This is a genomic window from Bacillus sp. MBGLi79, assembly GCF_002953915.1.
On sequence record NZ_CP026521.1, the window covers coordinates 1,475,997 to 1,533,667 of the forward strand.

Here is a 57,671-nt window from a genome sequence, read left to right on the forward strand (position 1 = left end):
AATACGTTCAGGTACTATGCCCCGGATTTAGGCCGTTTTACCCAGCAAGACCCAATAGGGTTGGCAGGGGGGATAAACTTATATGCTTATGCGCCGAATCCATTGACATGGGTGGATCCGTGGGGGTTAGCGGGCTGTCCTGTCGATATATTAAAGAATGCTAGAAAAAATAATCATGCCATTTCAGCAGAACAAAGGCAGCAAATAATAGATTCAATAGAGAATCCTAAGCTGCAAAAAATGTTTAAAGAACTATATCGGCCAGGTGCAAATATTCCTGATGGAGGTACAGTAGCTTCTATTCTGTATACAAAGAATACTGGACAATTAGTCGGCGGTTCAGACCATATAAATAAAGGTAAGGATTATTTAACAGCGTTGAAAAATTTATCTAGTGGTAATGGAAGGTATAAAAATGAGGCTCTAAGCCCATCGGATAGAAGCTTAGCAAGTTACATGATAAATGATTTAAGGAACGCATTGGGGCATTTATGACGAATGATGAATTAATTGATAAACTAAACAATTTTTTTCCTGTGTTTCGAGAAATACATGGCGAGCATGATGGTATTTATCTAATATTTGGAGGTTTTGGTACGTTTTTTGCTGATCTGATAAATCTATATGGCTCTGGTAAAGTAGATGAGAAAAGCTATTTTTCTCAAAATATCGCATCTATTTACAAGGATAAAGATATATTAATAAAAGAAATAAAGAACATATTTAGTTTTGTCGATGACTTATTTCTTTATCAAGGTGATGACGTAAAAGACATATTAAATACGTGTATCTTTGAAGCAATAATGGGAAGTGATTATAGTTATAATTTGGCTAGAAAATATCTTAGCAAAGAAACTTATAATCACTATTTGGAAATAACTAAAAGAGTTATTTAGTTCAAAGCCGGAAAATCCCTGTGATCTTGAAGTGCCCCCAATAGTTGGACAACCAATTACTGGGGTCACTTCAATAATACATTCTTACCAACACCCCATTTTCGCTGTAGCCATGGACCAATTTTTGCGTTCGCTATCTCAACATCCAATTCAAGGTTTTGAGCGCGAAGTTCCGCCTTAAATGGCACGATAAAGCTATTTTTTAGGTAATGGTTAAAACGCTCTACTTTGTCTTTCGTTTTGGCCCGATAAGGCTGGCAAGCGGTCAACTTAAAACTATAATTTTTTGACATCTGAAGCATTTCAACATGCAGTTTATGTTCACCTTTAGCATAAGCGTCTCGCTTGACAATGAGGGCTTTGGCGTTATCACAAAGTACTTGTTGAAGCACGCCCCCAAAGTAATCGAACGCTTCTTTTAACCCCTGTTGCCAAGTGCTGGCTCGTTCATTATCAAAGAACTTGACGTAACAAGCTCGGGAATAGCCCAGTGTCGCCACGAACGCTTTTAGCTTCTGTTTACTTCGGCGAATAGTGGTGAAATCAATCTGCATCTGCTGACCGAGAGGCGTTTCAAAACGCACAATCGGCTCAGGTGCAATAATGGGTTTAAACTGGTAAACGAAACGACGCAATTGCGCAATCCTGCACCTTGATATCCCCTTTGACAAAGTTCATCAAACAAGATAGTTGCAGGGATCCAGTCGGGTTTAGCCAGTTGGATGTGTTGGATTAAGTACGGCTCAAATGGCACTAATTTGGTCTGTTTGGGTGCGCGTCGAGTATACGTTGGCATCGGTTCCTGCTGTAAATGGTGTTTAACAGTATTGCGGGAAATACCCAGTTCACGGGCAATTTTTTGGATGCTTTGACCTTGTGTAAAGCGAACATGAATATCCACAAATATCTCCTTGGTTATCATAAATTCCCCGTACAAAATGTACGGATAATACCAAGTGGATCAGTTTTGCATGATCAGTGATACTGTGAATGAAAGGATTATTAGGGCTGATAAAGAAGGAGGTAAACAAGGGGTAATAGATACATTATCTGAAATTCGAGAAATCCTATCCTCTGCTAGTAGAAATGCTAAATGGAAAACTATATTATGATTAATAAAGTCTATTATTTAAAATCAGATTTGGAAAACTATAGTTCTTTTATTCAAAATTATCCTGATGGAGAAGAAAGTATAATAGGGAGAGCGATGGATCAGCGATGGTCTAAATTTACTGATGACTATACTGCAATTTCATTAGAGTTAAATTCCAATGATTTTGGAAGAAAGAATTATAAATTTGATTTTAGTAGTTTTTTGTCGCCATTTATGGTTTTTAGTGAAGATGCATTGGTGTCTTTATCTGATATTTTGAGTTCAAGAGGACAAGTATTACCCGTTAAGACTGAGAGCAAACGGAAGAAATTTGTTGGTTATTATCCAACTAATTCACTTTCAGGATGTTTTGACAGAAAAAATTCTGTTTATCGGGAATACCCCAATGGATTAATGATTGAAAAGCCAGTTCTCATAAAAAATAACATCACTGATGAGTATTTATTTACTATTGACGAATATATTAGTCGAATCTTTGTTACGGATAAATTTAAACAAAGAGTAGAAGATGCAGGTTTAACGGCTTTCGATTTTTCAGTGGAAATAGAATTATCGTAAAAATAAAAAAGAAAGTAAAATTTTTCAATTATTGACTAACCAGTTACTAGGCTTTTTGTGTCAAAAAAAGTCGTGATTTAAAAATTATCGTTACTAGTCAATATTTAGCAGGTAATGGTTATGAAAGTCTGTGTCTGTATTTCGCTTTACCATTATCAGACAATGAACCTGAGTGGCGAGTGGTTGAGCACTGGCTTAAAGACGGTAAACGCTGTTTAGAACATACCGAACTGACCTATGATTTAGCCCAACGAACCCTTATTACAGCAAAACGAGGTGCGAAAAACCTTCCGTTATGTCAATGCATTGAATTAAACTTGATTTTTTGAATGGGATTCAGGTAAATGTTGGCCGAAATCCCAAATTTTATGATTGGAATATAACGTTTGAGGAATGGTAGGATGAAAGAGATAGAACAATTTTATCGTGAATTAGAATCAGCTATTAATTTTATTTTAGAAGATAAAGAGTATTATGATTTTATAGATAATGCTTTAGTCGATTATATAGAAAATGCTACTAATAAGTTTATTTATGAATGGAATGATGATTTCTTTGAAAAAAAATGTAAAATAACACTTAATATTAATGCCTTACTAAATGAAAAAAGTAGCACAATCGTGCTTTTATTAAGAGATTTCTTAATGGAGAAAAAAGATAATTATATTGAGTTGATCAATTATTTTTATTTTTCTGTATTGGAGTATTATTGTGAAGAATACTTTGGCAACAAAATAGAAAAAAATTTAAATGAACTAATTGCTGTATATTTTATCACATTGTCTTATTTTTCTCTAGATGATCAACTTGTTGTTTTTAAAAGTCTAATTAAAAATATTAAAGCTAACAATGAATTTATTGATGATAAGTTTTCAGAGACTTTAATACCACTTGTTTTTTATCTTTCCAAGAAAAAATCAAACTCAGTTAATGATAAATTGAATAATGATATTGAGTGGGGGATAAAAGAATTCAATTTTAATTTAAAATATAAAAAAATTGTTGATGGTTTTTTTCATAATGAAGATATAAGCTCATTATTAAATGAACTTTGCAATTATCATATATCGATAAATTATCCTAAAATTAACTCAACTGAAAACTCTAATCATGTAATTTACAAATTAATACCTTGTGAAGTAATAGTGTTACTTAGAATGAGAGAGTTAAATAAATTACCTATTAATAATATTGATCATCAACTAATAAATAGATTTAAGATGTTTTTAAATAAAGATATACCTTTAAGTAATTTTAATCGTTCATTAAGAAAATCTATTTTACATAAAGCATTACATAAAATTAGTCAGAATCACTGAAAAATCGTTGAGTTGTAGTTATGCTCGGGATATAGAACAGATAATTCTCATTATTATACGCACAGCAGTTTAAGTGGCTTACCGGAAGCGTTGACCAACAGTGAGGGTGAAATCGTTTGGCAAGGGCAATACAGTGCTTGGGGGCATTTACAGCGTCAAACCCGACCTACAAGCACATTTAATCGTGAACAGAACCTAATAATGGAAATATCAATACAGCATTCCCTGTTTATGAGCGTTAAATAACAAATGAAATATTATATTGATGAACATGGTTATTCATGTGCCGAAGTTGAAACTGAACATCACCTAATAGCTTGGTTTTTAAAAGATGATATTCAAGGTAGTTTAAATGGTGTAAATGAATATCTTGAATTATGTGAATTGGTTAAGAATGGTGAGTTACCAGAATGGGAAGGTACAGGTAATGCCCATACTGTCACCATTAAACTGGGTGGTGTCGAGATTTTTAACGAATATACTGAAGAGAGCGTAACAATCTCAACGATAGAAGAGTTCAAAGGTTATCTGGAAAAGTGGAAAGAATTACTTTTGAGTAGAGAATAACCCTAAAAAAGCCGGAAAATCCTTATGGTCTTCCGGTTTTGTTCTTGTTTTGAGCCGCTCAGTTTCTATTTTTAGTTGCTGTTGTAATCGACAAACAGTTACCGCATTCTCAGCTTAATTTTACTAAGCTGGTCTTATTGGCGCTGGTACTGTTGCTTGATGGTTCTGGTGTCATCAGTATCAGGATGATACGAGTATACTGGTCTGCATTATAATACGTTCAGGTACTATGCCCCGGATTTAGGCCGTTTTACCCAGCAAGACCCAATAGGGTTGGCAGGGGGGATAAACTTATATGCTTATGCGCCAAATCCATTGACATGGGTGGATCCGTGGGGTTGGGCTAAGCTGTTTGCATTAGGTACTTATGGTGAATTAAATGGTTCTGTGCATGTGGGCGATCAATTACAGGCTCATGAATTATTGAGACACGAATATTTAAAACAACAAGGCCTTGCAAACACATCACGGTTATCTGGAAATCCATCTATAGCTTTAGACCTAGATCATCATACTAGAGGCCCGTTGAAGGATACTAGAGGAATTGGGGGGGCTCATTGGCATGAAGCTGAAATTCGAGCTAATCAAGGGCTAGGTAAAAATGAGTTTGCTTCAACACTAAAACGTGAATTAGATATAACATCAGGTGGTTTAAGAAAATCAGGTGTTCCTGCTAGTCGAGTTAAACAATTAAGACAAGAAGCATTAAAATTTTATAAACAACAAGTTGCTGCAAAAGTAAAAAGTTGTAAATAGGAATATATATTATGTATGAAATTACTCAATTTATCGTAAGTGATAACAAAAATGTAGATTCAGGCTTGATTATAGGAGGTAATAAAGCATATGTGTCTAAATGGCCTATTAATCCAAAAGGAAAGGAGCTATTGCATCTTTTCTCTATAGATTGTGAGAAAGTAACTCCTCAGATCGCTGATGGCATTTTGCCCAAAACTGGTTATTTATCTATATTTTCAACATATGATAGTAATGATTATTTTCTTGATGAAATAACTTATTTTGGTGATGAGAACGAGTTAGGCCTGATTAAATCAGGCTTTACTTTTGTATCTTATTCATTAACTGGTAGTTTAAGTAAAACAAATGAAGACTTTATACCTGAAACTAAAATTGATTTATTAAATACAAAAATTAATAGTGAAGATTATCCAATGATATCATTTTTTTCAAAAGATATTCCAAATGGATTAACTGGTGTGGATGAGATTTTGAAAAATTATCATTTTGTCTGTCAGGTATATTCTGCAGATTTCCCTCTCCCTTTTAAAGACGTATTGGGATTGTCCGATGCCATCGGATACTTATTTATTAAAAATGAAGGAAATAATATAGAGGGCCTTTTCTTCGTGCAAACAGCATAAAGACCCTAGTAGTAATTATTATAATTTAAATTATGTAATTTCCTGTGTTGGATATATAATCACTATGCCAAGGCAGGTAATTACATAATATTATTTACCGAACTATGTTTTAACCTTAATGCATTTATTCATTTTCTATTATTAATAAATAATTAAAACTGAAATTTTATAATTATTTACTATATATCTTCAGTGGAGATTGTTTAAAAAATATAATTTATATTTTAATTATAATCTTATTCCAAAAAATGCATTAATTATAGATTTTGGTTAATGATTCAAATAAAGATGCGTTTAAAATAATCATAACAGAATGAACTATTTAATAGTTTAATAAATCAGTATTTTACTGAAAATAACTAAGTTAAATTAAAAGTTATTTTTAATATTAAATGGATGTATTAAATTAATTCAGGTTCGTGATGATTGTTCAGTTATAGTTAAAATTGATTCTATGCAACTGAATAATGCTAATAAATTCCCTGAGTTTAAGTATATTATTTCAGGCCAATTAAAAATGAAGGAGATTTCACATACTGGAAAAATTATTCCTTTTTGTCACATTAAAAATATGAAACACTCAGTAAAATGATTAAAAATAAAATTAATGCTAGGAGTAAACGTGATGCTTGATAACACTAAGGCAGTAGCTCGGGGCAACGCTATCACTATGACAGTGACCACCGTATTATCGCAGTAGATATCGACCAAGGGCCCTTAGGGTATCAGCGAGCGGAATACCGCTACGATATCTTAGGGCGCCGGATTGAAAACGGTTATGGAAAGCCAGTGCGATTGCCAATACAATGACCTATCACCAACATGAGCCGGATAAAGTGTACAAAAGGTTCTAGATGAGATCCTATAACAACTGAAAAAGGGAAAGAAAGATAATGGAGTATATAACTAATAAACATTGGGCCAAATATATCAAGGGATATATTTTTACTGGTTGTGCAATCCGAGATAAAAATATTGTGTACTTTTGTTTGCGCAAAGATATTCCATACGAAAAGGCTCGAAACTTATGGAACAGCGAAATCCCCTCACAGTTATTATGTATTTATTTAGACACACCAGATGACCCGATTGATTATATTAGAATTGAAGGGTTCGATAATCCTAAAGTAGGTATTTGTTTAAAACCGAAAGAACAAGGGATGCTTGCATCTAGAGGCGATGGTGGGTTTGTCAAGTGTATGGGCAGTGGATCTAAATTTCCGCTAGAAAAAGTTATGCCAGAAAAAGAAGCTTTTCCGATAAATATTAAATGTATTGATGGTTATGCCTACTATGTTGGCCCAGGAAGAGATATTTATAAACGAATCGATATTGGTCAGTGGCAACAGATACAAAATGGTATTCCAGAGAGTAAATTCAATACAGATATGGGGTTTGATGATCTCGATGGTTTCTCTGAGCAGGATATGTATGCCGTTGGCGGTGCAGGTGATGTTTGGCATTATAATGGCGAAATCTGGATCCCTTGTGGTTTTCCCTCTAATGAGCAATTAAGTGCAGTATTGTGTGCCCCTGATGGTTATGTGTATATCGGCGGTGAAGGGGGCAGTTTATGGCGAGGGCGTGAATACCAATGGGAAAAACTTTATCACGGCAGTTCGGCTATTTTACTGAATCAGTTACGCTGGTTTGAAGATAAAGTATGGGCATGTGATGACTATCGCTTACAGTGTTGGAATGGTAAAGAAATGATCCGTCCCAAGGATGGTGATAAAAATGTTATCGCCTCAGGTCATATGGATGTCCGCGATGGGATTTTAGTTGTAGCTGATGATTATAATGTTGATCTGTATGATGGAACCGCTTGGCATAAGATAGTGAGACCTTATAAATAATAGGATTATTGTGAACATCAAGGCCTTATTGGAACTTACCCCTCCAGAGTTCTAAAGCCTTTTCACCGGAGGAAAAACCTCCAGCATATGGCCTATTTTGAGTGGTTCAGGTGCTGTCAGTTTCAATGTCATTCCTCTTAAGGGGATTTAGACATCACTGTTTTTCGTAATGTTTCGTTGCTTACAAGTGTTGCATCAAGTGGGTTGATAAATTCCTGATAAACTTCGGAATTAACATTTATGACTCGCAGATCTGTCAGTGTTTCTTCGGCTGAACGTCGAACGGCTTTCAAAACAAATTCAGTATGGTTTTTTCCCACAGCACGAATAAAACAATAAAAAACCCAACAACATATCTAATTAAACGCTGTTGGGTTATAAAACGTGTTATCTAACTGTATGCTTTAAAACGATGAAAAAGCCATTAAAGTACAGCGACAATGGCTTCACACAATGGAACCATATTTTCCAGTGTTAAGCCTGCGACATTAATACGACCAGAGCCGACAATATAAATACCATATTCAGCACGTAGACGTTCAACTTGCTCTTTATTAAGGCCACTAAATGAGAACATACCATTTTGGTCAATAATAAAGCTGAAATCTTGTTTTGCGCCTTTTTCTTGTAACGTTGTCACCAGCAATTGGCGCATACGCTGAATGCGCTCACGCATTGTGGTGAGCTCTTCAATCCACTCTTCTTTTAACTCTGGATTAGATAAAATAGTAGTCACCACAGATGCACCATGTGCCGGTGGATTAGAGTAGTTTGCGCGAATAATCGCTTTGGCTTGGCTAAATGCTTTCTCAGCAGTATCGCTCTCTTTTGCGACAATAGTGCAAGCACCTACACGCTCATTATAAAGGCCAAAGTTTTTTGAATATGAGCTTGCAACAATCAGCTCAGGATTGCTTTCAGCAAACAGGCGTAAGCCTTGCGCGTCTTCTTCAAGACCATTAGCAAAACCTTGGTAAGCAAAGTCAAATACTGGTAACCAACCTTTCTCAGCGGATAAGGCAGCCAATTGACGCCATTGCTCTAACGTTGGGTCAATACCACTTGGGTTATGGCAACATCCGTGGAACAGCACAACATCACCTGCTTGTGCATTTTGTAGGCTAGCTAGCATACCTTCAAAATCTAAACCGTGGCTTTCGGCATCATAATAATCATATTGGCAAATCTCTAAGCCTGCAGTCTGAAAAATATTATTATGGTTTGGCCAAGTCGGGTTACTTATCCATACACGTTTAGCATTAGTTTGCTGAGCAATAAAGTCCGCAGCAATACGTAATGCTCCAGTACCACCCGGAGCTTGTGCTGTACGTGCACGTTTTTCTGTGATGATAGGGTGTTGTTCACCAAACAACAGTGCTTGAGTGACCGCACCAAACTCAGGAATACCGCTAATAGGAAGATAATTTTTAGTGGTTTCGTTTTCTAATAAATATTTTTCTGCTTTTTTAACGGTGGTGAGTACAGGTGTTTTACCTGTTTCATCCTTATAAACACCAATCCCTAAGTTAATTTTGTTTTCACGAGTATCAGAACGGAAACTATCAGCTAAACCCAGAATAGGATCGGCTGGTGCAGCAATGATTTTCTCAAACATAGTGTAATTATTCCCTAAGCTCAAAACGAAGCCGAATTATGAGTAACAAGAGTAACGCTATAGAATCGGTTTGCCAACAGTTTGTAGAGAAATTAGCAAGAAGTTGTGAACTAAGTGAGAATAAATAGCAAAACAAGATGTAAATAAGTAAATCTTTCGTGATTACATTAACATGTAAATATAACCACTAAAAATAACCAATAGTTTAGTATAATAAACTGTTTATCTTGGTATTAGAAAAGGAGGAACAGAAAAGCGAGCAATATAAATAGGATAGGCAAATAAAAAAGCAACACCGAAGTGTTGCTTTTCAAATCAATTAACTTGACTGTTTAATTACCTTAAAGGGTAATTAGAACTGATAAGTCAGACCTAAACCAACTACGTTGTCAGTTGCAACGCCGTTAGCTTTAGTGAAGTCATCTTCATCTAACAGGTTGATTTTGTAATCAACAACTGCAGTCATGTTTTTGTTAAATTTGTAGAAAGAACCTACAGAGATATATTTAACTAAATCATGGTTGTTGTCTTTCAGACCGCCAACACCATTATTCAGATCTTTACCTTTAGATTGAACATAACCTAAAGATGGTTTGATACCTAAATCAGCAAAGTCATACTGTGCAGTTAACTCGATATTTTGAGTTTTGTTTGCAATTGCACCGTCACCATAGTAGTTCATGTTACGGGTTTCACCGTACATTGCTGCTAAGTAAACATTGTTAGCTTCGAATTTACCACCAACGTTCCATGCTTCAGCACGTTTACCAGTAGCATCACTCTTATGTTCTTGCCAGTTAGTACGAGCAGAACTTGAGTAACCACCACCCAGTGTTACGCCCCAGCCTAAGTTATAAGCTGTAGAGAAACCAAAACCGTCGCCATTTGCTTCAGCGTTGTCTTTACGTTTATTGTTGGTGTTTTCGTTATTTTTGCCTTGATATTGCAGAGCAAAGCTTAAACCATCAACATAACCGAACATATCGGTGTTACGGTAAGTTAATACGCCAGTAGTACGGCTAGTCATATAAACGTCAGTTTGCGCCATGGAGTCACCACCCCATAAAGGCAGAACGTCAGTCCATGCGTTGGTGTCATAAATTACACCGTAGTTACGACCGTAATCTAAAGAACCGAAGTCAGCAAATTTCAGACCAGCATATGCTAGACGAGTTTTAGCTTTGTTCTCGCCTTCAGTAGTGTTTGTTTTAACTTCGTATTCAAAACGACCGAAACCAGTTAAATCTTTATTGATTTGAGTTTCGCCTTTGAAACCGATACGTGCACGAGAAGCGTCACCGCTTTCATGATCGCCTTTAGTATCAGCATCAGCGAAGTAATGACGAACGTCAACTTTACCGTAGATATCTACTTTGTTGCCGTCTTTGTTGTACATTTCAGCTGCGTTTGCTGCACCAGCAAACATTAAAGCTGGGATTACCACTGCAAGAATATTGCGCTTCATCATTATTATTACCCTCATTGGTGTTATTCAGACACCTTTGCCACTGCCAGAAATAGTTTCTTAATTTTTATGGAACTATTTATGAGAGTTAAGTGTCGTCTGTGTCGGGTGACAGTGTTCCATTGGTAAAAAATTTTATCTACCCCGAATTTGCTACAAAATCGAAAAAAGTGTAACAAATTGTAACAATGTATTTCAAAGTGTGTATTTGGGGGAACTTTTCCATCAAATTGTAGCCATGCATAAAAAAAGCCAACCCTGAGGTTGGCTTCTGGTATAACTAAAGTTAGTACAATTAATCAGCAACACAAATGTTTTTTGTTGGCTACTAATTAATCAAACTATTAGAAATCGACATTTCTTGGTGTACGTGGGAATGGGATCACTTCACGAATATTTGTGACACCAGTCACATAAGCAACTAAGCGTTCAAAGCCGAGACCAAAACCAGAGTGTGGTACTGTGCCATAACGGCGTAAATCACGATACCACCAGTAGTCTTCTTTATTCATACCCATCTCAGCTAAACGTTTATCAAACATCTCTAAACGTTCTTCACGTTGAGAACCACCAATGATTTCACCGATACCTGGTGCTAACACATCCATTGCCGCAACTGTTTTACCGTCTTCATTCATACGCATATAGAATGCTTTGATATCTTTCGGGTAGTTCTTCACAACCACAGGGGCTTTAAAGTGTTTCTCAGCAAGATAGCGCTCATGCTCGGAGGAGAGGTCAACACCCCAATAAACTGGGTTTTCAAATTTCTGGCCGCAATTTTCTAACACAGTAATCGCATCTGTGTAGTCAATTTGTGCGAAATCAGAAGCGATAAAGTGCTCTAAACGTGTAATGGCTTCTTTATCAACGCGTTGAGCAAAAAACTCCATATCATCTCTGCGCTCAGCTAACACGGCAGAAAAGGCATATTTCAGCATTTTTTCTGCTAATCCGGCGATATCATTCAGATCAGCAAAAGCCACTTCAGGTTCAACCATCCAGAATTCAGCCAAGTGACGACTAGTATTTGAATTCTCAGCGCGGAAAGTTGGGCCGAAAGTATAGACTTTACTTAATGCAGAGGCATAAGTTTCGCCGTTTAATTGTCCTGATACGGTTAAGAAAGCTTCGCGACCAAAAAAGTCTTCGCTAAAATCAACTTCACCTTTATCAGTACGTGGCAGGTTGTTCATATCTAAGGTAGAGACACGGAACATTTCACCCGCACCTTCGGTATCCGCCGCCGTAATTAATGGCGTAGAAACCCAGAAAAAGCCTTGCTCATCGAAGAAACGATGTAGTGCTTGTGCCAAGGTATGGCGAACACGTGCAACAGCACCAATTAAGTTTGTGCGTGGACGAAGATGAGCAACTTCACGCAGATACTCAACGCTGTGACGTTTAGCGGCCATCGGATAAGTTTCCGGATCATCAACCATTCCTACTACCACAACTTTGGTCGCATGAATTTCAAAGTTCTGACCTTGACCCGGAGATTCAACAATTTTACCGGTGACTTCCACAGAGCAACCTGTGGTTAAGTGCAGCACTTCATCTTGATAATTCGGTAAATTATTATTAATGATGGCCTGTACTGGATTAAAGCAGGAACCGTCATAGACGGTAAGGAATGAGATACCAGCTTTTGAATCTCTTCTTGTACGTACCCAACCGCGAACGGTGACGTCTTCGCCAACCGCGATACGGCCTTGCAGTACGTCGACTACAGGCGCAACGATCATAAATAAATCTCTCTTCGTTTAATTAAAATAATTGTTTAGTAAATTCATTCTGCCCCTGTCGGACAGTTTTTCTATGTTACTTGCAATAGCGCAGGAAACAAGTAGGAAATTTCAGTTTAAAGAGGGAATCAGCAAGAGAAAAGCCTTTATAGAAAATATTTTGCTAAAAATAGGTAAAATCAGTCGAATAGTGGGGGTGATAGCAAAAAGAAAGGGCAATATTGGCCCTTTCTTTATAGATAGAATAGATAGAGTGAATAGATAGCGATTTAATCTTTATTAACAAGCTTGCCTAACAAGAGGAACATCAAAGGCTTTACGTAGCTTGTCGACAAACTCATCATCTTCACAAATGGTTTTACCTGGACTATCTGATAATTTAGCAACAGGTTTACCATTACACTCCACCAGCTTAATCACAATATTAAGAGGTGTAATATTCGGGATATTACAAGTCAATCTGGTGCCGATACCAAAAATTAAGCGGATACGCTTATGGAAATGCTTATAAAGTACTAAGGCTTTCTGAAAGTCGAGGCTATCAGAGAATACCAATACTTTACTCATCGGATCGATACCGAGCTTTTCATAATGAGCAATGGCTTTTTCACCCCATTCAATCGGATCACCTGAGTCATGACGTAACCCTTGATAACGGCTGGCGAATGGCATATCAAAGTCACGCAGGAATGCATCCATAGTGATACAATCAGTGAGTGCAATACCGAGTTGATCTGGGTATTCATCTAGCCATGATTGCAATGCAGCCCGTTGACTATTGGCAAGCTCAGGACTAATTTGCTGATGTGCTTGGAACCATTCATGGGCTTGTGTGCCTACGGGCGCCAGTTGCATACGTTCAGCAAAATGATAGTTACTAGTGCCGATAAGATAAGGGAAATGATTTTTTAATTCATCGACAATGGCACGTTGCACATCATAAGAAAAGCGACGACGAGTACCAAAATCCATCAATTTGAAATCCGCTAAATCAATCTGTTGTTCAGCCGCATCACGATAGAAAATATCGATAAGTTTGCGTAATTGAATAACGGCGTCATCAGCGGTGATTTGTGGCGAACGAGCACGGTGGACAATTTCACTCACCAATGCTAACAAAGGAACTTCCCATAAAATAACTTCACGCCAAGGGCCAGTTATCTTAATCGTCAATTGATTGTCAGCAGTGGTCGCGATATGCACTTGCTCGGGTTTAAAGCGAAAATGTTTAAACCATTGCAGATAGTCATTTTTAAAGAAAGGCAGGCTTTGAAGATAGCCAAACTCTTCATTAGTTAATGACAAGTCTGCCATCATATCCACTTGATGGCGTAAGGTTGTTGCATATTCACCTAGACGTTCATCACTCCGGCAGCGGAATTCAGCAACGACAGGAATATCACTATAATGATGGTAAACCGCCTGTTGCATGTGGAGCTTGTATGCATCGGTATCCAACAGTGATGTAATAATCGGTGTAGCGTCTAAAATCATAGCGCGTCAAGCATCCTCACGGAGCGTTTTTATGTCAGCTAAATCGTTAAGGTTGGAGAGTATACCCGAATATGATGATAATGCGTCACTATTCGTTAATATTTCTCTGCGACATAAAAACAAGCTGTAAATCTCTATTGAGTTTACCACGTTAAACATAATTTGGGAGTATGTTAGCATCAATTAGCAAATAAATTAGTTACACATATTAATATCCCATTAACATTCTATTGACTTTTAATGTGCTCAATTGAATATTCGACTAGCTAAACCGTTTTTTGACGAGTAAGCTTTGGTTATATAACCGTAAAATAGTCGTGTTAACTAAAAGGCTTTTTTCTATGACACAACAAAGAATTGCTAAATATCGTAAAGATTACCGCGCCCCAGATTACACCATCACTGATTTGCATCTTGATTTTATCTTAGATAAAGAAAAAACACAGGTTACTGCTATTAGCCAATGCAAGCGCTTAGCGACAACGGTAACGCCGTTGGTGTTAGATGGGGAAGATTTAACATTAAAATCTATTTTTGTTAATGATGTTGCTTGGACACACTATAAAGAAGAAAACGGCAAACTCATCATTGACCAATTGCCTGAACAGTTTACGTTAAAAATTATTAATGAGATTAACCCATCAGCTAATACCGCGTTAGAAGGGTTATATGTTTCTGGCGATGCGCTATGTACACAGTGTGAAGCGGAAGGTTTCCGTCATATTACTTATTATTTAGATAGACCGGATGTTTTAGCGCGCTATACCACCACGATCACTGCAGATAAAAAACAGTATCCTTATCTATTATCTAATGGTAACCGTGTTGCACAAGGTGATCTTGAAGATGGTCGTCATTGGGTGACTTGGGAAGATCCGCATCCTAAACCAAGTTATCTCTTTGCATTAGTGGCGGGAGACTTTGATGTATTACGCGATACATTTAACACTAAAAGTGGTCGTGAAGTTGCTTTAGAGCTATTTGTCGATAAAGGTAATCTTGATCGTGCTGATTGGGCGATGACATCACTAAAAAATGCCATGAAATGGGATGAGTCACGCTTTAATTTAGAATACGATCTCGATATCTATATGATAGTCGCTGTTGATTTCTTTAATATGGGGGCAATGGAGAATAAAGGGCTTAATGTCTTTAACTCTAAATATGTTCTTGCTAAAAGCGAAACAGCAACAGACAAAGATTATTTAGGGATTGAATCTGTTATTGGCCATGAATATTTCCATAACTGGACAGGTAACCGTATTACTTGCCGTGACTGGTTCCAATTAAGCTTAAAAGAGGGATTAACGGTTTTCCGTGATCAAGAATTTAGCTCTGATTTAGGCTCTCGCTCAGTTAATCGTATCAATAACGTGCGTGTTATGCGTACAGCACAGTTTGCCGAAGATGCAAGCCCAATGGCTCATCCAATTCGTCCAGATAGTGTGATTGAAATGAATAACTTCTATACCTTAACGGTATATGAAAAAGGGGCGGAAGTGATCCGTATGATCCACACGCTACTCGGTGAAGAGAAATTCCAAGCGGGTATGCAGATGTATATTCATCGTCACGATGGTAGTGCAGCGACCTGTGATGATTTTGTACAAGCGATGGAAGATGCCTCGAATGTTGACCTGACTTTATTCCGTCGTTGGTATAGCCAATCAGGTACACCGGTATTGACTGTACGTGATAGCTATGACGCACAAAAACAGCAATATACATTAACCGTCAGTCAAATGACGCCACCAACGGCAGATCAGGCGGAAAAACAAGTTCTACATATTCCGTTAGATATTGAATTATATAATCAACAAGGGGAGGTTATCCCTTTACGTTCACAAGGTCAGCCGGTTTCTAATGTATTAAATGTGGTGAGAGAAGAGCAGCAGTTTATTTTTGATGATGTTGCTCAACAGCCAATTCCTTCATTATTGCGAGAATTCTCTGCGCCAGTAAAACTTGATTATCCTTTTACGGATGAGCAACTCTCATTCTTAATGAAACATGCACGTAATGCTTTTTCTCGTTGGGATGCGGCGCAATCTTTATTAGGTCGTTATATTAAAGAAAACGTTTCGCGTGTTCAAAAAGGGCAACCATTAATTTTACCTGAAATGGTAATTGATGCTTTCCGTGCTGTATTGCTTGATAAAGATATCGATCCTGCCTTGGCGGCACTTATTCTGACATTACCTACCGATGTTGAAGCGGGCGAAGCTTTTGCTATTATCGATCCTATTGCTATTCATCAGGCCTTAGGTTTTATTCGTAAAACTTTAGCCACTGAAATGGCTGATGAGTTCTCTGCGGTTTATCACTCAATGCATATCGGTGCTTACCGTGTCGATCATGGTGATATTGCTAAACGTGATTTACGCAATGTCTGCTTGGGTTATTTAGCCGTTGAAAACCAGCAAACGGGTAATCAATTGGTTGAAGCGCAATATCACAATAGCGACAATATGACCGATGCACTCGCGGCCTTAAATGCCGCAGTAATGGCACAATTACCTTGTAAAGAGGCACTATTACAAGAGTTTGATGATAAATGGCATCAAGATGGCTTGGTAATGGATAAGTGGTTTAGCTTACAAGCAATGAGTCCGGCAACTGATGTATTACAAACAGTACGCAGTTTGCTATCACATCGCTCTTTTACTTTAGCTAACCCAAATCGTACTCGTGCTTTAATCGGTGCGTTTGTGAATAATAACCCTGTAGCTTTCCATGCAGAAGATGGCTCAGGTTATTTATTATTGACAGAAATTCTGACTGACTTAAATAGCCGAAATCCACAGGTTGCATCTCGTCTTATTGAGCCGTTTATTCGTTTGAAACGCTATGATGCTAATCGCCAAGAGAAAATGCGTGCCGAGTTATTAAAGCTAAAAGCCCTTGATAACTTATCTGGTGATTTATATGAGAAAATCACTAAAGCATTAGCGGATTAACACTATATCGCTATCACTAAGTAAGTGATAAGAAGGTATTAAGTTAGCATGATAATTAGATCCCCAGCATATTCTGGGGATTTTTTATGGTAAGTATTTCATACAAAAAATTATAATGGTTTAATAATATGTATTGAATAAAAGCTAAGGGGTTATGACTATTATTCAAATAATTTTTGGCGTTCTTTTTCTAATTGTAAAATTAATTCTTTTTCGCTTGGTAATTCAAGCATATATTTTGAAGCGAATAGCTGTTTACTTTCATTTAGAATGGAGTATTTGGCTACTGTGTGATTTTTTTCAGTGCAAAGAATTAGTCCTATGGTTGGATTATCATCATGACGGCGTTTTTTCTCTTCATACATGCGGACATACATATCCATTTGCCCAACATCTTGATGGGTGAGTTTATGCATTTTTAAGTCTATTAACAAAAAGCATTTTAAGTGAAAGTTATAAAAAACTAAATCAATATAGAAATCACCATCATTAGTACTAATACGTTGTTGTCGTTCGACAAAAGCAAACCCTTTTCCTAATTCGAGTAAGAATTCTTTTAGGTTTTCTATTAAAGTTTGTTCTAGTTTATTTTCTTGCAGGATACTACTAGGTAGTCCTAGAAAATCAAAAATATAGGGATCACGTAAATAATCTTTGACTGAAGTTGCGAGTTCAGTAGTTTTTTGTTTTCCTTCAGCTAATACAGGATAAATACTTTGCTGTTTCCCCTGTGTTGAAAGTAATCGTTCATAATATAATGTGCTAATTTGTCTTTCTAATGCACGGGCGGACCAAGATTGTGTAATTGCTTCATCTATATACCATTGACGGGCGAGTTCATTCTTTAGTTTTAGTAGCGTTCTATAATGAGTCCAACTTAATTCGTGACGCACTGCGTCACGAATTGGAAATGTGAGATAAAATTTCCTCATATATCGAAGATTTGAGGTATCAAATCCTTTACCAAATTCTTTTGTTAATTCAGCTGATAAAGTTTGTAAAACTCTTTTTCCAAATTTTGCTCGATTATCTCCATGTTGTTCATCTTCAACAATTAAACGACCGATTTCCCAATATGTTTGTACCATTATGCTGTTTACTGCTTGTACTGTGTTTTTTCTACCTTGTATCAAGAGGTTTCGAATATTCGTAAGTAAAGGGGGGTGCGTGTTAATGGTTTTTTTATCGTTCATAAAGTAGTTTCCATTTTTGAGTATAAAAGACTCTTTTACTCAATTTACTATCCAAGTTTAGCGCTACTGAATTGCTAGGATTTAACTAGTGTTATATTGCTCAATAATTGTAGAAAACTTTATTTATTGATAAATATGAAAAAAATCTTAAATATTGATTTTTTTAAGTTTTTTGAGATGTTACATCATCTTAATGAAAGGAGAATTGTGCGAGGGACATCATAAACTGGGGATTTTTTATGGTGAATTGTGCAATTGAAACGTTTACTTTTCGTGCTTTTATCTATATGATGCTCGACGCTTAAATCGTCGTAGACATATCATTCCTAATACCCGATATTCTCAATGGAGATCGTATGTATTATTCCTTAGTAAGGAAGGCATTGTTTCGGCTAGATCCTGAACGTGCCCATGATTTTACCTTTCGTCAGTTAAAACGCTTATCTCATTCCCCATTTCAATTTCTTATTCAACAATCACTTCCTGCCAAACCCGTTTCTTGTATGGGACTTTCATTTAAAAATCCTCTCGGTCTTGCCGCCGGCCTTGATAAAAATGGTGATTGCATTGATGCATTAGGGGCAATGGGGTTTGGCTTTATTGAAGTGGGTACTGTTACACCACGAGCACAAGTAGGTAATGACAAACCGCGTCTCTTTCGCTTAGTAGAAGCTGAAGGCTTAATTAATCGAATGGGGTTTAATAATTTAGGGGTTGATAACCTAATAGAGAATGTAAAACAATCTCAATATGGTGGTGTGCTGGGTATTAATATCGGTAAAAATAAAGATACCCCCGTAGAGCAAGGAAAAGATGATTACTTAATCTGTATGGAAAAAGTTTACCCTTATGCAGGTTATATTGCGATTAACATCTCTTCACCTAATACCCCCGGCTTACGGACACTCCAATATGGTGAAGCATTAGACGATTTATTATCTGCGATTAAAAATAAACAACTTGAGTTACAAGGGAAATATCAAAAATATGTGCCTGTGGCCGTTAAAATTGCCCCTGATCTTACTCATGAAGAATTAATCCAAGTTGCAGATAGCTTAGTGCGTCACCATATTGATGGCGTAATTGCGACCAATACAACATTAGACAAATCATTAGTGAGTGGATTAGATCACTGCAATGAAGCCGGTGGATTAAGCGGTCGTCCGGTTCAATCAAAAAGTACACAAATCATTCGACAACTAAATGAAGAGTTAAAAGGCGCTTTACCTATTATTGGGGTAGGGGGGATTGATTCATTGACTGCCGCACGCGAAAAAATGGATGCAGGTGCTTCTTTAATACAAGTCTATTCAGGATTCATTTATCATGGTCCTGCACTTATAAAATCTATAATTAATCATATTTAATTACATTCAATAATCAGTTAAGGGCTTTTCTTCTGCCCTTAACTCGTTTATATTGCCTCTAGTTGATTATTTTTTATTAAATGGCAGTGATTGTGCTTAATTAATAAAAAAATGAACCCTGTTTTTGTTAGGTGGTATTAAATATTTTATTTAGGTTATTTAATATTGAGTATCAGAGAAAAAAGCAGGTAATAAATCGAAGGGGGAATAATTAGTGATAATAAAACCCGATGATCGCTGGCGTTGGTATTTTGATGACGAGCAACAAAAGTTGATGCTCGATTTAGCTAATGGAATGATTTTTCGTAGTCGTTTTCCAAGTAAAATGCTAAGTGCAACTGCTCATCAATCATCACCTTTTACTGTTGATGATGCTGCTCTTTATTATGGATATGATGAGCAAATCCGCCAGATTGATATGCCTTCTGAGTCGCGAGCAGAATTAGCGTTAAACGCATTAATAGCCCATCGTTTTTTAAAGCCATTAATGCCTAAGAGCTGGTATTTTGAAGTGAGTCATTCATCAACCCGCCCTTATTTAGCTCAAGTGGTGGAAACCGCATTGAAAGATAGCAATGAAAAAGTGCTTTTTTTAGTGGCGGAAGTGGGAGAGCAAGCCTGTTTATGCTTATTAGCCCAGCCTCAGTTAGCATTATTTGATAGAACACTAACGTTTTGTGATCCACTAAAAATCATGAATGATCGGTTAAGTGAATATCATAAACAGTCTGAGCCAAGATCGTTTTTGTACGAAAAAGTCATCTAATAAAAGAGTAAAAAGGACTTACTCTTTTATTTTCACTTATTGTTTATAATATGCTAAAAACAATTGGCCTTAAACAACACTTCCTAAAATCAAATCTGCATTATTCTCTTTTTGCAACAAATTTATAAAAGTAAATAAAGTGAGTTTATAGTTAATTTAAAATTGGGTTATTGATGAGATAATTCTTAATCAGTAGAGCAGATCATGCAAAATAAAAAGAAGATAAGGACAGTTTACCTTCTTTTTATTTGTGATAAAGATAAGCGTTATTTTTTATTAAGTGAAAGTTTTACATTGCCTTTAGGAACACAACTACATGCGAGTATTCTGCCAGAACGTTTTATGGCACCTGCTTTTAATGCATTGACATCACCTTCATCTAATTGAATAACACAAGAGCCACAAATCCCCGCACGACAACTATAGGGAATAGCATAACCGTGATTTTCCAGTTGCTCTAACAACACCTCTTGATTATTCCCAGCAAAGCTGATGCCATTAAATTCAATAGTGACAGCTTGTTTTGGCTCTTGAGCGGAGGCTGCTGTAACCGCATTGTCAGTTGCTGGTTCGGTTGTTTGCTCTGTTGTTTGTAAATAAGATTTCGCTTCTTTATAAGCTAATATTTCAACTTTATCCCCAACACGAATAATACCTGATTGGCGAATGATAATATTTTGACCAAAATCCACATCGCCTTTTTCATCTGTACGGAATGTTTGCAGTGTTGCTAACGGTTCTGTGGTAGGATGCTTAATGCCTTTATCGATACTGATAGTGGTCATAATACAGCGACTGCAAGGCTTGACTAAGTCCATGACGACAGAGCCAATACGGATTGTTTGCCAGCTATCTTCTGCAAAAGGTTTTGCACCTGTGATGATGATATTACCGCGAAATTGCTCAATATTGATTGAAGCTGGGCAACGCTGTTGCAGAGACTGAAATGAGGCTTCATTAATCAATAGATAAGGGTAACCGTCAGCGAACGAAACCGCGGTTTCAGGAGATTTTTTTACTCGACGTGTTGATTTTTCACCCGTCCAGCGAAGTTGTACATCCATGCCTAAATAGCGGCTGAACCATTGATTTATTTCATCTGGGGCAACATAAGCGGTAAAATGATTTCCCCACACTTCAGTTGGTTGTAATGAAGATTGAAAATCCTGATAAGTAATGGCAATTCCTTCACCATCGGGTGCTTGAATATAAATACCATTTGTCATTACAGTGGGAATAAAACACAGCAACAAAGGGTATTTACGTGCGGTGATAAATGTCCCCTCAGGGGTCGTTATCATAAAATCACGATCAAACGTGAAGCCGCTTTCACGGGCAAAGGCTTGAGAAAGACGGATCCCTTTCATTGATTTTACAGGGTGTATATAAAGGCGTGATACGTTGATCATCAGTGCTCCCAAAAAGGTTTTATTATTTTTTTATCGTCAGTAACTTTATGACAACGTAATACAATTAGCTATAATGCCCAACAATTTTATTTTAGGTGGTAACAATATTATGCGCTCTCTGTTTGCCAGCACAGGCCGAGGTCTGGAAGAATTATTAAAAACTGAACTTGAACACCTTGGTGCCCAGTCTTGCCAGATTACGCAAGGTGGTGTCTATTTCCGTGCTGATGATAAAACCATGTATCAGTCTTTGCTCTGGAGCCGTTTAGCTTCTCGCATCATGCTTCCGCTAAATGAATTTAATGTCTACAGTGATCTAGATTTATACCTTGGTGTGCAAGCAATTGATTGGAGCGAAGTATTTACAGTTAATCATACTTTTGCTATTCACTTTAATGGCACTAATGATGTGATCCGTAATAGCCAATATGGTGCATTAAAAGCGAAAGATGCTATCGTCGATTCATTCCAACGTAAAATAGGGCAACGACCGGATGTTGCTAAGCAATCACCGGATATTCGTTTAACTATACATCTACATAAAGAAAAAGCGTCATTATCTTTAGATCTCAGTGGCGATGGATTACATCAACGTGGTTATCGTGACTTAACAGGGCAAGCACCGCTAAAAGAGAATCTAGCCGCAGCGATTATTATGCGTTCAGGTTGGAAAACCGATACACCATTAATTGATCCTATGTGTGGCTCAGGTACTTTACTTATTGAAGCGGCAATGATGGCGACGGATTGTGCCCCCGCTTTAAATCGAGTCCATTGGGGTTTTCGTCATTGGTTAGGACATAATGAAGCGCTATGGAAAGAAGTCACTCATGAAGCATTTGCCCGCTTCCGTGAAGGTAAAAAGAATACTCAAGCGCGTTTTTATGGTTTCGATGTGGATAAACGCGTATTAGATATGGCAAGAGCTAACGCACGCCGTGCGGATGTGGCCGATTTAATTACTTTTACCCAAGGTGATGCAGCAAAACTGACTAATCCAGTATCCACGGGTGTTAAAGGGACGATTATTAGTAACCCGCCTTATGGTGAACGTTTAGAAAGTGAACCCGCACTCATTGCCTTGCATAGTCAGTTAGGACGAGCGGTAAAAGCCCATTTCCCAGGATGGCGATTATCACTTTTTAGTGCTTCTCCTGAATTGTTAAGCTGTATTCAGTTACGTGCTGAGCGTGAATTTAAAGCTAAAAATGGTCCGTTAGATTGTGTACAAAAAAACTATTTATTATCAGAAACACCTTCGACGATTAATACACGACTGGCGGAAGATTTTGCTAACCGTTTACGTAAAAATGAGAAAAAACTCGCAAAATGGGCAAAACAACAGCAAATTGAGTGTTATCGCTTATATGATGCTGATTTACCAGAATATAATGTTGCGGTAGATCGCTATGGCGAAAAAGTGGTGATCCAAGAGTATGCACCTCCAAAAACCATTAATGAACATAAAGCACGTCAGCGTTTATTTGATGTGATTAGTGCCACCATGGAGGTTTTGGCATTACGCTCTGATCAACTAATTTTAAAAACTCGTCAACGCCAAAAAGGTAAACAACAATATGAAAAAATGGCAGAGAAGGGGGATTTCTTTTTAGTTGATGAGTTTGGTGCCAAATTCTGGGTGAATTTAACCGACTACCTCGATACTGGACTGTTTTTAGATCACCGCATTGCACGCAAAATGTTAGGTGAAATGAGCAAAGGAAAAGACTTTTTAAATCTCTTTGCTTATACCGGTAGCGCGTCAGTCCATGCTGGGTTGGGGGGAGCTAAAAGTACCACAACAGTAGATATGTCACGGACTTATCTTGAATGGGCTGAGAAAAACTTTCAAGCAAATGGATTATCAGGTAGACAACATCGTTTAATGCAGGCGGATTGCTTACAGTGGCTAAGCCAAAGTAATGAACAGTTTGATGTGATTTTTATCGATCCTCCGACGTTCTCTAATTCAAAACGCATGGAAAATACCTTTGATGTACAACGTGATCATATTGAATTAATGAAACATCTAAAGCGTTTGTTAAGAAAAGGCGGAACAATTATGTTCTCAAATAATAAACGTGGTTTCAAAATGGATCATGAAGCATTAGCGAATATTGGGTTAACAGCAAAAGAGATAACACAAAAAACATTATCGCAAGATTTTGCACGTAACCGCCAAATCCACAATTGCTGGCTATTAAATCATGCTGGTGAGGAATAATTTACAATGCCGTTAATTAGTTTGACTGGGGCTTATTTAGCGTTTAGTGATGCCCCTTTATTAGATAATACAGACTTGTTTATTGATGAAAATGAACGCGTTTGTTTAGTCGGTCGCAATGGTGCCGGAAAATCGACCCTATTAAGAGTGTTAGCCAAAGAGCAGCCCTTAGATGATGGGCAAGTGGTGTATGAACAAGATCTGGTGACTGCACGTTTACAACAAGATCCCCCCAGAGATATCGAAGGCACTATTTTTGATTTTGTCGCGCAAGGCGTTGCAGAAGATGCGCAATATATTACCGAATATCATCGTGTTTCAAAGGTAATAGAAACGGACCCTTCTGAAAAAAATCTTAATCGATTAGCTCAGTTACAAGAAGTGCTCGATAACCGTAATCTCTGGTTATTAGATAGCCGTATTGCTGAAGTACTGGAAAAATTAGGGTTAAATGGCGAAGCTGAGCTTTCCTCACTTTCTGGAGGATGGTTAAGAAAAGCCGCATTAGGGCGCGCATTAGTGAGCGCACCGAAAGTGCTCTTTTTGGATGAACCCACCAACCATCTAGATATAGAAACTATCTTATGGTTAGAGAAATTTTTAAAGGATTTCCAAGGTAGCATTGTCTTTATTTCCCATGACCGATCATTTATTCGTAATATGGCAACCCGCATTATTGATTTAGATCGCGGAAAACTATCCTCATGGCCGGGAAATTACAATAAATATCTGGAAAGTAAAGAAGAAGCATTGCGTGTTGAAGAGCAACAAAATGCTGAGTTTGACCGGAAATTAGCGCAAGAAGAAGCATGGATACGTCAAGGGATCAAAGCTCGCCGGACTCGTAATGAAGGTCGTGTACGGGCATTAAAAGCATTGCGAGTTGAACGAAGTGAACGTCGCGAAGTATTAGGCAGTGCTCGTATGCAGGTCGAAGAAGCAACGCGCTCAGGTAAAATTGTGTTTGAATTAGAAGATGTTAATTATAGCATCGGTACGCGTAGGCTCGTTCGGGACTTCTCTGCAAAAGTACAACGAGGAGATAAAATTGCCTTAGTTGGCCCTAATGGTTGTGGTAAAACCACACTACTCAAATTGATGTTAGGGGATTTAAAAGCAGATAGTGGTCGTATTCATTGCGGCACTAAATTAGAAGTTGCTTATTTTGATCAACATCGTGCCACACTTGATCCTGATAAAACAGTGATGGATAACCTTGCTGAAGGTAAGCAAGAGGTGATGGTAAATGGTCGTCCTCGTCATGTTTTAGGTTATTTGCAAGATTTCTTATTTCCACCAAAACGTGCCATGACACCTGTTAGAGCACTTTCGGGGGGCGAAAGAAATCGTCTATTGCTTGCTCGTTTGTTCTTAAAACCAAGCAATTTACTTATTCTTGATGAACCAACTAATGATCTTGATGTTGAAACATTAGAACTATTAGAAGAGCTGGTGGATGCTTATCAAGGCACTGTGTTGTTGGTTAGCCATGATCGTGAATTTGTTGATAATAGTGTTACGGAGTGTTGGATCTTTGAAGGTGATGGCGTAATCAATAGCTATGTTGGTGGCTATTATGATGCGCAGCAGCAGCGGGCACAGTCTGTTTCTCTTAAAAATGAAGCGAATAAGTCACGTAATGCACCAGAAAAAACTGAAAAAGAGACTAAACCAAAACAGAACGCCAAAAAGGCTACACGAAGTAACAATAAGTTAAGCTATCATTTGATCCGCGAGCTTGAACAACTGCCCGCTAAACTGGAACGTTTAGAAGAGGAATTAGGTTGTTTACAAGAAGAAGTGGCTGCAGCTGATTTCTTTACACGTCCTCATGAAGAGACAGAAAAAGTGCTAAAAGCATTAGCTGATAAGGAAAATGAACTTGAAACAGCTTTTGATAGATGGCAAGAGTTGGAGATGATGCAAAACGGTGAATAACGTATGCCAACTCATAACGGGGCATAATGCCCCGTTTTAGTCTCTATACTTATTGTTGTTTATTGATTATCAAATAAATGAGAGGTGCCGTTGTGTGTTCGGGTCAACATTCTTGTCATGAAGAACAACATGAGCAAATATTGTGCCCTCAGTGCGATCTGGTAGTGAGTGTTCCTGAATTAGCCCAAGGAACCAAGGCGACCTGTCCACGTTGCCACACTTTGCTAACAGCACGTTGGCGACAACCTTTTTATCAGCCTGTAGCCTTGGCGATTAGTGCATTATTTATGTTGTTAATGGCTTGCCAATTTACTTTTGTCAGTATGGAAGTGGCAGGAATTACCAATAACATTACTTTAATGCAGATCCCAAATGTGATGTTTAGCGAAAATTATGTTGAGCTAGGCGCTTTCTTTTTACTCTTTGTACAAGTGGTTCCTGCTTTCTGCATGATAGCGATTTTACTGCTTTGTACACCCATTAAGCTGCCAAGAAAATTACAAATTTGGCTATCACGAATTCTTTTCCAATTAAAATCGTGGTGTATGGCAGAGATTTTTTTAGCCGGTATTTTAGTCAGTTTTGTCAAGCTAATGGCGTATGGTGATATCGGCTTAGGGTTAAGCTTCCTACCTTATGTACTTTACTGCTTATTACAAATTCGTGCATTTCAATGTTTAGATCGCCATACATTATGGGAAAAACTAGAATCGCGACCCGCTTATCCTAAAATTGAATCAGGTAAAACAGGTTTAAAGCAAGGGGTAAGATTATGTCGTTCTTGCACTGCTATTTTACCGGCTGATCAATATGAATGTAGTCGTTGTGAAGTAAAAGGGTATGCGAGAAAACCTCATAGTTTGCAATGGACGCTCTCTTTCTTAATTACTTCTTTAATTCTTTATATTCCGGCTAACCTATTGCCGATTATGGTGACGGAGTCGCTGGGTAATAATCTTTACTCAACCATAATGGCTGGGGTTATCTTACTTTGGGAAGATGGCTCATATCCTGTGGCAATGGTTATTTTTATTGCCAGTATTATGGTACCTAGTTTAAAAATGGTGGCTATCGGTTGGTTATGTTGGGATGCACATAAAGCCAAAGGAAAACGTGATCCGGCGAGAATGCACTTTCTCTATGAAGTGGTCGAATATGTAGGGCGTTGGTCAATGATTGACGTTTTTGTTATCGCTGTTTTAGCTTCATTAGTCAGAATGGGACGTCTGATGAGTATCTATCCCGATTTTGGTGTAGTGCTATTTGCATTGGTTGTCGTATTAACGATGTTCTCTGCAATGATGTTTGATCCTCGGTTAACATGGGATAAATGTACTGCCGATGATGATAAACCCATGATTAAGGAGCCTAAGGGTGACTGAAAAGAACGATACTGCTTTAACACAAGCAAAAATTAATAAACTGAAAAGCTGGTCTCCAGTTTGGATAATACCTCTTGTTACGTTATTGATAGGAGCTTGGATACTTTATTATCATTTCAGTCATCAAGGTCCTGAAGTCACATTAATAACCTATAATGCTGATGGTATTGAAGCAGGTAAAACTAAAATAAAGAGCCGTAGTGTTGATATTGGCCTAGTCGAAAGTGTGACATTAGATAGTAATTTTAGTCGAGTGATCATCAAAGCTCGTCTCGATAATGAAATGAAAGAGCTACTGCGTGCTGATACCGCTTTTTGGGTGGTTAAACCACAAGTGGGAAAAGAAGGTGTCACTGGTTTAGGTACTCTACTCTCAGGTGCTTATATTGAGCTACAACCCGGTTTAACAGGCAAAGAGCAGGATGAATTTAATTTATTGGACTCTCCGCCACTGGCCTCTCCGGATGCAAAGGGGATACGCATTAATTTAGTCAGTGAAAGAGCAGGCCAGCTTAATGCAGGTGATCCGGTATTATTTAGGGGTTATCAAGTCGGCTCGGTTGAGACGAGTGAATTTAATATTGAAAGCCGAGATATGCACTACCAGCTTTTTATCAAAGCACCTTATGACAAAATGGTCACGTCGAATGTTCGTTTCTGGAAAGATTCAGGCATTGCATTTGATATGTCATCATCAGGGGTTCGTGTTGAAATGGCTTCGCTTTCCACACTGTTTAGCGGTGGGGTGAGTTTTGATGTGCCTACGGGGTGGTTACCTGGTGAAGCTATAGCCCCTAAAACAGAATTTAAACTTTATGATAACGAAAAGAGTATTCAAAATTCGTTATATACCGATTACCGTAGCTATATTATGTTTTTCTCTGATTCTATAAGAGGATTACAAGCCGGAGCGCCAGTTGAGTTCCGTGGTATTAGAATGGGTACGGTTGTTCAAGTACCCTATTACACCCAAGAAATGCAACAATCGTTAGATAAAGATTTCCGTATTCCTGTGCTTATCCATGTTGAGCCGGAACGTTTTGCGAATGATGTAGGTGAAAGTTTTGATTTCGTAAAAGAGCTTTCTTCTGCTGCTGAAAATGGATTAAGAGCATCGTTAAAATCAGGCAATCTATTAACAGGTGCGCTGTATATTGATCTGGACTTTTATCAAGATGTTGAACCTTGGAAAGGGCCACAAACTGTTGCAGGATTACCACAAATACCCACAGTCAGTTCTGGTTTAACGCAAATTCAGCAAAAAGTGATGACTTCATTGGATAAGATCAACAATCTTCCTGTTGAGCCAATGTTGAAAGAGATGACTGCGACATTAACCGAAAGTCAAAAAGCGGTTGCTGAAGCGAAGGAAACTCTGAAATCATTAAATGCTATGATTGGTAGTGATGACTTCCAAAAACTGCCTAATGATATTCAACAGTCATTAAAAGAGATCAATCGCAGTATGCAAGGTTTCCAACCTGGCTCACCGGCATACAGTAAAATGGTTGATAATATGCAACGCTTAGATCAAGTGCTCAGAGAGATGCAACCGCTATTGAAGACCTTAAACAATAAGAGCAACGCATTAATTTTTGAAGCACAACAAGGTAAAGATCCTGAACCAAAGAGGGCTGAAAAATAATGAAATATATTATTGGGATCGCGGTATTGATGCTGACGGCTTGTTCAAGTGTGCCTGATAAAGCTTATTATCAATTACCTGATGTTTATCAAGGTGCAAATAATAAGGTTGTTACAACCACTGAGAGCGCAAAGCAAGATCAGATTTGGGTTCAGCCTATCCGTTTATCTGATATGTTAGTTAACACGGGCATTGTCTATCAAACCAGTGATATCAATTATACCGTTGCTAACCAACATTTGTGGATAAACCCGCTTGATCAACAGCTACAGCAAAATCTGGTTGTGGGATTAGCAAAAGAATTCCCTAATCGAGTGGTTTCGACACAACCTATTGAAGATAAACTTGCTAAATTGACTGTCAATGTTAATTATTTTCAAGGTCGATATGACGGCAAAGTGATTATTGCTGGTGATTGGATCTACACTCAAGGCAATAAAGTGATTAGTCAGCCTTTTTCTGTCGCGTTAACACAAACGGAAGATGGCTATCCGGCTCTGGTACGTACGCTAGGGGAAGGATGGCAGAATGTCGTCGCTGAGATCGCAAAAACAATTAAATCACAATATTAATTGTTTTATACAGTAATATAGGAATAACCAATGCCTGACTAAAATCAGGTGTTGGTTTTTTATTCGAGATAACGAGAGAAAAATCTCATGCTGGAATTGATAAAAAAGAAATACCCTACAGCGATTTGTTGGTCTTTCGGGGATAATCCGCAGCTTGCTGATGAACTTGCACAACTTGTCGTTGAAAGAAAAAAAACAGCAACATGTAGCTCATTAAGTGGTTTTTTTAGTGATCCAGTCACGCCAACAATTGGTGGTTACAATATTATTTTAAATAGCCATGGGGTTCCTATTTGTGTTATCAGAACACGCTCTTTAACATTGGTACGTTTTTCTGAGGTCACAGAACAGTTAGCGCGTAAAGAAGGTGAGGGTGATCTAAGCTTGTCATATTGGCAACAAGGACATAAAGAATTCTTTATGCGAGAAGGTACCTACTCTCCAGATATGGAATTAATATTTGAAGAATTTGAGTTAATAGAGGTTTTTTAGTTAACAGGCTTCATATTTGTCGATAACTTAAGTTATATCATTAATGTTGCTATGGTTATTTGGCATAAATTTTATTTTTACTACTGTGAATAGTAGAAAATAGGCAATTCTAATAGGATTGTTATATTGACATAAATTGAAAAAAATCGATTATTTATTTTCAAGCTATTGTTTTTATTATTTAGGTCAGAAATCGGATCTTTAATTTTATTTTTTTATAAAAATAATACTGAATATGGCAAGATGAAAAACTGGGTAGTAAACATTTATTTTTGTAAATGATTGTGCATGAATTCACAATCCTTATTCTTATGCCTTAAAAGCGTGAGACAGGGAGAGGCACTACCCTTTCCAAACAAATCAGCAAACTGCTTATAGTAAAGGAGAATTGGATATGCCAGAAACAATCGATCAAACAAATGCGTCTGTCAGCCAAAGCCAGCAAGATCTTATTGATCAGCTATTAAAGCCAGAAGTTCAAGAATCATTGACTGTTTTAGTTGACCAGCTTCCGAAGCTGACTGAGTTAGTCAATATTTTAACGAAGTCTTATGATTTCGCTCAGTCTGTAGCGACTGACGAAGTGTTAAAAAACGACACAGTCGGTGCGATCACTGAAATTCTTGAGCCTGTAAAAGAAACAGCGAAAGAAGTAGCTGCGACTGCGATCGAAGCAAAAGACCGCGCGGAAGCAAGCAACGAAACAATTGGTCTTTTCGGCCTGCTGCGTATGCTGAAAGATCCTCAAGCTCAAAAGCTGTTCCGTTTTGCTAACAGCTACCTTGAAGTCATGAACGAACGCGAAAACCAAAAATAATCTCAGATTCAAATTGATATAAAGGACGGAGGATATACGATGTCAAAACATATTGTCATTCTAGGCGCTGGTTATGGCGGAGTTCTTTCTGCTCTAACAGTTCGCAAACATTACACAAAAGAACAAGCACGCGTGACAGTGGTAAACAAATACCCAACTCACCAAATCATTACGGAATTACACCGTCTTGCTGCAGGCAACGTGTCTGAAAAAGCGGTTGCTATGCCATTAGAAAAACTTTTCAAAGGCAAAGACATTGATCTTAAAATCGCGGAAGTAAACTCTTTCTCTGTTGATAAAAAAGAAGTTGCGCTTGGTGACGGTTCTACATTATCTTACGATGCGCTTGTTGTAGGTCTTGGTTCTGTAACGGCTTATTTCGGCATCCCAGGTCTTGAAGAAAACAGCATGGTGTTGAAATCTGCTGCTGATGCGAACAAAGTCTTCCAGCATGTTGAAGATCGTGTGCGCGAGTACTCTAAAACGAAAAACGAAGCAGACGCAACAATCCTTATCGGCGGAGGCGGCTTAACAGGTGTTGAGCTTGTTGGTGAGCTTGCTGACATCATGCCGAACCTTGCGAAAAAATACGGCGTAGACCATAAAGAAATCAAATTAAAGCTTGTTGAAGCTGGTCCGAAGATCCTTCCTGTTCTTCCGGATGATCTTATCGAACGTGCAACTGCAAGCCTTGAAAAACGCGGCGTTGAGTTCTTAACAGGTCTCCCTGTTACAAATGTAGAAGGAAACGTAATTGATCTGAAAGACGGATCTAAAGTTGTTGCCAACACATTTGTTTGGACTGGCGGCGTACAAGGTAACCCATTAGTCGGTGAATCAGGCCTAGAAGTGAACCGCGGACGCGCGACTGTAAACGACTTCCTGCAATCTACATCTCATGAAGATGTATTCGTTGCTGGAGACAGCGCCGTTTACTTCGGACCAGACGGCCGTCCATACCCGCCAACTGCACAAATCGCATGGCAAATGGGTGAGCTGATCGGTTACAACCTATTCGCTTACCTAGCAGGCAAAACACTTGAAACATTCAAGCCAGTTAACTCTGGTACACTTGCAAGCCTTGGACGCAAAGACGCGGTTGCCATTATTGGTGCTAATTCTACACCGCTTAAAGGTCTTCCTGCTTCCTTGATGAAAGAAGCAAGTAATGTACGATATTTGACACATATTAAAGGACTTTTCAGCCTGGCTTACTAATCCTTTTAATGAATCTGGCATTGCCAAAAGCGTTCCTTTCCGAGTGCTTTCTGGCAATGTCTTTTTTCATGTTTATGATAGCGTTAACATTTCATTTTCAAAAAAGAGATTGATCCCAGAGGAATATAAAGGTAAAATAAAAACAAATCAAAATGTTAACGTTAACATTTTGAAATAGAATGAAAGACGGTGAGGACATGGAACCCTTCATGGGCGAAAACTTTTTATTGAAAAATGAAACCGCTGTCAGCCTCTATCACAAGTATGCGAAAGACATGCCGATTATTGATTACCACTGCCACTTAAGTCCGAAAGAAATCTATGAAAATAAAACATTTCAAAACATCACGGAAGCCTGGCTGTATGGTGACCATTATAAATGGCGCATCATGAGAGCCAATGGAATTGAGGAGACATACATCACCGGAGATGCGCCAGATGAGGAGAAATTTATGGCTTGGGCGAAAACCGTGCCGATGGCGATCGGAAATCCGCTCTACAACTGGACCCACTTAGAATTGCAGCGTTTTTTTGGCATTTATGAGATTTTAAACGAGAAGTCCGGACCGGCTATATGGAAACGGACAAATGAACTGCTCCAAGGGGAAGGCTTCGGGGCAAGGGATTTAATCATGAAATCAAATGTAAAGGTTGTGTGCACAACGGATGACCCTGTCGATTCTCTTGAATACCATCTATTATTAAGAGAAGACAAAGATTTTCCTGTCAGCGTGCTGCCTGGATTTCGGCCGGATAAAGGACTTGAGATCAATCGTGAAGGCTTTCCGGATTGGGTGCAGTCACTTGAAGATGCCGCCGCCATATCCATTACAACCTATGATGAGTTTTTAAAAGCGTTGGAAAAACGAGTGCGATTCTTCCATTCAGCTGGCGGCAGAGTGTCTGATCACGCGATAGATTCAATGGTATTTGCCGAAACGACAAAAGAAGAAGCTGGACGGATTTTTGCTGACAGATTACAAGGAACAGAGGTTTCTTATGAGGATGAGAAGAAATTTAAGACATATACGCTTCAGTTTCTTTGCGGGTTGTATGCGGAGCTCGATTGGGCGATGCAGTTTCATATCAACGCTTTAAGAAACACGAATACAAAAATGATGAAAAGGCTCGGTCCTGATACAGGCTATGATTCTATGAACGATGAAGAAATTGCGAAGCCTTTATACAAGCTGCTGAACTCAGTTGAGATGAAGAACCAGCTGCCGAAAACGATTTTATATTCACTGAATCCCAATGATAACTATGTCATTGCCAGCATGATCAACAGTTTTCAGGACGGTATAACCCCGGGAAAAATACAATTTGGCACAGCCTGGTGGTTTAACGATACTAAAGATGGAATGCTGGACCAAATGAAAGCGTTATCAAACGTTGGCCTTTTCAGCCGTTTTATCGGCATGCTTACCGATTCCAGAAGCTTTCTTTCGTATACGCGCCACGAATATTTCAGGCGAATCGTCTGCAATTTGATTGGGGAATGGGTGGAAAACGGTGAAGTGCCGTGCGATATGGAGCTTCTTGGAAACATCGTTCAGGGAATTTGCTATGACAATGCGAAACACTACTTTCAATTTCAAGAAGAAAAAGCAAACGTGTAACAAAGTGTCCGCTCAGCATCACTGAGCGGACCACTGCCCGAAAATTCTTAAGACACAGAGGTGGAACATGCGAACTGAACTGGCAAATAAGGTTGTGTCGGTCGAAACGGAAAAAAGACTTTCGTTGAAGGAAAAAATCTCCTATGGTTTTGGTGATTTTGGCAACGGTTTTATGTTTGATCTCGGCCAGATTTATTTATTGAAGTATTTCACTGATGTAGCGGGAATTCCGGCTGCGATGGCCGGCGGCATTTTTTTAGTCAGCAAGCTGTTTGCGGCGATAACAGATCCAATTGTCGGCTCATCAATCGATTATCGCAAAAACATCGGCAAACGGGGGAAATTCAGGCCTTATTTATTAATCGGCAGCATCGTGCTCGCGGTGCTTACTGTTCTTATTTTTCTGTCTCCAAATGTATCAACGACCGGAAAACTGATTTATGCTTATGCATCCTATATGATTTGGGGCATCGGCTATTCGTTTGTGAATATTCCCTACGGCTCATTAGGAGCAGCAATGACTCAAAATTCTGAGGACCGAACCTCCATTTCGACGTTCCGCCAAATCGGATCACTTGGCGCCTTGTTTATCACAAGTGTGGCCGTAATGCCGCTTCTCGTCAAATTTGATAATCCGAAGATCGGCTACCCCGTGGTCATGGGCTTGTTCGCGTTACTCGGTGTGCTTTGGTTTTATATTTGCTACCGCAATTGCAAAGAGCGCGTTGGCATATCGGAAGCCCCTAAAGAAAAATTAACATTCTCATCTGTCGTCAAAACATTTATTACAAATAAACCGCTGTTAACCCTTGTCCTAATGACGATTTTTTCAATTTCCGCATACAACATCAAATCCGCCATGCTCGTCTATTTCGCACAATATAACCTGGGCAATGTTGAATTAATGGCTTATATGAACTTCATCATTATTGGTTCTTCCTTTTTGGGCGTCGTATTCCTTCCAAAGCTCGTCAAGATGTTTGGAAAGAAACGAACGGCAATGATTGGCTTTGCCATCAGTGTGGCCGCGGATCTGATCAACTTTATGCTTCCATCTAACGTTTATGTGTTTACCATTCTCGCCAGTATCGCCTTTATCGGTATCAGTATCCCAAACGGCATCACGTGGGCTCTTGTCTCCGATATTATCGACTATGGCGAATGGAAATCCGGTGAACGGAAAGAAGCAACGACATATTCACTTTTCAATTTTTCCAGAAAGCTAGCTCAGTCTTTGTCTGGGTTTCTTTCGGGGATCGGTTTGGGGATAATCGGCTACGTGCCGAATGCAGTTCAGACAGCACAGGCACTGATCGGCATCAAAGCGCTTTTGCTTCTGTATCCGGCCATTGCTTTGGCATTGGCGATGATCATTATTGGTTTTCTTTATAAACTCACAGACCAGCAGCATGCTCAGATTGTTCAGGATCTTCATCAAAAGAGCTGACGATGTAATATAAAGAATATTTGAAATAATCCGTAAATAAAATGTGTTTGTAGGGGTTTTCACTAATGGGTGCCCGGAAGCACTGAATAGGAAGGAGGCACTTAATTGAAAACGATAACAATTGCAGCTGAAGAAGCAAAGAGACTCGTTTGGAAAAAGCTTGCCGGTGCCGGTTTGAATGAACGAGATGCTGAAAAAGTAGCAGATGTCCTCGTGCACGCTGATTTGCGCAATGTACATTCGCATGGCGTGCTGCGCACAGAACACTATGTGAACAGGCTTTTAGCGGGAGGGATCAACCCTGAGGCACAGCCTGTTTTTAAAGAAACGGGGCCTGTGACCGGAGTGCTGGATGGTGATGACGGATTCGGCCATGTGATTTGTGATATGGCAATGGACCATGCAATTGTCATGGCCAAGAAAAATGGTGTCGGCATGGTCACGGCCGTCAACAGCAGCCATTGCGGAGCGCTAAGCTATTTTGTGCAAAAAGCGGCTGACGAAAAACTGATCGGATTGGCAATGACGCATACGGACAGTATCGTTGTCCCGTTTGGAGGGAGGGCTCCTTTTTTAGGGACAAATCCGATTGCTTACGGTGTTCCGGCTAAGCATAAAAAACCGCTTATCCTCGATATGGCGACGTCCAAAGTGGCTTTCGGGAAGATTCTGCAGGCCCGTGAAGAGGACAAGGAAATTCCTGAAGGATGGGGAGTCGATGAAAACGGAGAAGCAGTAACGGATCCTGACAAGGTTGTTTCACTTTCAACATTGGGAGGCCCGAAAGGCTATGGACTATCGATTGTGGTGGATGTGTTTTCCGGATTGCTTGCTGGCGCGGCTTTTGGCCCTCATATTGCGAAAATGTACAGCGGCCTTGATCAAAAAAGAAAGCTGGGGCATTACGTTTGCGCGATCAATCCATCCTTTTTTACCGACCGGGATACGTTTTTAGAGCAGATGGATGCCATGCTTCATGAACTGCAGCAGTCTCCTCCAGCTGCTGGAGTCGAGAGAGTGTTTGTGCCTGGTGAGATCGAGCAGCTGCATGAAGAAAGAAATAAGGAACACGGAATATCAATTGCTCGGAGTGTGTATGAATTCTTAAAAAGCAGGTGAGAAAAATGAAAGCGGTTCAAGTACGAAAACCGTATGATCTGGTGACAGAGGAGATAAAGAAGCCGGTTCTTTCTATGGATGATGAAGTGCTCGTGAAAGTCAAGCGAGTCGGGATTTGCGGATCAGACATGCATATTTATCATGGGACGAATCCGCTCGCTACCCTCCCGAGAGTCATCGGACACGAGGTAACGGGACAAGTGGAGGCAGTTGGGGCGAATGTACAGAGCCTAAAAGCCGGTGACCATGTGGTAATTGAGCCGATTTCTTATTGCGGAACTTGCTATGCCTGTCGCAAAGGGCGGCCGAATGTTTGTGCCAAGCTCTCCGTGTTTGGCGTACATGAAGACGGGGGCATGCGGGAATATATTGTGCTTCCGGAAAGGCAGCTTTACGCGGTTTCAAAGGACTTGCCTTGGGAGGAAGCGGTCATGGCCGAGCCTTATACGATAGGGGCCCAGGCAGTGTGGAGAGGGCAGGTGGAAAAAGGTGATACCGTTCTGATCCAAGGAGCGGGGCCTATTGGGATCTGTGTGTTAAAAATGGCAAAGCTGGCGGGTGCTGCTGTCATGATGACTGACTTGAACAACGAGCGGCTGGCGTTTGCAAAAGAAAACGGCGCCGATGCTGTTGTAAATGTCCAAGCAGAACATGTTGCCGAGCGGGTCCGTGAATGGACTGGGCATGAGGGAGCAAATGTGGTCATTGATGCTGTTTGCCTGCCGGAGACTTTTGCGTTTTCCGTTGAGGCCGTTTCACCTGCGGGACGTGTGGTTGTGCTTGGATTTGATGAAAGAGCGGCACAGATTTCTCAGCTGCCGATTACAAAAAAAGAAGTCACAATAACCGGGTCGAGATTGCAGACCAATCAGTTTCCCAAGGTGGTAGAGCTTTTGAATAAAGGCCGGTTAGCGCATAACGGGCTTGTGACCCATACATTTTCAGTGGATGATGTCCATCACGCATTTCAGTTTATTAAGGAGCATCCAGATCAGGTACGGAAAGCCGTCATCGCGTTTGATTAATCGACTGAATCCGGAGGTGAAAGCATGAATATGACATTTCGATGGTATGGCCGAGGCAACGATACAGTCACACTTGAACACGTGAAGCAAATTCCCGGTGTCAAAGGCATCGTTTGGGCTCTTCATCAAAAGCCTGTCGGCGACGTGTGGGAAAAAGAAGAAATCAGAGCCGAGACCGAATATATTCAATCCTATGGTTTTCATGCTGAAGTTGTAGAAAGCGTGAATGTTCACGAAGCGATTAAACTCGGGAACGAAGAACGCGGCCGATATATTGAAAACTACAAACAAACGATCCGCAACCTTGCCGGATTTGGCGTGAAAGTGATCTGCTACAATTTTATGCCGGTTTTTGATTGGACACGCACGGACATGTTCCGGCCGCTGGAAGATGGATCAACCGCTCTGTTTTTTGAAAAGGCCAAGGTGGAAAGCCTTGAGCCCCAAGAGCTGATTCGGACGGTGGAGCAAGCATCTGACATGACACTGCCGGGGTGGGAGCCCGAAAAATTGGCTCGGATCAAAGAGCTTTTTTCGGCCTACAGAACGATCGATGAAGAACAGCTATGGGACAATTTATCATTCTTTTTGCAGGAAATTCTTCCTGTTGCAGAAAGTCACGGTGTTCAAATGGCCATTCATCCGGATGACCCGCCATGGCCGATTTTTGGACTGCCGCGCATTATCACGGGGGAGGCAAGCTATAAGAAACTGCGGGCGATATCAGATTCACCGTCTAATTGCATCACCCTATGTACAGGTTCAATGGGAGCCAATCCCGCTAACGACATGGTGGAGATCGCTAAAACGTATGCCGGCATCGCTCCATTTTCACATATTCGCAATGTGAAAATTTATGAGAATGGCGATTTTATTGAAACATCGCATGTAACAAAGGATGGTTCGATCAACATTCAAGGTGTGATGGAACAACTGCATAAGCAGGATTACGAAGGATATGTCAGACCGGATCATGGGCGCCATCTTTGGGGTGAGCAATGCCGCCCGGGATATGGCTTATACGATCGTGCCCTTGGCATCATGTATTTGAACGGACTGTGGGACGCCTATGAAGCAATGGTGAAAAAAGAGGTGGACATATGATCCCGCTGCATGAGAACCTTGCTGGTAAAACAGTTGTCATCACTGGCGGCAGCGGTGTGCTTTGCTCTGTGATGGCCAGGGAGCTAGCCCGTCATGGCATGAAGGTGGCGATATTGAATCGGACGGCTGAAAAAGGCCAGGCGGTCGTGAAGGAGATAACGGCGGCGGGCGGCACAGCGTGCTCTGTTGCAGCGGATGTGCTGGACAGGGAGTCACTGGAGCGGGCAAAGAAAGACATCCTTAGTCGATTCGGCGCTGTTGATCTGTTAATTAACGGGGCTGGCGGCAATCATCCTGACGCGATAACCGATGTGGAGACATATGAAGAAGCGGGAGAAGGCCAATCCTTTTTTGATATGGATGAGGGAGGCTTTTCAACTGTTTTCTCCACTAACTTCACCGGTGCGTTTCTGGCCTCGCAAGTGTTTGGAAAAGAGCTGCTGAAGGCGGATTCACCGGCGATTATCAACCTTTCTTCCATGAGTGCTTATTCACCTATGACGAAGGTTCCGGCATACAGTGCTGCCAAGGCGTCTATCAATAACTTTACGATGTGGACGGCCGTTCATTTTGCCGAAACCGGGCTGCGGGTCAATGCGATTGCCCCAGGCTTTTTTCGGACAAAACAAAATCATGATCTGCTGATTAACCAAGACGGAACGTTCACCAGCCGATCTCACAAAATTATCGCGGGAACACCGATGAAGCGCTTCGGAAAACCGGAGGATTTGCTCGGCACGCTTCTTTGGCTGGCGGATGAATCCTATTCGGGTTTTGTCACCGGAATCACCGTTCCTGTCGATGGAGGATTTATGGCTTATTCAGGTGTGTAACGAAAGCGGCGCAACAGAAACTGAACCAACATAGGGGTGAGGTTGAGGTGTTTTCAAAAGATAAGCTTCCCATTATCCTTTTTTTGTTCCTGGCAGGGGTGATTAATTACCTGGATCGCTCGGCGCTTTCCATTGCAGCTCCTTTTATTCAGGATGATCTCACATTGTCAGCCACGCAAATGGGTTTGATTTTCAGCAGTTTTTCGATTGGTTATGCCATTTTTAACTTTCTTGGGGGCGTGGCATCCGACCGCTACGGGGCAAAACTGACCCTATTTGTCGCGATGGTCGTTTGGTCGCTGTTTAGCGGAGCAGTCGCCCTCGCTTTTGGTTTTGTCAGCCTGCTGATTATCCGTATCCTCTTTGGAATGGGAGAAGGCCCGCTGTCTGCGACCATCAACAAGATGGTGAATAACTGGTTCCCGCCGACCCAGCGGGCGTCCGTTATCGGTGTAACCAACAGCGGCACCCCGCTCGGAGGAGCCATTTCCGGTCCGATTGTCGGCATGATTGCAGTGGCGGTCAGCTGGAAGCTATCCTTCGTTCTCATTATGATCATTGGTTTGATATGGGCAGTGCTCTGGTTCAAGTTTGTCAAAGAAAAGCCGTCAGAGAGGGTGAAGGAAGCACAGGTAATCAAAGCAGAAACGTCTCCTGGAGAAAAAATTCCGCTCACCTTTTATCTGAAGCAAAAAACGGTCCTGTTCACGGCGTTCGCTTTTTTCGCTTACAACTACATCCTCTTCTTCTTTTTGACGTGGTTTCCAAGCTATCTTGTCGAAGAGCGGGGCTTAAGTGTTGAATCGATGAGTGTTATCACGGTCATACCGTGGGTTTTAGGCTTTATCGGGCTTGCTGCAGGAGGATTTGTTTCTGACTATGTGTACAAAAAAACAGCCCGAAAAGGCGTGCTGTTCTCACGCAAGGTTGTGCTTGTCACGTGTTTGTTTTCATCAGCTGTCCTAATTGGTTTTGCCGGGCTGGTGGGAACGACTGCGGGCGCTGTCACACTGGTCGCTTTGTCAGTATTTTTTCTATATTTAACAGGTGCTATCTATTGGGCTGTGATTCAAGATGTGGTTGATCAAAACAATGTCGGTTCTGTTGGCGGCTTCATGCATTTCCTCGCCAACACGGCAGGAATTATCGGCCCGACTTTAACAGGTTTTATTGTTGACCAAACGGGCACGTTTTCTGGAGCGTTTTTGCTTGCCGGAGGGTTAGCTGTCTTCGCGTCACTTGCTGTAATTCGTTTTGTCCGTCCGATCATCGGCAAACCAACAGGAACAGAAGCTGAGAATCCGGTGTCTTATTAATCTGGAAATATAGTGGGAGAGGCGGTATGTTTGATGATACAATATACAGTAATTAATCGCAGCCGGTATGATAAGGAAGGGAATTAGATGGTAACCATAAAAGATATCGCAAAACTTGCAAACGTATCCCACACAACCGTTTCCAGAGCACTCAACAATAGCCCTTACATCAAAGAGCATACGAAGAAAAAAATAGTAGAGCTCGCAGAGAAGCTCAACTATACACCAAATGTAAATGCGAAAAGCCTGGCGATGCAAAAGTCACATACGATCGGGCTTTTCTTTACAAGCATCACAAACGGAACCTCACACAGCTTCTTTGCAGACACAATCAAAGGCGTCAATCAAGCCATAAGTGAGGATTACAATCTCTATGTGCGCGGCATTGATGATCTGAAAAACTATGACTCCGTTACACCGATGAGGTATGACGGCATCATTTTAATGAGCCAAAGTGATATTGATAATTCTTTCATTTACCATATACGAGAAAAAAACATTCCGCTTGTCGTGCTAAATCGTGATATTGATGACCGCACCATCACGAATATTTTATCCAATGATAAGGAGGGCTCCCAGGAAGCTGTAGAATACTTTATTAAGAACGGACATCAAAACATCGCCATCATCGAGGGGATGGAAGGCTTTAAATCCTCCCAGCAGCGAAAGGAAGGCTACTTATCCGCACTGATTCAACATCATATTCCAATCAAGCATGAATACAGTGTCAAAGGACAGTACGATATGGAAAGCGGCTTTCAAGCGATGGAGCGGCTGCTGGCGCTGCCGAATCTTCCAACCGCTGTCTTTTGTTCGAATGATGACATGGCAATCGGAGCGATGAATGCGATATTCGCAAAGGGCCTGCGCGTACCTGATGATATTTCGGTGATCGGGTTTGATGATATTGGGTTTTCACAATACATCACGCCAAGGCTTTCAACAGTAAAGCGCCCAGTGGAGAAAATCAGCGTGCTCGGCGCGCAAAAACTATTGTCGCTGATCAGCGAGCCGGAAACAAAAGCGGAGAAAATCTTGGAAAACACAGAATTCATCGTGCGTGATTCAGTCAGACGATTAACAACGTGATGCCCCATTTTTCAGCGGGCATTCTTTACACGGAAAAATGTTAACGTGTGCATAAAAGAAGAGGGAGGCAATAAGGGTGCAGAAGCTGAATAAACATGTGTACGATCACTATACTCAGTATCCAGAAAAAATTCTCCAATTCGGAGAAGGAAACTTTCTTCGGGGATTTGTCGATTGGCAGATTGATCAATTGAATCAACACACTGATTTTAATGGGAGCGTGGCAGTTGTCCAGCCAAGAGGCTCAGAAAAAATCAAACGATTAAATCAGCAAGATGGGCTATATACGCTCTTTTTACAGGGAATGAAAGACGGAGAAGCGGTAAACGAGCATATGATTATCAACTCAATCAGCCGGGGAATTGACCTGTTTTCTGATTATGAGGCATACAAAGAATTGGCATCAAGCGAAGAGCTGCGGTTTATCATCTCCAACACGACGGAGGCCGGGATCGTATGTGATGAAAAAGATCGTTTAGAGGATAGGCCGCCAAAAACATTCCCTGGGAAATTAACTGCATTTCTCTACTTCCGCTATCAGGCTTTTAAAGGAGATCAGACAAAAGGGTGTGTCCTAATCCCATGTGAGCTGATCGAGAAGAACGGCGAAAAGCTGAAGGAAACGGTTCTTCATTATGCACATCTGTGGAAGCTGGAGGAAGGATTTACACAGTGGATTCATGAGGCCAATACATTTTGTAATAGTTTAGTAGACCGGATTGTCCCGGGTTTTCCGGTCGACAGCATTGATGAGATCACGGCAGAACTGGGCTATCAAGATGAACTGATAGTTGTGGGAGAGCAGTATTATTTATGGGTTATCGAGGGGCCGGATTGGATTGGAAAAGAAATTCCCTTTGCGGCTGCAGGGCTCAATACAAAAATCGTCAGCGACCTCACCCCGTATCGGACAAAAAAAGTAAGAATTTTAAATGGCGCTCATACAGCAATGACGCCAGTGGCATTGTTGTACGGCTTAAAAACTGTTCGGGATGCTGTCGAGCATCCGGAAGTGGGGCGGTTTATAAGAGAGCTGATCAATGACGAAATTCTTCCTGTTTTAAAACTGGAAGGTCTTTCTCAGTATGCTGACGATGTGCTGAACCGTTTTAAAAACCCGTATATGAAGCATTACCTGGGAAGCATTGCATTGAATTCTGTTTCCAAATTCAAAACAAGAAACCTGCCGACTCTTAAGGAATATGCTGAACAAAAGAGACAGCTCCCTGAACGCTTGGTGTTTTCTTTCAGCGCTCTTCTGTATTTTTATCAGGGTTACGAGACATTGCAGGATGATCCGGCTGTTCTTCAATTTTTCAAAGAGGTTTGGAGCCAGGAGGATGGAGACATGCTTTGGATTGCATCAAGAGTGTTAGGCGAACAGCGGCTGTGGGAGGCAGATCTCAATGAGATACCGAAGCTGACTGAGAGAGTCGCTGATTACTTGAATCATATTCATGAGCTGGGCATGCAGCGGGCTCTTGAACAATACTGCATACAAAGGGGAGAGGTACGTTGAAGTCGTTTATAAAGATTCATAAGCAAGATAATGTCCTTCTTGCTCTGCGGGATATCCAAAAGGGAGAGCGGCTGCATGCTGACGGCGTGTCGATTGAAGTAAAGGATGATATAAAAAGAGGCCACAAGATTGCATTGCAGTCTATTAAAGAAAACGACAGCATCATTAAATACGGGTTTCCAATTGGGCATGCATCACAAGATATTTCGATCGGAGAGCATATTCATGTCCATAATACGAAAACAAACCTGTCAGATATCCAATCATACAGCTATACACCAAGATTTGATGAAAATCCGTATTCAAATGAGAACCGGACATTTAAAGGTTTTAGAAGAGAAAATGGTGATGCGGGGGTACGCAATGAATTGTGGATTGTGCCAACTGTCGGCTGCGTCAATGGGATAGCAGAAAAAATGCTGCAGCGTTTTGTCAGAGAAACGGGAGATATCGCTCCATTTGATAACGTACTCGTGCTGAAACATCAATACGGATGCTCACAGCTTGGCGATGATCACGAAAATACGAAGCAAATCCTGCTGAACGCCATTCGCCATCCAAATGCCGGCGGCGTCTTGGTGCTAGGGCTAGGGTGTGAAAACAATGAACTGGCAAAAATGAAGGAAGCACTCCAGGATGTAAATCTGAATCGAGTGAAATTCCTCGAATCCCAGTCGGTGACCGACGAAATGGAGGCAGGCGTTGCTTTGCTAAAGGAAATACATGAAGCGGCCAAAGGGGATACGAGAGAAGAGATTCCGCTGTCCGAACTGAAGATCGGACTGAAATGCGGAGGTTCGGATGGTTTTTCCGGCATAACCGCAAACCCGCTGCTTGGCCGTTTTTCAGATTATCTCATTGCACAGGGAGGGAGCACGGTGCTGACGGAAGTTCCGGAAATGTTCGGTGCAGAAACCATCCTGATGCAGCGGGCTGCCAATGAAGAAGTGTTTCATAAGATAGTCCAATTAATCAATGATTTTAAACAATATTTTATCAAACATGATCAGCCGGTGTATGAAAATCCTTCACCGGGCAACAAAGCGGGCGGCATTTCTACACTTGAGGATAAATCGCTGGGCTGTACGCAAAAAGCGGGGATTTCTCCTGTCACGGATGTCCTGAAATACGGGGAAGTACTCAAGACAAAAGGGCTGACGCTTTTGAGCGCGCCGGGCAATGATTTAATCGCTTCCTCCGCATTGGCGGCGGCCGGCTGCCAAATTGTCCTCTTTACAACGGGGAGAGGCACGCCGTTTGGCACCTTTGTCCCGACGGTGAAGGTAGCAACAAACACCGAGCTGTATGAGGCGAAGCCGCATTGGATTGATTTTAACGCAGGCCTTTTAGCAGAGGATGATGTTCATGAGGAGTATGTGCTGCGGGAGTTTATCCACTATATGATTGAGGTGGCAAGCGGCCAGCTTGTGAACCATGAAAAAAATGATTTCAGAGAGCTCGCCATTTTTAAATCGGGTGTAACGCTATAATAAGAGAAGGCTATCCTTCAAGCGGATAGCCTTCTTCATTAAATCAATTTTAAACCGCTGACTAAAATAATGGACGCCATAATAAATTGCAGCGGACGCGGGGAGAATCGAGGCGAAAGATGGCTTCCGATCAGCACGCCGGGAATTGAACCAATGAGCAGATTAGCTGCCAGCATGTAATCCACGCTTCCGAAGCTTGCGTTCAAAATGCCTGCTGCCGTAACGAGAAGAAAAGCATGCGCGATATCGGTTCCGACAATCTGAGACGCTTTCATGTTGAATAAGTAGATCATGGCAATTGCAAATAATGACCCGGAACCGATTGATGTTAATCCGACGATAAACCCAAACACAACACCAATAAGAATTGTCAGCGCTCGCTTATTTTCAAGCGGCATCAGCTGCCAGCGATTGGGACGAAGCTTTCTATCCAAAAACAAACGAACGATGATTGAGATGGCAACCAGCGTTAACACATATCCTAGAGCGTGCTTAATAATTTCTTCCTGATGCTGGTGGAAGGCGGGGAACAAATGCAAGATGCCAATGGCTAGCGAGGCACTCGGAATACTGCCGATGGCTAAGTATTTTACCAATTGAAAGTTAATCGTTTTCTGCCGCCAATGGGAGGCAACGCCAAACAGCTTTGTGATCGAGTTATATACAAGATCCGTACCGACCGCGATGGAAGGGTTAATTCCAAGCACAATTAAAAGGGGAGTCAATAAGGCGGCTCCGCCCACACCCGTCAATCCGACTAAGGCTCCGACAAACAAACCCATCAATATGATGCTTACACTCATGATAAAGGCCTCCTGAAAACCCGACTATTTTTATCAGATTATATATGATTAGGTCACGTTAATCAATTAAATTTTTTGAATTTTTGCACGTTAGCTGTTTGAAATTTTGGTATGCTCCATATCTTTATTCATTTGCCCTATAATGAGTGTCTGGTCGAAGCCGGGAAGTGAGGCGGAAGCATAAAAAAAGATACCTTTTAACAGGTATCTTTTTTTCGTACGCTACATGCGCTGCTGATAGAAAGGAAGTTCTGTGTGGCCCATTTCCCGCACATAAACGAACAGGTTGCCTTTATGGTGAATTTCATGTTCCATTGCAAGCTGAAGCAGCGCGCGGCCAGTGACTTTTCTGCCGAAAGCGGATGTCAGATCAATTTCTCTGTCCAGCTGTTCTTCAGTCAGCTGTTCAAGGATAGCGACCGTTTTGTCCGTATATGTTTTTGCCAGAACATTGAGATCGGTTTCTGTTTCTTCCTGCTTGTTTTGAAAAGGTGAAGCATTGCCTTCTTTAATGACATTTGCGAACAAGTGGAACGACGTAAGAATGTGTTTGACCAATTCTTCCGCTGACATTGATGTTTCTGCCGGTTTGTAGCTGTAATGGTCTTTGCTGATTTTTTCAGCAAGCTCATTCGTCACGTTTCGATGGGATAAAAAATGGCTGACAATTTGATTGGATTGGCTCATTATGATCTCCTCCATATGTAAAAATAAATGGTGCAATGAAATCCTATATCAACGGTTACGAATTCACAAGTAATATGCTGTGGGATGAAACAAAATGCTATGTCAATCGTATATATAACGTTCACAAAATATGAAATGGAGTATAAACATGACAACCATACCTTTCATTTATCAGTACGAAGAAAAAGAGAATGAAAGAGCTGCAGCGGGCTACGGCACTTTCGGTTACCTTATCACACGGATTGAAGAAACGCTTTATGATCAATACGGTGTATTCTATGAGCTCTATGCCAGTGATGACCCGAACACGGAATACTGGGAGCTTCTTGTAGAAGATGTCCGCAGCGGTTCATTGGAGCCTGAGCATGTGGCATATATATTTGAAAAGCTTGAAAAGAAAACCTTTGCTTACGATGAAGATGAAAAAGAACCGGATTATACCGTTCATAAGTCTATAAGAAACAGTGTATACGCGTATCCTGAAAAGGGAGTTGCTTTTGCCAGAATTCCTTATTTTCAAGATGGGAGCATCATGAGTTTCGATTGTCTGTTTGCGGTTAACGATGAAAAGATGCGTGCATTTCTGGAGGGAGTCAGACCGCGTCTCTGGGAAAAAAGCAAGCGGAAAGTGACCGTTTTTACGGATGGAGATGGAGGGACTTCAAGAGAGCAGGAAGCCATTGTCAGAGAGGTTCAGCGGAGTCAGGTAATCATGAATCCGCTATTGAAAAAAGAGATATACAGATCAATTGATCAGTTTTTTCATAGTGATAAATCGTTTTATCAAACGTATGACATCCCTTATAAGCGCGGCATTCTGTTATATGGACCTCCTGGAAACGGAAAGACGACATTAGTGAAGTCGATCGCAGGCAGTATCGATGCACCTGTTGCCTATTGGCAAATTACTGAATTTACGTCGAGCGAGACAATAGAAGAAGTCTTTCAGGCAGCGAGACGCCTCGCTCCTGCAGTTCTCGTCATCGAGGATATAGATTCGATGCCGGAAGATGTGCGATCCTTTTTTCTCAATACGTTGGACGGCGCGACATCAAAAGAGGGGCTATTTCTCATCGGCACGACAAACTATCCCGAAGAGATCGATCCAGGTTTGATGAATCGTGCAGGACGATTTGACCGTGCCTATGAAATCGGGCTTCCGGATGAAGAGCTGCGGCTGGAATATATGAAAATGAGAGGCTTTGACATCTTTTTGAGTGAAGAAGAAATAAAAAACGCCGCAAAGCTTACAGAAGGCTTTTCCTTTGCACAGCTGGGAGAATTATATGTATCTTCAGCGCTTCAATGGCACCAAGAAGGGGATCATCATATTGAAACCATGGTGAAAGACATGACAGGAGAGCAAAGAAAAAGCCGGCAGGGAAGCTGGATGGAAAGAAACAAAGTTGGTTTTCACTAAAAGAAAGCACGGGTTTTTGAAAAACCCGCGCTTTTTTGTTGCGGTTAGCCGAAATTCGACAATTGCGGTTATTTTGCGTTCTTCTTTTTCTTGTAAATATGATAAAATATGACATATCTCGGGTAATTCAAAAGGGGGGATTAATTGAGGATGAAGCAGACGATTCCGTCCTCTTATGTCGGGCTTAAAATTAATGAATGGTATACTCATATCCGGCAGTTCCACGTCGCTGAAGCCGAACGGGTCAAGCTCGAAGTAGAAAGAGAAATTGAGGATATGGAAGAAGACCAAGATTTGCTGCTGTATTATTCTTTAATGGAGTTCAGGCATCGTGTCATGCTGGATTACATTAAGCCTTTTGGAGAGGACACGTCGCAGCTGGAGTTTTCAGAATTATTAGAAGACATCGAAGGGAATCAGTACAAGCTGACAGGGCTTCTCGAATATTACTTTAATTTTTTTCGAGGAATGTATGAATTTAAGCAGAAGATGTTTGTCAGTGCCATGATGTATTATAAACGGGCAGAAAAGAATCTTGCCCTCGTCTCGGATGATATTGAGAAAGCCGAGTTTGCTTTTAAAATGGCTGAGATTTTTTACAATTTAAAACAAACCTATGTTTCGATGAGCTACGCCGTTCAGGCATTAGAAACATACCAAATGTATGAAACGTACACCGTCCGCAGAATCCAATGTGAATTCGTTATTGCAGGTAATTATGATGATATGCAGTATCCAGAAAGAGCATTGCCCCACTTAGAACTGGCTTTAGATCTTGCAAAGAAAGAAGGCAATCCCCGCCTGATCAGTTCTGCCCTATATAATCTCGGAAACTGCTATGAGAAAATGGGTGAACTGCAAAAGGCAGCCGAATACTTTGAGAAATCTGTTTCTATTTGCAAGTCGGAAAAGTTCGATAATCTTCCGCATTCTATCTACTCTTTAACACAAGTTCTGTATAAACAAAAAAATGACGCTGAAGCGCAACAAAAGTATCATGAAGGATTGGAAATCGCCCGTCAATACAATGATGAATTATTTGTGGAGCTTTTTCAATTTTTACATGCGTTATACGGAAAAAACATTGACACAGAATCAGTCTCTTACACCTTTCAATTTCTTGAAGAACATATGCTGTATCCTTATATTGAAGAGCTGGCGCATGATGCTGCCCAATTCTATATAGAAAACGGACAGCCCGAAAAAGCACTTTCATTTTACGAGAAAATGGTGCACGCACAAAAACAAATCCAGAGAGGAGATTGTTTATATGAAATCTAAATGGTTGTCAGGTTTGTTGCTCGTTGCGGTCGGGTTCAGTTTTACTCAGGTGATGGTTCATGCAGATGACACAGCAAACACAGAGGGGAAAACATTTCATATTGCTGCACGCAATCAAACATGATGCATAAAAAAAGACCCTTAGGGGTCTTTTTTATTTCAGCTTCCATTCTTTTATCGTCAGCTCAGAAGATCCGCTTGCCACCAGCGGATCTTCATGCCCGATTTCCGCTGCCTCTTCCAGCGAATCTGCTTCGATGACATACGCTCCGCCTGTGGCGTCGCTGAATGGCCCAAACATTTTTAAGCGCTTTTCTGACTGTAAGCGGTCCAGAAATTCATAGTGCCCAGCCACATGCTCCTGATTAAATTTCTCCGTTCTCATTGTGAGCATTAAGTATGTATCCATATTCAGCCCTCCCATTGAAATTCAGTTTAACACATTTAACCATATAGCAGTTATAGATGATATGAGCTTTTCGTCCTACGAATGCCACCTATTTATGAAAAAAGAAAAGGAGAGATGATAGGTGAGCATTCCAGTAAAGAAAAATTTGGTTTCTGAGGCGAAATACGCATTGAAGTGTCCGAATGCAATGTCCGCTGAATACATTACCATCCACAACACAGCAAACGATGCGTCAGCAGCCAATGAAATCAGCTATATGATCGGGAACACAAGCTCGACAAGCTTTCACTTTGCGGTCGATGATAAAGAGGTCATTCAAGGTCTGCCGCTTGACCGAAACGCCTGGCACACAGGTGACGGCACAAACGGTCCGGGGAACCGCAAATCAATTGGCGTTGAGATTTGCTACAGCAAATCGGGAGGTCCAAAGTATGGGGCAGCTGAAGCCTTAGCGATTTCATTTGTCGCACAGCTTTTGAAGGAGCGCGGCTGGGGAATCGATCGGGTGAGAAAGCATCAAGACTGGAACGGAAAGTACTGCCCACACCGCATTTTATCAGAGGGGCGCTGGGATCAAGTGAAGGCGGCGATTGAAAAGGAATTAAACGGGAGCGTATCAGCGAAAAAGACAGCAGTCACTTCTTCGGCGTCTGAATATCATGTAAAAAAAGGCGATACACTGTCAGGGATTGCCGCGTCCCACGGAGTCAGTGTAAAAACGCTGCAAAGCATCAATCATATCACTGACCCAAATTACATTAAAGTCGGACAAGTGATCAAACTGCCTCAGACGGCATCTGCTTCTAAAAGCCATGCCGCATCCTCATATCCGCTCCCATCCGGGGTGATGAAAGTGACAAGCCCGCTGACGAAAGGGACAAAAGTGAAGCAGGTGCAGGACGCTTTAGCCGCCCTTTATTTTTATCCTGATAAAGGAGCGAAAAATCACGGCGTTGACGGCGTCTATGGCCCGAAAACAGCAAATGCAGTCAAACGTTTTCAGTCTGTCAGCGGTTTAACGGCTGATGGGATTTACGGTCCGAAGACGAAAGCGAAGCTGGAGGAAAAGCTGTAATGAAAAGACGGAAGCTTCACAGCTTCCGTCACTCATCTTACATACAAACTGCGGCAAGCACCTTTTGAATATCATAAATGCTTTCATCTTTTTTAAACTGCTTTGAGACGGCGGGAAGTTCCGCGCCAGAGATCCAAATTTTCAGCTCTGAATCAAGATCAAAGCGGCCGGCAGTTTCCACGCTGAATCTGGAAATGCTTTTGTACGGAATTGATTGAAACTCCGTTTTCTTGCCTGTGATTCCCTGCTTATCTACAAGAATAAGCCGCTTGTCAGTAAAGACAATCAAATCGCGAACCAGCTTAAACGCGGCTTCAACCTTCTCACCCTCAAGTAAAATATGAGCAAGCTCTTCTTTCACAGCAGCCGTTGACAGTGTTGACGCATTACCTAGTAAACCATCAATAAATCCCATCATATACCTCCTGTCCGTATTCTATCAAATCATACTATAAAAAGGTTTTCATTCATAGAAGAGTAGAGTAAACTGATGCTGACTGGAAAAGGAGGGCGTTCAAAATGAAAGATCGGTATGACAGCTTTGCGGCCCTTTCTGCTTCTGAATCGGAGTACCGGATTATTTATGAGGAAAAAAACGGAAGTGAACTTATCGTCCTCGGTCCCCACGGCGGCAGAATTGAGCCTGGTGTCAGTGAACTGGTGCGGGCATTTTCCGATCGATGTTCCATTTACTTGTTTGAAGGTGTAAAACAGCGAAACAATCGTTCTTTGCATCTCACTAGCATTCGTTTTGATGAGCCGCTGGCTTTAGAAAAAGTGAATGCCCACGATTACGCATTAGCGTTTCACGGGTATTATGATCCAAACATCCCGCATACATTGGTCGGCGGGGCGGATCGCAAAAAAGCCGAGCGCATTTGTGAGCGTCTGAATGAAGCGGGTTTCAACGCCGAACTCACTAGTGAGAAAGGTCGGCTGGCAGGTGTACATCCAAACAATATTGTCAATCGGACGAAGAGAGAAATGGGGCTCCAATTGGAGGTGAGCACTGCACAAAGAAACGCGCTGTTCTGCAATTTTGGGTGCCGTGATAAAAGCTACATACAAAACGATTTGTTTGATCGATATGTGGAAGCCGTCAAACTTGGCTTTTATAAATAAAACCAGACGGGACATGCACGGTCGGCCCATTCCTTCATACGCTGGGGGTGTGCGAAAGTGTAGGGAGGAATGATTCATGTTTTATCATATAAAAGAGCTTCAATATCAAGCAAAGCCAGCTCATCCCGATCCGGTTTATGCGAAAAAGCTCCAAGAGGTGCTGGGTGGCCAATACGGTGAGATCAGTGTTATGATGCAATATTTGTTTCAGGGTTTTAACTGCCGTGCAGATGCGAAATATAAAGATTTGCTTTATGATGTCGGTACAGAAGAGATCGGGCATGTGGAAATGCTTGCGACGATGATCTCCAGGCTTTTGGACAATGCACCGGCTGATGTGCAGGAAAATGCTTATAAAAGTGATCCTGCTGTGGCAGCGGTGTTGTCCGGAATGAACCCGCAGCATGCGATTGTCGCAGGTTTAGGCGCGATGGCGGCTGACAGCGAAGGATATCCATGGAATGCCAAATATATTATTTCAAGCGGAAATTTGCTCGCAGATTTTCGCGCCAACTTAAATGCGGAATCCCAAGGGCGCCTTCAGGTGACACGGCTTTATGCCATGACCGATGATCCAGGGGTAAGAGATATGCTGTCATTTTTGATTGCAAGGGATACTTATCATCAAAATATGTGGTATGCGGCCATTAAAGAGCTGGAGGAAAGAGAACGGGATATTGTCGTTCCGACGACGTTTCCGCGTGAGCTCGAAAAGCAGGAAGTCTCCTATGATCTGTTTAACTTTTCCAGGGGGGATGAAAGCTCACAAGGAAGATGGGCACATGGGGAAGCCTTTGATGGCCGGGGTGAATTCAGGTATATCCCGGCTCCGATTGCGTTCGCATCTGCGCCTCATCTTAAACCGGCGCCAATGTGGCTGCAGAATACCATTCCACCGATGTCAAAATATTAATATCTCTGCCGGGCTGAGGATAAACGTCCCCAGCCCTTTTGGATCAAATGTTTTTACCGACATGATAGAAAGCTTTTTCCTCTGCGACTTGCAAGTGCTGCTGATCGCTTTCCTCGTACGCATTTGGCCGCTTGTGAGCTAATAAATAAGCGAGCCGCTTCTGAAATTGAATACCTGCTTTACGCCGTTCAAACATGTCAAGCCTTTTTTCAGCAAATTCCTTTGTTACCCGGAATACCGCCGAAATTGTGGCGAGTGCCTGGCTTCTCCATTGCGGCAGTTCCATCTGCAACAGCATAAAGGTTGGCACACAGAAGTGGTACATAAATTGATTCGCCTGAAATTCCTGTAGTTCTCTGAAGAGCTTGTTCATCTGAAAGTGATTGCCTGCATGCTTTAACACGTGGCACAGCTCATGTCCAAAATCCTCCCATTGCTCTTCCCGTGACTTTTTTTGGTTCAATACGATACTGTACATGCCGTCGTATTTCACCATCATGCTCCCCATATCCTCAAAATGCACCCAAATATCCAGGTCCTTTGCGATTTTCAGCATGTCAATGTGATGAGGGGATGTGATGCCCAGACGGGTGTACAAATTTTTAACGTATTCCTCCAGATGTGATAAGTAATCGCCCAATTGAATACTCCCTTTCGAACGTGTGTTCTGTTTTTAGCGAGAAAGAAAAGCCCGTATAGGACTGGAAAGTAGTGTAGAAATCTTTCCCTTTTCTTTAAAAAATAAACACTTTTTCTTTATATCGGTCTACTTTTTATATGTTTTAGAGAACAGAGAACGATTTATTTATTTTTCGGTTTGCGGTTTTTCTCTTTTTCTTTTAAATAGTTGATAAATTCGATGGCCTGCTGTTTGCTTTCTGGGGAAAAATCCTGCATATCACGGTACGCAAGCTGCAGGTCCGGATCTGAGAACATATCGTCGTCGGATTTTTTGTTTTTACCCGTTAATAAGTAATCAGTCGTGACTTGAAAGTAATCAGCCAGCTTTTGGAGTGTGTCGTAATCAGGTTCGCTTCGCCCGTTTTCATAATGGGAATATCGTGCCCGTGACACACCGATGTGTGATGCGATTTCTTCCTGTGTCCTTTTCCCTCTGAGACTCTTCAATCTGCCGCCTATCATACTATGACCTCTCTTTTTTAAACTCCCTAAGTTACTTATGATTATAGATACAATATGTATCAAAATAAAGTTATGATAAAAAAAGTATCAAAAACAACTTGATGATACAGATTGTATCGTTTATACTTGGTAACAGTTGATACGAAATGTATCGAAAACAAATCAGGAGAGTGATCACATGTATCCAATCCAAATTGTTTTTAGTGAAAATCCCATAGATCAGCGCCATCTCGGACAATCCGGCGGCACCATTTCGTTTACGGCATGCGGCCTTCCGGTGTTCCACTTTGAAACGCAAGAGCAGTTTCAAGCATACATGATGTTAAAAGGAGAAGCGGCGTACAATGAAAAACGATAAAAGCTATCCTTTTCCGATGTATTCAGGACTATTGAATTCAGAACATTATGACAAAATCGGACCGGCACTATGGCTGTTTCTCTGGTTTATCAGCTCAACAACAAAAGAAATCGAAAAAGACGGCGTAAGCTGGGGCATCGTACTCGGCCATAAGCCATTAAAAGCGAGAGAAATGGCGGCAGTCTTCGGTGTAAGTGAAAAAACCGTCAGAAGGTGGCTAGAGCTTCTCGAAACCCATGAGTACATAAAGGCAGTCCGTGCGCCATACGGACTGGTGATTTCGGTTAAGCATTCCAAAAAATTCGCCTTCAGATCGGACAAAATGGTGCACCGGAGTATAAAAGAACGGTCATTTTCGCCGCAGACACCGGACACAAGCGACCGCACAGATAAAGATAAAACAAACAAATATACTGCTGCTGATGAGGCAGTGGATCACATTGCGAAGCGGTTTACAGAATTACGGTCGGCTCAAGAAGGACGCACCGTATATCCTTCCTCAAGAGATTATCAAGCCATCGCCCGCATTGTTGCTATCGGCGTTCCTGTCACGCAAACAATCAAATGGCTTGAGGAATGCTTTCAAGCTTTTGAAAACCGGCGGACTTCCGCTTCAGAAACAATCAAGGCCTTTCGCTACTGCTCGAAATTCATTGAAGACCGATTTAACGCGCAGCAAGCCAAAAAGAATGTTGCAATTCAGCATGAGAGGATGAAAAAACATGACAAAACGAACAATCGAACAGATTTTAGACGAGCTGAGAAGAGGGAGACGTCCATTACTGGCGGACAAACCGGCCGAATTAGACGCAGGCCGGTATGATTGCCTGCGCTGCAAGGACCAGGGAGGTTATCTCGTCAAGCAGAATGGCCTGGAAGTCTGGACGATGTGCAGCTGCATGGCAGAACGGAAAGTGAAGCGGCTGCTGGGGGCAAGTGAGATTACTCACGCTTTCAGACAGCTGGGCTTCAAGGAATTCCGCACGGAGGGAAAGCCGCAGGCCATAAAAGACGCGTTTGAATGTACTAAAGAGTATGTGGCGGATTATGGACAAATCAAGGATTGCCGGAAAAACAGCATTGCCCTTCTAGGACAGCCCGGTTCAGGGAAAACGCACCTTTTGACCGCCGCTGCCAATGAATTAATGAGAACTTGCTATGTGCCTGTCATTTATTTTCCGTTTGTGGAGGGCTTTACCGATCTGAAAAATGACTTTGACCTATTAGAAGCAAAGCTGAACCGGATGAAGCAAGCGGATGTGCTGTTCATAGATGATCTGTTTAAACCGGTTAACGGCAAACCCCGCGCTACAGATTGGCAATTAGAGCAAATGTATTCGGTACTCAACTACCGCTACTTAAATCATAAACCGATTTTGCTTTCGAGCGAGCTGACAATTGAAGCACTTGTACGGGTCGATGAAGCGCTCGGCACGAGAATCTACGAAATGTGCAGTGACTATTTAGTGATTATCAAAGGGGCAGCCTACGAGCTGAACCATAGATTGGAGGGCGTCAGATAATGTGCAAGCTTTGTCAGACAAAGAAAGTCATTGTGGAGCATACAGGGATTGGAGTCGTTTTTCATCCATGTCCGAACTGCCGGTCCGGCACTGATTTAACGCCTGTCATTCAAAAGCTGGAGCAAATGCTGACAGCGGGAAAAGCGAGGCTGAATGTCCGTGATTAAACAGCTGACTGCCCTGATCGCTTTGCTGTTTCGGGCAAAGCGAACAGAAAAAAACATTGAACAATGGTATAAGGATGACGGGAAGTGAAAGTGTTGGAAAAAACAAAACAGACAGAGAAAAGCCCTGCGCCGTGGCATGCTGTCCCGTGCGGGGATACAAAACCAATCTATATTTATTCAGCTTACAGTGAAGAAGAAAAAGAAAGATTTCCGTATTCAAACGGGCGGCTGATTGCCGCTGTATTTGACCTCAGCTCTTATTCGCAAAAAAGCAATGCCGCTTTGATGGCCGCTGCGCCTGAATTGCTGGAAGCGTCTAAAGCAGCTCTTGATTTTCTGAAGGGAAATGCTGTTCATTCAAAGGAGCGCATCATTCAGCTGTTAGAAAAAGCCGAAGCAAGCGCTGCACCGAAAAAGGGAGGAAAAGAAACATGATTCATCCTAAAAAACTGCTGCATATTGATTCCATCACGCTGGAGAGCCAGCTGGAAGACGGAAAAATCCGTGTCATTATTGTGGATGGCATCAAGCAAGAAGCATGGATTACAGAAGCGCCGGAGCATGGAAAAACGCTCGTTGAAACAAGAAAGGGCGACCTTGCCCGTGTGGAATTTGAAATCGGCTACAAGTTAAATTAAACGAAAACAGAATACGTCCAAGACGGAAAGCCTGCGGACACTGATCAACTGCACAGCATTTGTGCGTTGATTGGTGTCCGTTTTTTATTGCAAAAATGAGGAGGATCATAGAATGCAAGACTTACTATTTGAATATAAACGCACGCTCAAACAAACAAGAACACAATATAAACCGCTCGCTGAGGCAGATGAATCCGTGCTCTCAGCTGAAGAGCTGAAGGATAAAAAAATTATCAGAAATATAATTACTGATCTTGAATATGTAACAGAATGGCTTGAAAAAGGAAGACAGCCCGGCATCAGACGGGCGATTGACCGACGTGATGCGTACCAGCGGCTTATGATTAAGGATCCGAGAATCATCGAATCATTTTCCAGCGCTATGATGTTTGAGCCGGACGGACAGGTATCAGAAGAAGACAGAGAGAGAATTCAAGCAGCATTAGCCCTGTTAACGGACAGAGAAAAAGAAATGTTTTTGCTGCACAAGGTAGAATGTTTTTCTTATGAACGGATCGCTGATCTTCTCGGCGTAAAAAAATCAACAGTGCAAACGACGATCAAACGGGCGATTGGAAAGATGCAAAGACAGCAGGAAGAATTGAATCGATCACTTGCATGAAAGCTTGTCATACGTTTGCCACCTATAAGTGAATAGAGCATGACACATAAGCGGCTGGGATAATCAGCCGCTTTTATGAATAAACAACCATGCTGGAGGTGGCGGTGATGCCGTAGCATGAAAACACAACAGCGCGAACAAGCATTAGCAATCTATCAACAACATCAAGGAAAGATCACAAATCGGGCGATCGCGGACACCATCGGCGTTTCCGCGAAAACAATCGGCCTCTGGAAAAAACAAGACAAATGGAAAGAGGCCCTGTTTTCTGCGTCCAAAAACGAACAAACACAGCGCCGGATAGACAACGATGAATTAAATGAACGCCAGCGGCTGTTTTGCCTGTATTACGTCAAAAGCTTCAATGCCACGCAGTCAGCAATCAAAGCGGGCTATTCTCCGGACAGCGCTCATGTGACGGGGAGCCGGCTCTTAAAAAATGAAAAGGTCGCTGCTGAAATCAGACGCATAAAAAAAGAAATGGTCAACGAGATGTTTATTGAAGCAATGGATGTGCTGCAGGTTTATATCAAGATCGCGTTTGCGGATATTACGGACTATGTGACCTTTGGAAAAAAAGAGGTCCAGGCTGTCGGGAAATCGGGCCCGCTGTTTGATGAAGATGATAACCCCATTATGAAGGAAATCAGCTTTGTCGATGTCAAAGACTCCGGGCTCGTTGACGGCACCATTGTAACGGAAGCAAAGCTTGGCAAAGAAGGCATTGCCATCAAGCTTGCAGATAAAATGAAGGCGCTTGAGAAGCTATCCTTATATTTTGATTTGTTTCCAGATCAATTTAAACAAAAGATTGAAAATGAGAAATTGAAGCTTGCCAAACAAAAAGCGGAGAAAACAGATGACAGCCAAGAGCCGATTGAAATTATTGTCAAACGAAAAGAGCGCAAGTCATGATTGTAAAAGAAATCAACCCGCACTTCGAAGATTACGTGTTCAA

58 protein-coding genes and 2 pseudogenes (1 of these 60 only partly in view) are annotated in these 57,671 nt (G+C 41.1%); 45 read left to right on the plus strand and 15 right to left on the minus strand.

What is annotated here, in order from left to right; genetic code table 11:
• The coding region (locus C1T29_RS07465; RefSeq protein WP_208945644.1) for an RHS repeat-associated core domain-containing protein at positions 1–495 on the plus strand (495 nt) is incomplete at its 5' end.
• A complete protein-coding gene (locus C1T29_RS07470; RefSeq protein WP_046335376.1) occupies positions 492–896 on the plus strand; it encodes a DUF7674 family protein in 405 nt (134 codons plus the stop codon). The genes C1T29_RS07465 and C1T29_RS07470, both read left to right, overlap by 4 nt.
• A gap of 65 nt (positions 897–961) precedes the next feature.
• Here the strand turns inward: C1T29_RS07470 and istA are convergent, their stop codons facing one another.
• Positions 962–1,567, minus strand: a complete 606-nt coding sequence (gene istA, locus C1T29_RS07475; protein ID WP_223852278.1) for an IS21 family transposase — start codon at positions 1,565–1,567, stop codon at positions 962–964.
• Positions 1,568–1,710: 143 nt separating this feature from the next.
• A pseudogene (locus tag C1T29_RS25040) lies at positions 1,711–1,818 on the minus strand (helix-turn-helix domain-containing protein); the annotation flags it as partial.
• A gap of 186 nt (positions 1,819–2,004) precedes the next feature.
• On the opposite strand from C1T29_RS25040, the gene C1T29_RS07480 reads away from it, so the two are divergent.
• From C1T29_RS07480 to C1T29_RS07510, 7 genes and pseudogenes are all read left to right on the plus strand, one after another.
• The gene (locus C1T29_RS07480; protein WP_004247666.1) at positions 2,005–2,568 is read left to right on the plus strand and encodes a hypothetical protein; all 564 of its coding nucleotides are present in this window, start codon (positions 2,005–2,007) and stop codon (positions 2,566–2,568) included.
• A 401-nt stretch (positions 2,569–2,969) separates the two neighbouring features.
• Positions 2,970–3,887, plus strand: coding sequence for a hypothetical protein (locus C1T29_RS07485; RefSeq protein ID WP_208945645.1), 918 nt, complete (start codon positions 2,970–2,972; stop codon positions 3,885–3,887).
• Between the two features lie 63 nt (positions 3,888–3,950).
• A pseudogene (locus C1T29_RS25045) lies at positions 3,951–4,133 on the plus strand (RHS domain-containing protein); the annotation flags it as partial.
• Positions 4,134–4,136: 3 nt separating this feature from the next.
• On the plus strand, positions 4,137–4,454 hold the full coding sequence (locus tag C1T29_RS07495) for a hypothetical protein (RefSeq protein WP_049195263.1): 318 nt from the start codon (positions 4,137–4,139) through the stop codon (positions 4,452–4,454).
• Positions 4,455–4,658: 204 nt separating this feature from the next.
• On the plus strand, positions 4,659–5,210 hold the full coding sequence (locus C1T29_RS07500) for an RHS repeat-associated core domain-containing protein (RefSeq protein ID WP_071587364.1): 552 nt from the start codon (positions 4,659–4,661) through the stop codon (positions 5,208–5,210).
• Between the two features lie 11 nt (positions 5,211–5,221).
• Positions 5,222–5,836 carry a YwqG family protein gene (locus tag C1T29_RS07505; RefSeq protein WP_004244657.1) on the plus strand — a complete coding sequence of 205 codons (615 nt, stop codon included), beginning with the start codon at positions 5,222–5,224 and terminating at the stop codon, positions 5,834–5,836.
• A gap of 893 nt (positions 5,837–6,729) precedes the next feature.
• Complete coding sequence (locus C1T29_RS07510; protein WP_049194410.1) at positions 6,730–7,692, plus strand: beta propeller repeat protein; 963 nt, start codon at positions 6,730–6,732, stop codon at positions 7,690–7,692.
• Positions 7,693–7,829: 137 nt separating this feature from the next.
• Here the strand turns inward: C1T29_RS07510 and C1T29_RS25050 are convergent, their stop codons facing one another.
• From C1T29_RS25050 to pncB, 5 genes are all read right to left on the minus strand, one after another.
• Positions 7,830–8,012, minus strand: coding sequence for a type II toxin -antitoxin system TacA 1-like antitoxin (locus C1T29_RS25050; RefSeq protein WP_208945646.1), 183 nt, complete (start codon positions 8,010–8,012; stop codon positions 7,830–7,832).
• A gap of 104 nt (positions 8,013–8,116) precedes the next feature.
• Positions 8,117–9,307: an amino acid aminotransferase gene (locus C1T29_RS07520; protein ID WP_004244662.1), complete on the minus strand. Its 1,191-nt coding sequence runs from the start codon at positions 9,305–9,307 to the stop codon at positions 8,117–8,119.
• A gap of 352 nt (positions 9,308–9,659) precedes the next feature.
• Positions 9,660–10,775 carry a porin gene (locus C1T29_RS07525; protein ID WP_004247675.1) on the minus strand — a complete coding sequence of 372 codons (1,116 nt, stop codon included), beginning with the start codon at positions 10,773–10,775 and terminating at the stop codon, positions 9,660–9,662.
• A 341-nt stretch (positions 10,776–11,116) separates the two neighbouring features.
• Positions 11,117–12,517, minus strand: coding sequence for an asparagine--tRNA ligase (gene asnS / locus C1T29_RS07530; protein WP_004244664.1), 1,401 nt, complete (start codon positions 12,515–12,517; stop codon positions 11,117–11,119).
• Between the two features lie 279 nt (positions 12,518–12,796).
• Positions 12,797–14,011, minus strand: coding sequence for a nicotinate phosphoribosyltransferase (pncB, locus tag C1T29_RS07535; protein WP_004244666.1), 1,215 nt, complete (start codon positions 14,009–14,011; stop codon positions 12,797–12,799).
• A 341-nt stretch (positions 14,012–14,352) separates the two neighbouring features.
• Between pncB and pepN the strand changes: the two genes are divergently transcribed.
• The gene (gene pepN / locus C1T29_RS07540; protein WP_017628415.1) at positions 14,353–16,968 is read left to right on the plus strand and encodes an aminopeptidase N; all 2,616 of its coding nucleotides are present in this window, start codon (positions 14,353–14,355) and stop codon (positions 16,966–16,968) included.
• Between the two features lie 161 nt (positions 16,969–17,129).
• Here the strand turns inward: pepN and C1T29_RS07545 are convergent, their stop codons facing one another.
• Positions 17,130–18,161 (minus strand): PDDEXK nuclease domain-containing protein, encoded by a 1,032-nt coding sequence (locus C1T29_RS07545; protein ID WP_004244669.1) that lies wholly within the window; start codon positions 18,159–18,161, stop codon positions 17,130–17,132.
• Between the two features lie 356 nt (positions 18,162–18,517).
• Here C1T29_RS07545 and pyrD point away from each other — a divergent pair, with 356 nt between their 5' ends.
• Positions 18,518–19,528, plus strand: coding sequence for a quinone-dependent dihydroorotate dehydrogenase (gene pyrD, locus C1T29_RS07550; RefSeq protein WP_004251935.1), 1,011 nt, complete (start codon positions 18,518–18,520; stop codon positions 19,526–19,528).
• 214 nt (positions 19,529–19,742) lie between these two features.
• Positions 19,743–20,294, plus strand: a complete 552-nt coding sequence (locus tag C1T29_RS07555) for a cell division protein ZapC (RefSeq protein ID WP_012367736.1) — start codon at positions 19,743–19,745, stop codon at positions 20,292–20,294.
• Positions 20,295–20,560: 266 nt separating this feature from the next.
• Here C1T29_RS07555 and C1T29_RS07560 read toward each other — a convergent pair whose 3' ends face one another.
• Entirely contained in the window at positions 20,561–21,703 is a 1,143-nt protein-coding gene (locus C1T29_RS07560; RefSeq protein WP_036908201.1) for a YcbX family protein, read from the minus strand.
• Between the two features lie 109 nt (positions 21,704–21,812).
• Between C1T29_RS07560 and rlmKL the strand changes: the two genes are divergently transcribed.
• The 18 genes from rlmKL to C1T29_RS07650 all read left to right on the plus strand — a co-directional run bounded on the left by rlmKL (position 21,813) and on the right by C1T29_RS07650 (position 44,552).
• Positions 21,813–23,927, plus strand: coding sequence for a bifunctional 23S rRNA (guanine(2069)-N(7))-methyltransferase RlmK/23S rRNA (guanine(2445)-N(2))-methyltransferase RlmL (gene rlmKL, locus C1T29_RS07565; protein ID WP_004247681.1), 2,115 nt, complete (start codon positions 21,813–21,815; stop codon positions 23,925–23,927).
• Positions 23,928–23,933: 6 nt separating this feature from the next.
• Positions 23,934–25,865: an ABC transporter ATP-binding protein gene (locus tag C1T29_RS07570; RefSeq protein ID WP_208945647.1), complete on the plus strand. Its 1,932-nt coding sequence runs from the start codon at positions 23,934–23,936 to the stop codon at positions 25,863–25,865.
• 92 nt (positions 25,866–25,957) lie between these two features.
• A complete protein-coding gene (gene pqiA / locus C1T29_RS07575) occupies positions 25,958–27,247 on the plus strand; it encodes a membrane integrity-associated transporter subunit PqiA (RefSeq protein WP_004247682.1) in 1,290 nt (429 codons plus the stop codon).
• Positions 27,240–28,892, plus strand: a complete 1,653-nt coding sequence (gene pqiB / locus C1T29_RS07580) for an intermembrane transport protein PqiB (RefSeq protein ID WP_060555344.1) — start codon at positions 27,240–27,242, stop codon at positions 28,890–28,892. Before pqiA ends, pqiB begins: the two co-directional genes overlap by 8 nt.
• Positions 28,892–29,464, plus strand: coding sequence for a membrane integrity-associated transporter subunit PqiC (gene pqiC / locus C1T29_RS07585; protein WP_004244677.1), 573 nt, complete (start codon positions 28,892–28,894; stop codon positions 29,462–29,464). The genes pqiB and pqiC overlap by 1 nt, the downstream gene beginning before the upstream one ends.
• Before the next feature lie 87 nt (positions 29,465–29,551).
• Positions 29,552–29,956 (plus strand): ASCH domain-containing protein, encoded by a 405-nt coding sequence (locus C1T29_RS07590; protein ID WP_004244678.1) that lies wholly within the window; start codon positions 29,552–29,554, stop codon positions 29,954–29,956.
• A 394-nt stretch (positions 29,957–30,350) separates the two neighbouring features.
• On the plus strand, positions 30,351–30,773 hold the full coding sequence (locus tag C1T29_RS07595; RefSeq protein ID WP_014663610.1) for a DUF1641 domain-containing protein: 423 nt from the start codon (positions 30,351–30,353) through the stop codon (positions 30,771–30,773).
• A gap of 39 nt (positions 30,774–30,812) precedes the next feature.
• Positions 30,813–31,991, plus strand: coding sequence for an NAD(P)/FAD-dependent oxidoreductase (locus tag C1T29_RS07600; RefSeq protein ID WP_208945648.1), 1,179 nt, complete (start codon positions 30,813–30,815; stop codon positions 31,989–31,991).
• Between the two features lie 197 nt (positions 31,992–32,188).
• Positions 32,189–33,610 carry a glucuronate isomerase gene (gene uxaC / locus C1T29_RS07605; protein WP_095432577.1) on the plus strand — a complete coding sequence of 474 codons (1,422 nt, stop codon included), beginning with the start codon at positions 32,189–32,191 and terminating at the stop codon, positions 33,608–33,610.
• 67 nt (positions 33,611–33,677) lie between these two features.
• Positions 33,678–35,057 carry an MFS transporter gene (locus tag C1T29_RS07610; protein ID WP_103748890.1) on the plus strand — a complete coding sequence of 460 codons (1,380 nt, stop codon included), beginning with the start codon at positions 33,678–33,680 and terminating at the stop codon, positions 35,055–35,057.
• A gap of 105 nt (positions 35,058–35,162) precedes the next feature.
• Entirely contained in the window at positions 35,163–36,176 is a 1,014-nt protein-coding gene (gene allD / locus C1T29_RS07615) for an ureidoglycolate dehydrogenase (RefSeq protein WP_103748889.1), read from the plus strand.
• A gap of 5 nt (positions 36,177–36,181) precedes the next feature.
• On the plus strand, positions 36,182–37,201 hold the full coding sequence (locus tag C1T29_RS07620) for a zinc-binding alcohol dehydrogenase family protein (RefSeq protein WP_014663616.1): 1,020 nt from the start codon (positions 36,182–36,184) through the stop codon (positions 37,199–37,201).
• A gap of 24 nt (positions 37,202–37,225) precedes the next feature.
• Entirely contained in the window at positions 37,226–38,305 is a 1,080-nt protein-coding gene (gene uxuA / locus C1T29_RS07625) for a mannonate dehydratase (protein WP_103748888.1), read from the plus strand.
• Positions 38,302–39,138, plus strand: coding sequence for an SDR family oxidoreductase (locus C1T29_RS07630; RefSeq protein ID WP_103748887.1), 837 nt, complete (start codon positions 38,302–38,304; stop codon positions 39,136–39,138). Before uxuA ends, C1T29_RS07630 begins: the two co-directional genes overlap by 4 nt.
• Positions 39,139–39,185: 47 nt before the next feature.
• Positions 39,186–40,454 (plus strand): MFS transporter, encoded by a 1,269-nt coding sequence (locus C1T29_RS07635; RefSeq protein WP_103748886.1) that lies wholly within the window; start codon positions 39,186–39,188, stop codon positions 40,452–40,454.
• Positions 40,455–40,541: 87 nt separating this feature from the next.
• Positions 40,542–41,543, plus strand: a complete 1,002-nt coding sequence (locus tag C1T29_RS07640) for a LacI family DNA-binding transcriptional regulator (RefSeq protein WP_069838945.1) — start codon at positions 40,542–40,544, stop codon at positions 41,541–41,543.
• A gap of 76 nt (positions 41,544–41,619) precedes the next feature.
• Positions 41,620–43,062 (plus strand): tagaturonate reductase, encoded by a 1,443-nt coding sequence (locus C1T29_RS07645; protein WP_103748885.1) that lies wholly within the window; start codon positions 41,620–41,622, stop codon positions 43,060–43,062.
• Positions 43,059–44,552, plus strand: a complete 1,494-nt coding sequence (locus C1T29_RS07650) for a UxaA family hydrolase (protein ID WP_103748884.1) — start codon at positions 43,059–43,061, stop codon at positions 44,550–44,552. The genes C1T29_RS07645 and C1T29_RS07650 overlap by 4 nt, the downstream gene beginning before the upstream one ends.
• Positions 44,553–44,590: 38 nt before the next feature.
• Here the strand turns inward: C1T29_RS07650 and C1T29_RS07655 are convergent, their stop codons facing one another.
• Positions 44,591–45,355 carry a sulfite exporter TauE/SafE family protein gene (locus C1T29_RS07655; protein WP_014663623.1) on the minus strand — a complete coding sequence of 255 codons (765 nt, stop codon included), beginning with the start codon at positions 45,353–45,355 and terminating at the stop codon, positions 44,591–44,593.
• 222 nt (positions 45,356–45,577) lie between these two features.
• Positions 45,578–46,042 carry a DinB family protein gene (locus C1T29_RS07660; protein ID WP_040083385.1) on the minus strand — a complete coding sequence of 155 codons (465 nt, stop codon included), beginning with the start codon at positions 46,040–46,042 and terminating at the stop codon, positions 45,578–45,580.
• A gap of 148 nt (positions 46,043–46,190) precedes the next feature.
• On the opposite strand from C1T29_RS07660, the gene yjoB reads away from it, so the two are divergent.
• The 3 genes from yjoB to phrA all read left to right on the plus strand — a co-directional run bounded on the left by yjoB (position 46,191) and on the right by phrA (position 48,867).
• A complete protein-coding gene (gene yjoB, locus C1T29_RS07665; protein ID WP_095432569.1) occupies positions 46,191–47,462 on the plus strand; it encodes an ATPase YjoB in 1,272 nt (423 codons plus the stop codon).
• A gap of 144 nt (positions 47,463–47,606) precedes the next feature.
• Positions 47,607–48,743 carry a response regulator aspartate phosphatase RapA gene (gene rapA / locus C1T29_RS07670; RefSeq protein ID WP_095432568.1) on the plus strand — a complete coding sequence of 379 codons (1,137 nt, stop codon included), beginning with the start codon at positions 47,607–47,609 and terminating at the stop codon, positions 48,741–48,743.
• Positions 48,733–48,867 carry a phosphatase RapA inhibitor PhrA gene (gene phrA, locus C1T29_RS07675; protein WP_095432567.1) on the plus strand — a complete coding sequence of 45 codons (135 nt, stop codon included), beginning with the start codon at positions 48,733–48,735 and terminating at the stop codon, positions 48,865–48,867. The genes rapA and phrA overlap by 11 nt, the downstream gene beginning before the upstream one ends.
• Before the next feature lie 30 nt (positions 48,868–48,897).
• On the opposite strand, the gene C1T29_RS07680 is transcribed toward phrA, so the two are convergent.
• Positions 48,898–49,152, minus strand: coding sequence for a YciI family protein (locus C1T29_RS07680; RefSeq protein ID WP_103748883.1), 255 nt, complete (start codon positions 49,150–49,152; stop codon positions 48,898–48,900).
• 121 nt (positions 49,153–49,273) lie between these two features.
• On the opposite strand from C1T29_RS07680, the gene C1T29_RS07685 reads away from it, so the two are divergent.
• Positions 49,274–50,227: an N-acetylmuramoyl-L-alanine amidase gene (locus C1T29_RS07685; protein WP_103748882.1), complete on the plus strand. Its 954-nt coding sequence runs from the start codon at positions 49,274–49,276 to the stop codon at positions 50,225–50,227.
• A gap of 37 nt (positions 50,228–50,264) precedes the next feature.
• Here the strand turns inward: C1T29_RS07685 and C1T29_RS07690 are convergent, their stop codons facing one another.
• Positions 50,265–50,642, minus strand: a complete 378-nt coding sequence (locus tag C1T29_RS07690; RefSeq protein ID WP_014479546.1) for a PH domain-containing protein — start codon at positions 50,640–50,642, stop codon at positions 50,265–50,267.
• Between the two features lie 104 nt (positions 50,643–50,746).
• On the opposite strand from C1T29_RS07690, the gene C1T29_RS07695 reads away from it, so the two are divergent.
• Positions 50,747–51,349, plus strand: coding sequence for a poly-gamma-glutamate hydrolase family protein (locus tag C1T29_RS07695; protein ID WP_103748881.1), 603 nt, complete (start codon positions 50,747–50,749; stop codon positions 51,347–51,349).
• Positions 51,350–51,425: 76 nt separating this feature from the next.
• Complete coding sequence (locus C1T29_RS07700) at positions 51,426–52,262, plus strand: manganese catalase (RefSeq protein WP_014663631.1); 837 nt, start codon at positions 51,426–51,428, stop codon at positions 52,260–52,262.
• Positions 52,263–52,305: 43 nt separating this feature from the next.
• On the opposite strand, the gene C1T29_RS07705 is transcribed toward C1T29_RS07700, so the two are convergent.
• Together C1T29_RS07705 and xre are read right to left on the minus strand one after the other, a co-directional pair.
• Positions 52,306–52,902: an ImmA/IrrE family metallo-endopeptidase gene (locus C1T29_RS07705; protein WP_069838937.1), complete on the minus strand. Its 597-nt coding sequence runs from the start codon at positions 52,900–52,902 to the stop codon at positions 52,306–52,308.
• Between the two features lie 161 nt (positions 52,903–53,063).
• Positions 53,064–53,405, minus strand: a complete 342-nt coding sequence (gene xre, locus C1T29_RS07710; RefSeq protein WP_069964123.1) for an HTH-type transcriptional regulator Xre — start codon at positions 53,403–53,405, stop codon at positions 53,064–53,066.
• 178 nt (positions 53,406–53,583) lie between these two features.
• Here xre and C1T29_RS07715 point away from each other — a divergent pair, with 178 nt between their 5' ends.
• From C1T29_RS07715 to C1T29_RS07755, 9 genes are all read left to right on the plus strand, one after another.
• Positions 53,584–53,763 carry a hypothetical protein gene (locus tag C1T29_RS07715; RefSeq protein ID WP_003232712.1) on the plus strand — a complete coding sequence of 60 codons (180 nt, stop codon included), beginning with the start codon at positions 53,584–53,586 and terminating at the stop codon, positions 53,761–53,763.
• A complete protein-coding gene (locus tag C1T29_RS07720) occupies positions 53,750–54,586 on the plus strand; it encodes a phage portal protein (RefSeq protein ID WP_103748880.1) in 837 nt (278 codons plus the stop codon). The genes C1T29_RS07715 and C1T29_RS07720 overlap by 14 nt, the downstream gene beginning before the upstream one ends.
• Positions 54,486–55,286 carry an ATP-binding protein gene (locus tag C1T29_RS07725; RefSeq protein WP_095432562.1) on the plus strand — a complete coding sequence of 267 codons (801 nt, stop codon included), beginning with the start codon at positions 54,486–54,488 and terminating at the stop codon, positions 55,284–55,286. Before C1T29_RS07720 ends, C1T29_RS07725 begins: the two co-directional genes overlap by 101 nt.
• Entirely contained in the window at positions 55,286–55,453 is a 168-nt protein-coding gene (locus tag C1T29_RS07730) for a hypothetical protein (RefSeq protein WP_014663637.1), read from the plus strand. Before C1T29_RS07725 ends, C1T29_RS07730 begins: the two co-directional genes overlap by 1 nt.
• An 84-nt stretch (positions 55,454–55,537) precedes the next feature.
• Positions 55,538–55,888, plus strand: coding sequence for a hypothetical protein (locus tag C1T29_RS07735; RefSeq protein ID WP_014663639.1), 351 nt, complete (start codon positions 55,538–55,540; stop codon positions 55,886–55,888).
• The gene (gene xtrA, locus C1T29_RS07740) at positions 55,885–56,091 is read left to right on the plus strand and encodes a phage-like element PBSX protein XtrA (protein ID WP_071580556.1); all 207 of its coding nucleotides are present in this window, start codon (positions 55,885–55,887) and stop codon (positions 56,089–56,091) included. Before C1T29_RS07735 ends, xtrA begins: the two co-directional genes overlap by 4 nt.
• Before the next feature lie 112 nt (positions 56,092–56,203).
• Positions 56,204–56,713, plus strand: coding sequence for a sigma-70 family RNA polymerase sigma factor (locus C1T29_RS07745; RefSeq protein WP_014663641.1), 510 nt, complete (start codon positions 56,204–56,206; stop codon positions 56,711–56,713).
• 117 nt (positions 56,714–56,830) lie between these two features.
• Positions 56,831–57,628: a phage terminase small subunit gene (gene xtmA / locus C1T29_RS07750; RefSeq protein WP_103748879.1), complete on the plus strand. Its 798-nt coding sequence runs from the start codon at positions 56,831–56,833 to the stop codon at positions 57,626–57,628.
• Positions 57,625–57,671: the beginning of a PBSX family phage terminase large subunit gene (locus tag C1T29_RS07755; protein ID WP_040083375.1), read on the plus strand. It continues 1,255 nt past the right edge of the window; 47 of the gene's 1,302 nt are visible here — the first part of the coding sequence; the start codon lies at positions 57,625–57,627; its stop codon lies off the right edge, out of view. Before xtmA ends, C1T29_RS07755 begins: the two co-directional genes overlap by 4 nt.

Bases quoted from the DNA above. Each gene is read 5' to 3' on its own strand.
- C1T29_RS07655 (WP_014663623.1), bottom strand. From the start codon at position 45,355: ATGAGTGTAAGCATCATATTGATGGGTTTGTTTGTCGGAGCCTTAGTC.
- C1T29_RS07570 (WP_208945647.1), top strand. From the start codon at position 23,934: ATGCCGTTAATTAGTTTGACTGGGGCTTATTTAGCGTTTAGTGATGCC.
- C1T29_RS07630 (WP_103748887.1), top strand. From the start codon at position 38,302: ATGATCCCGCTGCATGAGAACCTTGCTGGTAAAACAGTTGTCATCACT.
- C1T29_RS07470 (WP_046335376.1), top strand. From the start codon at position 492: ATGACGAATGATGAATTAATTGATAAACTAAACAATTTTTTTCCTGTG.
- C1T29_RS07520 (WP_004244662.1), bottom strand. From the start codon at position 9,307: ATGTTTGAGAAAATCATTGCTGCACCAGCCGATCCTATTCTGGGTTTA.
- C1T29_RS07695 (WP_103748881.1), top strand. From the start codon at position 50,747: ATGAAAGATCGGTATGACAGCTTTGCGGCCCTTTCTGCTTCTGAATCG.
- C1T29_RS07715 (WP_003232712.1), top strand. From the start codon at position 53,584: ATGTATCCAATCCAAATTGTTTTTAGTGAAAATCCCATAGATCAGCGC.
- C1T29_RS07660 (WP_040083385.1), bottom strand. From the start codon at position 46,042: ATGAGCCAATCCAATCAAATTGTCAGCCATTTTTTATCCCATCGAAAC.
- C1T29_RS07525 (WP_004247675.1), bottom strand. From the start codon at position 10,775: ATGATGAAGCGCAATATTCTTGCAGTGGTAATCCCAGCTTTAATGTTT.
- C1T29_RS07730 (WP_014663637.1), top strand. From the start codon at position 55,286: ATGTGCAAGCTTTGTCAGACAAAGAAAGTCATTGTGGAGCATACAGGG.
- C1T29_RS07480 (WP_004247666.1), top strand. From the start codon at position 2,005: ATGATTAATAAAGTCTATTATTTAAAATCAGATTTGGAAAACTATAGT.
- pyrD (WP_004251935.1), top strand. From the start codon at position 18,518: ATGTATTATTCCTTAGTAAGGAAGGCATTGTTTCGGCTAGATCCTGAA.
- C1T29_RS07680 (WP_103748883.1), bottom strand. From the start codon at position 49,152: ATGGATACATACTTAATGCTCACAATGAGAACGGAGAAATTTAATCAG.
- yjoB (WP_095432569.1), top strand. From the start codon at position 46,191: ATGACAACCATACCTTTCATTTATCAGTACGAAGAAAAAGAGAATGAA.
- C1T29_RS07600 (WP_208945648.1), top strand. From the start codon at position 30,813: ATGTCAAAACATATTGTCATTCTAGGCGCTGGTTATGGCGGAGTTCTT.
- pncB (WP_004244666.1), bottom strand. From the start codon at position 14,011: ATGATTTTAGACGCTACACCGATTATTACATCACTGTTGGATACCGAT.
- C1T29_RS07595 (WP_014663610.1), top strand. From the start codon at position 30,351: ATGCCAGAAACAATCGATCAAACAAATGCGTCTGTCAGCCAAAGCCAG.
- C1T29_RS07560 (WP_036908201.1), bottom strand. From the start codon at position 21,703: ATGATCAACGTATCACGCCTTTATATACACCCTGTAAAATCAATGAAA.
- C1T29_RS07620 (WP_014663616.1), top strand. From the start codon at position 36,182: ATGAAAGCGGTTCAAGTACGAAAACCGTATGATCTGGTGACAGAGGAG.
- asnS (WP_004244664.1), bottom strand. From the start codon at position 12,517: ATGATCGTTGCGCCTGTAGTCGACGTACTGCAAGGCCGTATCGCGGTT.
- C1T29_RS07505 (WP_004244657.1), top strand. From the start codon at position 5,222: ATGTATGAAATTACTCAATTTATCGTAAGTGATAACAAAAATGTAGAT.
- C1T29_RS07725 (WP_095432562.1), top strand. From the start codon at position 54,486: ATGACAAAACGAACAATCGAACAGATTTTAGACGAGCTGAGAAGAGGG.
- C1T29_RS07745 (WP_014663641.1), top strand. From the start codon at position 56,204: ATGCAAGACTTACTATTTGAATATAAACGCACGCTCAAACAAACAAGA.
- C1T29_RS07485 (WP_208945645.1), top strand. From the start codon at position 2,970: ATGAAAGAGATAGAACAATTTTATCGTGAATTAGAATCAGCTATTAAT.
- C1T29_RS07720 (WP_103748880.1), top strand. From the start codon at position 53,750: ATGAAAAACGATAAAAGCTATCCTTTTCCGATGTATTCAGGACTATTG.
- phrA (WP_095432567.1), top strand. From the start codon at position 48,733: ATGAAATCTAAATGGTTGTCAGGTTTGTTGCTCGTTGCGGTCGGGTTC.
- uxuA (WP_103748888.1), top strand. From the start codon at position 37,226: ATGAATATGACATTTCGATGGTATGGCCGAGGCAACGATACAGTCACA.
- C1T29_RS07495 (WP_049195263.1), top strand. From the start codon at position 4,137: ATGAAATATTATATTGATGAACATGGTTATTCATGTGCCGAAGTTGAA.
- xtmA (WP_103748879.1), top strand. From the start codon at position 56,831: ATGAAAACACAACAGCGCGAACAAGCATTAGCAATCTATCAACAACAT.
- pqiC (WP_004244677.1), top strand. From the start codon at position 28,892: ATGAAATATATTATTGGGATCGCGGTATTGATGCTGACGGCTTGTTCA.
- rlmKL (WP_004247681.1), top strand. From the start codon at position 21,813: ATGCGCTCTCTGTTTGCCAGCACAGGCCGAGGTCTGGAAGAATTATTA.
- xtrA (WP_071580556.1), top strand. From the start codon at position 55,885: ATGATTCATCCTAAAAAACTGCTGCATATTGATTCCATCACGCTGGAG.
- C1T29_RS07700 (WP_014663631.1), top strand. From the start codon at position 51,426: ATGTTTTATCATATAAAAGAGCTTCAATATCAAGCAAAGCCAGCTCAT.
- C1T29_RS07640 (WP_069838945.1), top strand. From the start codon at position 40,542: ATGGTAACCATAAAAGATATCGCAAAACTTGCAAACGTATCCCACACA.
- C1T29_RS07610 (WP_103748890.1), top strand. From the start codon at position 33,678: ATGCGAACTGAACTGGCAAATAAGGTTGTGTCGGTCGAAACGGAAAAA.
- C1T29_RS07545 (WP_004244669.1), bottom strand. From the start codon at position 18,161: ATGAACGATAAAAAAACCATTAACACGCACCCCCCTTTACTTACGAAT.
- C1T29_RS07510 (WP_049194410.1), top strand. From the start codon at position 6,730: ATGGAGTATATAACTAATAAACATTGGGCCAAATATATCAAGGGATAT.
- C1T29_RS07590 (WP_004244678.1), top strand. From the start codon at position 29,552: ATGCTGGAATTGATAAAAAAGAAATACCCTACAGCGATTTGTTGGTCT.
- uxaC (WP_095432577.1), top strand. From the start codon at position 32,189: ATGGAACCCTTCATGGGCGAAAACTTTTTATTGAAAAATGAAACCGCT.
- C1T29_RS07690 (WP_014479546.1), bottom strand. From the start codon at position 50,642: ATGGGATTTATTGATGGTTTACTAGGTAATGCGTCAACACTGTCAACG.
- pepN (WP_017628415.1), top strand. From the start codon at position 14,353: ATGACACAACAAAGAATTGCTAAATATCGTAAAGATTACCGCGCCCCA.
- xre (WP_069964123.1), bottom strand. From the start codon at position 53,405: ATGATAGGCGGCAGATTGAAGAGTCTCAGAGGGAAAAGGACACAGGAA.